Below are 42,792 nucleotides of genomic sequence, written 5' to 3'. Positions count from 1 at the left end.
ACCCTGCGCAAGCTCGCCCTCAACGTCCTCAACCGCGCCCGACCTGACGTCTCCGTCCGCCGTAAGCGAAAACGCTCTGGATGGTCCGACGACTTCGCAAGATCCATCCTTGGGCAAATGCGATGACCCTGCAATTTGAACGATGACGGCTTGACCGCCGCTGCAACAACGGGTATCCAGATCCCATGAAGACCACCGACACCATGCGAATGCGAATTATCGGCCCGGCGCTCTGAAGCGTCGGAGAGCTGCCGTATTCGTGTTCAATGGTCGTGTGGAGTGTGTGGCGTGTCGCTGCACCTTGTGGTTCCCGGAACCCTCAATCCGGTTCATGACAGGTCCAACGCTCTGACCGCTGTTGCGGCGTCGTCTTTTGGCGTCCGTTTCGGCGAGCGAATGTGTGGCTCGGCGCGAATTATTCTCCTGGCCCGCTGAGGCGGTCCGGGGCACGCCCGACTTACCCAAAAATTCGTTCGCCGAGGATCTTCGCGATGTTCACCGCGCATGTTGATGCCGCGCGCACCCTTTCCGTCTGCGCTCCCCGCCACCGATCCCTTGAAGACCGCCTGCCGGCATGGCTGCCCTTGTCGGCGGTGACCGATGCAGCCGAGCGGCTGTCCGGCCAGATCGTCCGCACGCCGCTGCTGCATGCGCCGACACTCGGCCGGGATCTGTGGCTGAAGGCGGAGGTGTTCCAGGCCACCGGGGCCTTCAAGGAACGCGGCGCGCTGAACCGCCTGCTGCGGCTGACGGCACCGGAGCGGGCCGGCGGCGTGGTGGCGATGTCGGCCGGCAACCATGCGCAGGGGGTGGCGCTGCATGCCGCCCGCCTGGGGGTGCGGGCCACCATCGTGATGCCGGAGACCGCCCCGCGCTGCAAGGTGGAGCGCACCGCGGAACTGGGTGCCGAGGTGGTGCTGCATGGCGCCACGGTCGGCGAAGCGAAGGGCAGGGCGCTGGAACTTGCGGCGGAACGCCGGCTGACCTTCCTCCATCCCTATGACGACCCCGACGTGATCGCCGGGCAGGGAACCGTCGGGCTGGAGATCCTGGCCGACCGTCCGGATGTCGACACGGTAGTAGTGCCGGTCGGCGGCGGCGGCCTGCTGGCCGGGGTGGCCGCCGCAGTGAAGGCGCGGAATCCGTGGGTACGGGTGATCGGTGTGCGCCTGGCCCGGCGGGGCGGTCCGACGCTGGCCGACGGCATCAACGTCCATGCGCTGGGCAAGCTGCCCCAGGCAATCGTGGACAGCCTCGTCGACCGGGTGGTCGAGGTGGAGGAGGCGGAAATCGCCGCGGCGATGAGGGCTCTGCACCGCTCCTTCGGGGTGGTGGCGGAGGGAGCCGGGGCTGCTGGGATCGCGGCGGTGCTCGGCGGCCGGTTGGGACGGACTGGACGGACGGTGGCGGTTCTGTCCGGCCGCAACGTCGATGGCGACACGTTGGCGCGGACGCTGGCGGCGTGATTTTCCGCTGTTCATCAGGGTTCGGTTGACGCCCCTTCCCATTCATTGCCGTCGTCGCGGAACGCTGGAGGTGGCGGGGCGGCTGGCACCAAAGGACCGCCACCTCAGCCATTCCCGCGCAAATCGCATATCTCGTCTCTTCACCGAAGCGAAGTATGGATAGGTCAGCAGAAATGACCTATATTGGTCGTCGCGTGTACACACACAGGCGACACCGAGGGGTAGCTGGCATGACGAACAATTCCGCCTCGACCATTTCGTCATCCCCTGCGTCGGTCACTTATGAGCGCCCTAAGGCGGCGCACAGTGTCTTTGATAATTTGCAAGGACAACTGTTCGGTATCGTCATGACATCCTTCGGCATTGCCATTCTTCATGCCGCAGGTCTGGTCACCGGACAGGCGGCGGGGCTTGCCTTTGTGATTTCTTACGCAACCGGCATCGATTTCGGAACTCTGTTCTTCCTGGTCAATCTGCCTTTCTATTTTCTTGCGCTGGCGCGCATCGGCGTCGGATTCACGGTCAAGTCGCTGATCGCGGTGACCGGCATCGCCCTGCTGTCCGGGCTGCTGCCGACCATGATGAGCTTCAGCGCCATTAACCCGTATGTCGCGGCGGTGCTGGCCGGCTTCTGCGTCGGGATCGGCGTCATCGCCCTGTTCCGCCATGGCGCCAGCGGCGGCGGTGTCGGCATCCTCGCCTTCTACCTGCAGGAAAAGACCGGCTTCCGCGCCGGCTGGCTGCAGTCGCTGTTCGATCTGGCGGTATTCTCGGCCGCGGCATTCGTGCTCGACTGGCCGGCGCTACTGGCGTCCATCCTGGGGGCCGCGGTGTTGAACGCCTTCGTCGCCTTCAACCACCGCGCCGACTGGTACGTCGCCCGCTGAACGGACTGGGGCCACCGGGGCCGCTCTATTCGCGGCCCAGAACCCGGTCGACCACCGCGTCGGCCCATTCCCGCGACCGGAAGCTCGCCTTGGCTTCCACCGGGTCATAGACACGCTCGACCCAATCCCAGAAGGCGATGGGACGCTTCTGGTTGTAGGCGGCGTACAGCTCGAAGAAGTAATCGAGGATGCCGGTCTTCGCCTGCTTGAAATGGCCGTACTTCCAGGACAGCTGCTTCATCGCCTGTTCGAGCGGCTGGCCTTCATGGGCGAACAGATACAGCGTCGACATGAAGCCGGCGCGGTCGGCGCCCGACTTGCAGTGCATCAGCGCCGGATAGGTCATCGTCTTGAACAGGTCGCGCGCCTTCAGAAGGGTTTCCTTCTTCGGCATGTCGCGGGAGTTCACCGGGAAATCGACCAGTTCCAGGCCATGGGCGCGGCAGGCTTCCGCCTCCAGGATGTAGGAGGCGCAGTCGCGCGAGCCGCGCAGGTTCAGGATCGACTTCACCCCGTTGCGCGCCGCCGCCGCGATGTGCGAGGGCGAGGGCTGGCTCGCCCGGTACATGTTGGGGGAGATGCGGTAGGTGTTGGAATAGATCAGCCGGAAACAGGCATGGTCGATGAACACGGCTTCCAGATGGCCGAGTGCGCGCTGCCATGGCGTCGCCATGCGGCTGCGGCTGCGCTTGATCGCATCGGCCAGCGCGGTGGTGGTGACCGCCCGCAGGGTGCTTTTCTTCGCCAACTCAAACCTTCCGACTCTGACGGAACGCCAACATAGGCATGGTCGGCGTTCCGTCAAGAACCCCATTGCGAGAAACGGGTCACGCCACCCTGTCCTGCAGCCGCACATACATGCCGTACTGGGCGGCCAGCGTCAGCACGATTTCCATGTACAGGTTGATCAGGCCGTTGGCGTAGAAGGCCGGGCAGCCGGTGTAATGGCGCTCTCCCGCCATCGCGGTCGGCTCGATCAGGTCGGTGTTGAGCACGATCAGGTCCTTGTCCGGATCGTAGAGGAAGGCCGACTGGTCGGTGCGCAGCGGGTGAATGGCCTGATGGTCGTCCGCCTCGATCTTTCCCGCCGCCATGAACTGGCACAGCATGCCCAGGCTGCCCATCGCCAGCGGCAGCACCTGCTTCAGGCTGCGGCGGGCGAGGTCGTCGTAGGCCGCGGCTTCCAGTCCCGGCCGCAGCAGCGGCGCCGCTTCCACCAGATTCCAGCAGACATGGAGCGCGGTGTGGCTGCCGGTCTTGGTGATCGACAGCATGTCGTAGCCGGACGGTCCGTGCAGCACCGACTTCTGCAATTCGCGGCCCAGCACATACCCGGCGGCGGCCATGTCGGTGATGGTTCCCTCCGTCCGGCAGCGGTCCTCCTCCACCATCACCTTGATCGCCCAATCCTTGATGATGGCGTCGAGCAGGTGGCAGACGGAGTCGCGCAGGAAGCCGACCATGCGGTCGGGATCGGCGGCGGCCATGCCGTCGGGGTCGGCGAAGTCCAGCCCGTGCGGCGACTCCGGCGGGGTGGACAGCCGCAGATGCCCGTCATCGTCCAGCGGCATGCGGGCGATGATGTGCTCCCGCAGATCGACATAGAGGAATCCCAGCAGCGTGTTGATCGCGACCTTCTCGAAATCCTCCTTGCGGGTGTCGGCATGGGCCGGGCAGTGGCCGGCCAGCGTCAGCAGTTCCTCGCTGAGCAGATAGTTCGGGTCTTCGGCGATGCGGTGCAGGATGGGTGCGAGGTTGATCCGGGTCATCCCGGCTTCCTCATGCGCGCCGGCATAGGTCAGGGCGAAGTCGTTGGTGCGGGCCATCGTGCTCAGCCCTCCTGAAGACGGTCGTAGACGGAGTAGTCGAGGGCCAGCCCGGCGACGATGTCGAGATACAGCTTGATCAGGTTGGTGGTGTAGAAGGCCGGGCAGCCGGTGTAGTAGCGCTCGCCCGGCTTGGCGAAGGTGACGATGGGATCGGCGTTCAGCCGGATCAGCCCGTTGGCGTCCAGGATGAAGGCCTTCTGGTCTTTGGGCAGCCGGTGCACCGCCAGGCCGTCGGGCGGCTCGATCCCGCTTTCCTCCATGTAATGGACCAGCATGCCCAGGCTGGACATCGACAGCGGCACGATCTGCTTCAGGCTGCGGTGGACGAGGTCGTCGTAGAAGGCGGCGTCCTGTCCCGGCACCAGCAGCGGTGCGGCCTCCACCATCGCCCAGCAGATGTGGATTGCGGTATGGCTGCCGGTCTTGGTGATCGACAGCATGTCGTAGCCGGCGCGCTGGTAGAGCGGCGAATGTTCCAGCACCGTGCGCAGGACGAAGGTCGCCGCCGCTTCCAGCGAGATCTCGCCGGAGCCCTGGGAGCGGAAATACTCCTCCTCCCGCACCAGATCGACGGCCCAGCCGGTGATCAGCCCGTCCAGCAGATGGCAGGTGGCGTCGCGCAGGACCGAGCAGAACACGTCCGGCGGCGCCGCAGCCATGGCGGCGCGGTCGGCCGGATCCAGCCCGTGCGGCGAGCGCGGCGGGATGGGGAGCATCGGCCGCCCATCCGCATCGAAGGGCAGCTTGCCGACGATGTGGTCGCGCAGCCGGCTGAACAGCAGGGCCAGCAGGCTGTTGACGGCCACCTTGTCGGCGTCGTCCTGCGGGATCGGGGCCACAGCTTCCGCAGCGCCTTCGGTCTTGCCGGCATGGAACGGGCATTGCCCGGCGCCCTGGCGGAACTCCTGGCTGAACAGGAAATTCGGATCGGTCTGGACGCGTTGCAGGATGTGCGCGATCGACACCCGGCCCAGCCCGGCCTCGCCATGGGCGGTGTTGAAGGTCTGGGCGAAGTCGTTGGAACGGGCGGTCAGGGTGTCGGACATGCGGCGGCCTTGGGCGCTGGTCTGAGGGCGGATCCGGGGCGGACGGGCTACCCTAAAGGGAAAAGGCCGCCACGCGCAACGGAGTGACGGCCCAGGGCACTATAATGTCCCGGCTGCTGCGTTATTTTGCCACGATCCTGCCGTCCACCGCCGGAGCCACCGTTTTCTTGGCCTCGACGTAGTTCATCACGATGATCGCCAGCAACACCGCGCCCGACGCATCGACGATGACTTTGGAGCGCGGGAAGGCGGCATAGCCGTCGCCGCCCTTCAGCATGTAATCGTTGGTGGCGACGCGGTAGGTCCCCTGCGGGTCCACCGGCTTGCCGCCGACCGTGATCGAGGTCACCCGCCGCCCGGCCGGTGCCTTCGGGTCGTAGGTCATGGTCAGGCCGGAAACCTGCGGGAAGCGGCCGGCCTTCTCCTCCACCTTGCTGACGCCATGTTCGAGGGTGGAGATCAGATCCTGCCCCGACATCTCCACCAGCACGCCGACATTGCCGAAGGGCAGTTCGGCGAAGATGTCCTTGCGGGTCAGCCTGGACCCGGCGGGATGCAGCGCATCGGCGCGGATGCCGCCACCATTGGTGATGGCGACGTCGGCCTTCAGCGTGTCGCGCAGGGCGTCGGCGATCAGGTTGCCCATGCTGGCCTCGCGGCTGCGCACCACATCCTTGCGGCTGTCGAGTTCCGTCGTCGTGGTGCCGATCACCACCGCCAGATCGCTGTCGAGCCGCCTAGTGTAGCCCTCCACCACCGTCTCGACCTCCGGATCGGGAGCGACGCCGGCGGTGGTGACGAAGCGCCATTCGGTCGGGACGGTCACGGTCGCCGGTCCCTTGCCGGCATCTTTCGTTTCGACCGCGAGTTTCACTATGCCGAGATACTGCGCGTCGTGCCCCGCCTTCAGGATCAGGGTGGACCCCTCATAGAAGCTGATCGGGTCGTGGTCGTGGCCGCCCAGGATCAGGTCGATGCCCTTGACCTTGGACGCCAGTTTGCGGTCCTCCTCGATGGTCAGGTGGGTTAGCGCCACCACGACCGACGCCCCCTTCGCCCGCAACTCCTTCACCGTCGCCGCCGCGGTCTCCAGCACCGGCGGGAAGTCGAGGCTCGGCCCGGCGCTCGACAGGCGGGCGGTGTCGGGGGTGATCAGGCCGAGGAAGCCGACGGTGATGCCGTCGATGGTCCGGGTCCAGCTCGGCACCGTGCCGGCGAAGGCGGAGCCGTCGGCCGACCGCACATTGGTGCCGATCCACGGAAATTTCGATTCGGCCATGCGCTGCTTCAGCAGGTCGGGACCGAAGTCGAATTCATGGTTGCCGAAGGTCACCGCATCGACGCCGATGGCATTGAACAGCGTGATCATCTGCTCGCCGCGCGTCGTGCCGGACAGCAGCGACGGCGACAGGAAATCCCCGCCGACCGTGGTGATCGCATCGGGGGCGGCGGCGCGTTCGCGCTTCAGCAGGGTCATCAGCGGCCCGAACCCGCCCTGTCCCTTCACCGGCGCTATTTCATACACGTCGTTGACGTGCAGGAAGGTCAGCGTGCCGTTTTGCGCCCAGGCGGGCAGGGCGGCGCCGAGCATGATGGCGAACAGCGGTGCTGCGACGAGACGGGTGCGGGACAGCATCTGAACGAACCTCCGGCGGAAAGAGGGTGCCTGACGCACTCTAGATCAGCTTTTTGTCGTTGCGCATAGCGGCTTTGCATATCGGCGCATGCGGTTGGGAAAAGCTGCGGCTTGAACTCTGCCCGCGACGGTCTCACAACTTGATGACAGCCCTACCAACGACGCGAGCCGAGCAGACCCATGCGCATTCTGGTCGTTCAGAACAGCCGTACCGCCCCCATCGGTCTGGTGGGCGATGCGCTGACCGACAATGGCGCCACCCTCGTCACCATCGCCGCCAACGAGGGGGAGGCGATCCCCGACAAGGACGGCTATGACGGTCTGGTGGTGCTGGGCGGTCCGCAGGACGCCTGGGACGACGAGAAGGGGCCGCATTTCGGCCGGGTGATGGAGTCGATCCGCGACTTCACCGAGGCCGACCGGCCGGTGATGGGCATCTGCCTGGGCGCGCAGCTGGCGGCCCGCGCCTATGGCGCCAAGGTCTACCGCCACACCATTCCGGAACTGGGCATCCATCGCGTCAGCCTGACCGACGGGGCGCAGGACGACCCGCTGCTCGGCGGTTTCGGTTCCGAACTGAACCTCGCCCAGTGGCACTACGACACCTTCGAGTTTCCCGAGGGCGCCGTGCCGCTGGCCTACAGCGAAGCCTGCGACCGTCAGGCCTTCCGCTTCGGCCGCGCTACCTATGCCTTCCAGTTCCACCCCGAGGCCACCGGCGACATCCTGCGCGGCTGGGCCTCGCGCATCCGGGAAGAGGCGCGGCAGAGCAATGCGGAGATGCTGCACGGGCTGGAGGATTCGATCGTCACACACCTGCCGGTGGCGGAGCAATTCACCCGTGCGATGACCCGGCGCTGGCTGGATCTGGCGCGCTGACCGATCCACTGCCGGCAGCCTCGGTGAAGCGGGCCAGCAGGTCCGGGGTATCGACGTCGTAGAGGATGCCGGCATCGTCGACCGGCACCTCGCACAGCCGGTCGGCATGCTGGCCGATCAGCCGCTTCGCTCCGGCATCGCCGCTCAGCGCCGCCATCTCCGTGAAGAAGGAGCGGTCCCACAGCACCGGATTGCCCTGCTTGCCATGGGTGGTCGGGATGCAGATCGCGCGGCCTTCCAGCGGGCTGTAGGCGGCGATCAGCCGGTCGATCACGGCGGACGCCACCCGCGGCATGTCGCCCAGGCAGACGACCACCGCGTCGGATTCGCTCGGCACCGCCGCCAGACCGGCGCGCAGTGAACTGCTGAGCCCCTCGGCGAAGGCGGGATTGTGGACGAAGGTGACCGGCCGGTCGGCCAGCGCCCGCGCCACGCTTTCCCCCTGGTGGCCGGTGACCACGATGACGTTGGCGGCCTGCGAGGCGAGGGCCGCATCGACGGCGCGGGCGACCAGCGGCGCGCCGTTGACCTCCGCCAGAAGCTTGTTGGTCGGCCCCATGCGGCTGGAGCGGCCGGCGGCCAGCACCAGCGCCGTGACGCGCGGGGCGCGATGCGTTTCCGGCGAAACACCGGCGCGGGGCAGGGGGCGCGTCGGGATCTCGGCCAGCAGCCCGCCGACGCCCATCCGCATCACCTCGGCCCGGCTGGGCGGAATACCGGCGGCGATGCGCTGCAACACCCAGTCGAAGCCGTTCAGCTTGGGCGAGCGCGCACAGCCCGGCAGCCCCAGAACCGGTTTGGCCTGTCGCCGCGCCAGCAGCAGCAGATTGCCGGGATCGACCGGCATGCCGAAATGCTCCACCACGCCGCCTGCCCGCTCGATGGCTGCCGGCAGCACGTCGCGGCGGTCGGTGATGGCCGACGCGCCGGCGATCAGCAGCAGGTCGGCCTCCGGTGCCCCGGCGATCTGCGCCGCCAGTTCCGCCTCGTCATGGGCGCAGCGCGAGTCGTGGATCAGCGTGCCGCCGATGGCCTCGACCCGATCCCGCGTCACGGCAACGGTCTTGTCGAGAACGCTGTCCTTCACACCCGGAAGCCGTGTCTGGATCAGCGCCACCGACAGCGGGCGGTAGGGCAGCACGGCAAGCGGCGGCGGTCCGTCGGTGGCGATCCGCTCCGCCCGCTCGACGGCGTCGGCGGGGGCGGCGAAGGGGATGATCTTGACGGTGGCCAGCATCTGTCCGGGCTCGACCGGGGCGAAGTCGGGCAGAGTGGCGATGGTGACGCTCTCGTCGATCTCGTTGATGGCGTCGATGCGGGACGGGGCGAGGCGCAGCAGGCCGCGCGCTTCGGCGAACAGGTTGACCCGGCCGGTGAAGGCGGCGGCGACCTGGACGGCGCCGCCCGCCACGGCGGCGGCGATGCGGGTGGCGGCGGCATCCTCGCCGATGTCACGGTCGGACAGCTTGGCGGCGATCAGCTCGGCGATGCCGGCCTCGCCCAGGACTCTCAGGTCATCGGCCGACAGCCGGCGGCCCTTCTTGAAGGCGATGGAGCCCAGACGCAGGGAATGGGCGAGAATCGCGCCCTCGGCGTCGGACAGGGGAAGCGGGCCGAAGAACATGGTGGCTCCGGATGGGCGCGGTCGGTGTTCGCCGACGGATATGGCGACCGGGCCGGAGCGGGGCAATGGGCGGAAGGTGTGGGGTGGGGGGGAGACGGCTGGCTTCCCCCACCCCGATCCTCAGACCTCAGCAGGGATGGTTCTCGCCCCGCCGCACGCAGGTGATCTGGCCCATGATCGCAATGGCGATTTCCGCCGGGGTGACGGCGCCGATCGACAGCCCGACCGGGCCGCGGATCCGCTTCACCTCGGCCTCGCTCAGCCCCTCGTCGCGCAGGCGGTCGAGGCGCAGGGCATGGGTGCGCTTGCTGCCCAGCGCGCCGACATAGAAGGCGGGAGAGCGCAGGGCGGCGATCAGCGCCGGGTCGTCCAGCTTCGGATCGTGCGTCAGCGTGACCACCGCGGTGCGGACGTCGGGCTTCAGCGCCGCCAGCGCCTCGTCCGGCCACAGATGATTCAGCTTCACGCCGGGGAAGCGCGCCTCGGTCGCGAAGGCGCCGCGCGGGTCGATCACCGTCACGTCATATCCGGTCAGCGCCGCCACCGGGGCCAGAGCCTGGGCGATGTGCACGGCGCCGACGATCAACAGGCGCATGGCCGGGTTGTGGACATGCACGAACAGCCGGAAGCCGTCCTCGTCCTGCGGATCGACCAGCATGCCGGAACGATCCTGGCGGATGCGCCGGCGCACCTCGTCCAGCAGGTCGGGCTCCAGCCCGAAGCCGCCATGCACGGTGTCTTCGAAAACAAGCGTCTGGAGGCCGCTGTTAAGATCGGTCACCAGGGCAGCCGGAATTGCGTCGGCCTTCGCCGCAAGCAGCCGGTCCAGAATTTCGCGTTTCATTCCACGGCCTCGACATAGACCTGCACCTGTCCGCCGCAGGCCAGCCCGACTTCCCAGGCCATTTCGTTGGTGATGCCGAAGGACAGCAGACGCGGTTCGCCGTCCTCCATCGTCTTGACCGCCTCATGCGCCACGGCGCTTTCGATGCAGCCGCCGGACACGGAACCGGCCATGGAGCCGCGGTCGTCGACCGCCATCTGGCTGCCGACCGGCCGCGGCGAGGAGCCCCAGGTCGACACGACGGTCGCCAGGGCCACCCTGCGGCCGGCTGTCCGCCATGCGGCTGCCTGCTCTACGATGTTGTCCGCCATCAGGGTGTCGTTCATCCCGCCGCCTCCTTCAACCAGCGGCGCAAGCCCGGGCTACGACGCGGACCGTCTGCCGACAGGGCGCCGGCCAGATCCGCGAGGCTGTTCAGGCTGTGGGCCGCACGAAAATCGTCCACATGCGGCAGCAACGCCCGGATGCCTGAGGATTTCGGCGCAAAGCCTTCCCAGCGCAACAAAGGATTCAGCCAGACGAGCCGCCGACAGCTTTTGTGCAACCGTTCGGCCTCTGCCGCAAGCCCTTCCCCTGCATCCCTGTCCAGCCCGTCGGTAATGAGAAGTACCACCGCACCCTGGCCCAGCACCCGGCGTGCCCAGGTCCGGTTGAAGGCGTGCAGAGCGGTGCCGATCCGTGTGCCGCCGGACCAGTCGGCGACCGCCCCCGACACGGCGTCCAGCGCCACATCGACGTCCTTGTGCCGCAGGTGGCGGGTGATGTTGGTCAGCCGCGTGCCGAAGACGAAGCTGTGGACCCGGTCGCGGTCGTTGGTGACCGCATGCATGAAATGCAGCAGCATCCGCGAATAGCGGGTCATCGAACCGGAGATGTCGCACAGCACCACCAGCGGCGGCGGGCGGGTGCGGCGGCGTTTGCGGGCGAGGTCCGACAGATCGCCGCCGCTGCGCAGCATCCGCCGCAGCGTGGCCCGTGGATCGACGCGCGGTCCCGCCGGATCGGGCCGGTGGCGCCGGGTGGTGACCTCCGCCAGCGGCAGGGCGAGACGGGCGAGCAGACGCTTGGCCTGGGCCATCTCCTCCCCCGTCATCTTCTCGAAATCCTTGTCCTGAAGCCGCTCGGCGGCGGAGACGGTAAAGGAGGCGTCGATCTCGATCTCCGTCTTTTCCGGTTCCTCCCGGTCGGTGCCGCTGCCGTGCAGGGCCTCGGCAAGGCGTTGCGCCATCTCCGGCTGGTCGGGCACCTCCGTCCGCACCTTGGGCAGCATCAGCGACATCATCTTCTTCAGGATGTCGGGATTGCGCCAGAAGACGTGGAAGGCCTGGTCGAACAGCTCGCTCTGGTCGTGGCGGTTCACGAAGATGGCGTGCAACGCCCAATAGAAGTCGGTGCGGTTCGACAGGCCGACCGCCTCCACCGCCTCGACCGCCTGCAAGACCTTGCCCGGCCCGACCGGCAGGCCGGCGGCGCGCAACGCACGGGCGAAATGCATCAGGTTGAGGGTGAGGCGTCCGGCCGGCGCATCGTCCGTCATGACGGCCTCACCGGGCGGTGGTGGCGGCCAGCTCGGTCTTGACCTGGGTCAGGATGCGCGCTGCCTCGCTGCCCTGGATGCGGGCGATGTCGTCCTGGTATTTCAGCAATGTGCCCAACGTGTCGTTGATGACGGAGGGCTCCAGCTCCAGCTGGTTCAGCTCGACCAGCGCCTGCGCCCAGTCCAGCGTCTCGGCAACGCCCGGCGCCTTGTAGAGGTCCATGCCGCGCAGGGTCTGAACGAAGCCGACCACCTGTGCCGCCAGCCGGGCATCGGCCTGCGGCGCCTTGACCGACAGGATCTCCCGCTCCCGCGCGGCGCCGGGGTAATCGACCCAATGATAGAAACAGCGCCGTTTCAGCGCGTCGTGGATCTCGCGCGTGCGGTTGGAGGTGAGGATGACGATGGGCGGCTCATGTGCATGGATTGTGCCGAATTCAGGGATCGAGACCTGATAGTCGGACAGGATTTCCAGCAGATAGGCCTCGAACGGTTCGTCGGTGCGGTCCAGCTCGTCGATCAGCAACACCGGCGGGCCGGCAAGGTCCGGTTCCAGCGCCTGGAGCAGCGGGCGCTTGACCAGGAAGCGCTCGGAAAACAGGTCGGCGGCCAGCGAGTCGCGGTCCTGCCCGCCGGATGCCTCGGCCAGCCGGATTTCCATCATCTGGCGGGCATAGTTCCACTCATAGACGGCGGACGAGGCGTCCAGCCCCTCATAGCATTGCAGCCGCAGCAGCTTGCGGCCGAGCGTCGCCGACAGGACCTTGGCGATCTCCGTCTTGCCGACACCCGCCTCGCCCTCAAGGAACAGCGGGCGCTTCAGCTTCAGCGCCAGGAACAGCGCGGTCGCCAGCGAGCGATCCGCGACGTAATTGCCGCGGGTGAGAAGCGCCAGCGTGTCGTCGACGGAGGCGGGAAGGGCTGTGGTCATGGAAGGCCTTGGAGATTGACAAGGAATGCCCTCTCCCGTCCCGGGAGAGGGAGGGGACCCACCGGAGGTGGGGAGGGTGAGGGGTGAGGCAAGCAACCTTGCGGTTCGGAATTCTTGTGCGACCCCTCACCCTTCCCAAGCTTCGCTTGGGCCCCTTCCCTCTCCCGGGGCGGGAGAGGGACCTAAATCACCTCGCCGCCTCCACCGCACGCTTCGCCATCACGGTGACGAGGTGGGCGCGATAGTCGGCGCTGGCGTGGATGTCGGCGTTCAGGCCGTCGGCCTCCACTGACAGGCCGTTCAGCGCCTCAGGCCGGAAGTCGGCGGCCAGTGCCGTCTCGAACGCCTCGGCGCGGAAGACGGAGCCGGCGGCGCCGGTCACCGCCACCCGCACCTCGGCGCCGAACTTCGCGACGAAGACGCCAACGATGGCGTAGCGGCTGGCCGGGTTGCGGAACTTGGCGTAGGCCGCCTTGTCCGGCCGGGAGTAGCGGACCGATTTGAGGATCTCGCCCGGCTCCAGCGCGGTTTCGAACATGCCGGTGAAGAAATCGTCGCCGGAGATGGTCCGGCGGTCGGTGGTCACCACCGATTTCAGCGCCACCACGGCCGATGGGTAGTCGGCCGACGGATCGGCGTTGGCGATGGAGCCGCCCATCGTGCCCATGTTGCGGACCTGACGGTCGCCGATGCCCTCGGCGAGGCTCGCCAGCGCCGGGATCACCCGCTTGACGAGGTCGGAATGGGCGACCTCCGCATGGCGGGTGAAGGCGCCGATCTCCAGCCCGCCATCAGCCTCTCGGATGCCCTTCAACTCCGGAATGGCGCCGAGGTCGATCAGGTCGGTTGGGCGGGCAAGGCGCTGCTTCAGCGTCGGCAGCAGGGTCTGGCCGCCGCCCAGCAGCTTTGCCTCGTCCGCCTGGATGGCGGTCGCCGCGTCGGCAAGCGATGTCGGCCGTTGGTAGTTGAAAGCGTACATTCTCCAGCCTCCTTCTTCTTCGGCCGTCTTATTCCGCCGCCATGGCAGGAGCAGCGTCGCGGATGGTCCGCCAGACCTTTTCCGGCGTCGCCGGCATGTCCATGTGGGTGACGCCATAGTCGGACAGCGCATCCACAACCGCATTCATCACGGCGGCGGCGGCACCGATGGTCCCGGCCTCGCCGCAGCCTTTCACGCCCAGCGGGTTGTGGGTGCAGGGCTGGTCCTCGTGATAGCGTACGGTGAAGGATGGGACATCGTCCGCCCGCGGCATGCAATAGTCCATGTAGGAGCCGGTGACGAGCTGGCCCGACTCCTCGTCATAGACGCAGTTCTCGTACAGCGCCTGCCCGATGCCCTGGACCAGGCCGCCATGCACCTGCCCCTCGACGATCAGCGGGTTGATGACGTTGCCGAAATCGTCCACCGCGGCGAAACTGACGATGGTGGTGACGCCGGTGTCGGGGTCGATCTCCAGCTCGCAGACATGGCAGCCGTTGGGATAAGTGAAGTTCTTCGGGTCGTAGAAGGCCTGCTCGTCCAGTCCCGGCTCCAGCTCGTCGAGCGGGAAGTTGTGCGGGACGTAGGCCTGCAGGGCGATGTCGCCGATGCCCAGGCTCTTGTCGGTGCCGGCGACGGTGAAGCGGCCCTCCTTGACCTCGATGTCGGTCTCGGCGGCCTCCAGCATGTGGGCGGCGATCTTCTTCGCCTTGCGCTCCACCTTGTCCATCGCCTTCACCAGGGCCGAGCCGCCGACCGCGAGCGAGCGTGAGCCGTAGGTGCCCATGCCGAACGGGATCTTGTTGGTGTCGCCGTGGACGATCTCGACATTCTCGATCGGGATGCCGAACCGCTCCGCCACGATCTGGGCGAAGGTGGTTTCATGGCCCTGGCCGTGGCTGTGAGCGCCGGTGAAGACCGTCACCGAACCCGTTGGATGGAAACGGACTTCCGCGCATTCATAAAGTCCTGCGCGAGCGCCGAGCGCACCGGCGACATTGCTGGGGGCGATGCCGCAGGCTTCGATGTAGGTCGCGAATCCGATGCCGCGCAGCTTGCCGCGCGCCTTCGATTCGGCACGGCGCTGCTGGAAGCCGGGGTAATCGACCAGCGGCAGGGCGATGTCGAGATTCTTGGCGAAGTCGCCGGTGTCGTATTGCAGCGCCACCGGCGTCTGGTAGGGCATCGCCTCTTTCGGCACGAAGTTGCGGCGGCGGATCTCGGTCTTGTCCATGCCCATCACGCCGGCCGCGACATCCACCAGCCGCTCGATCAGGTAGCAGGCTTCCGGCCGGCCGGCGCCGCGATAGGCATCGACGGGAGAGGTGTTGGTGAAGACCGCCTTGACCTCGGCATAGATCGCCGGGGTCTTGTACTGACCGGCCAGCAGGGTGGCGTAGAGGTAGGTCGGGATCGACGGCGCGAAGGTCGACAGATAGGCACCGAGATTGGCCAGCGTCGAGACGCGCAGCGCCAGGAAATTGCCGTCGGCGTCCATCGCCAGCTCGGCGTGGCTGACATGGTCGCGGCCATGGGCGTCGGTCAGGAAGCTTTCCGAGCGGTCGGCGGTCCATTTCACCGGCCGGCCGACCTTGCGCGCCGCCCAGGTGACCACGGCCTCCTCGCCGTAATGGAAGATCTTCGATCCGAACCCGCCGCCGACGTCGGGGGCCACCACCCGCAGCTTGTGTTCGGGAATGCCCAGCACGAAGGCGCCCATCAGCAGGCGGGTGACATGCGGGTTCTGGCTGGTGGTGGTCAGCGTGTATTCGCCGTTCGACTGGTCGTACTCGCCCATCGCCGCCCGCGGTTCCATCGCGTTCGGGACCAGACGCTGGTTGACCAGATCGATCTTCGCGACATGGGCTGCGTTGGCGAAGGCGGCATCCGTCGCGGCCTTGTCGCCGAGATGCCAGTCGTAGCAGACATTGTCCGGCGCATCGTCATGGACCAGCGGCGCACCGCCGGCGATGGCACGGGTGGAGGACCCGACCGCCGGCAGTTCCTCGTAGTCGACCACCACCATCTCGGCGGCGTCGCGCGCCTGCTCGCGGGTCTCGGCGATCACCACCGCCACCGCGTCACCGACATAGCGCACGCGGTCGCGCGCCAGCGGGTAGTGCGGCGGCTCCTTCATCGGCGAGCCGTCCTTGGAATGGATCTGCCAGCCGCAGGGCAGGCTGCCGACCTTGTCGGCCTCCATGTCGGCCCCGGTCAGCACGGCGACCACGCCCGGCATCGCCAGGGCGTCCGCGACGTCGATGCCCAGGATGCGGGCATGGGCGTAGGGCGAGCGCACATGGACCGCATGGGTCATGTTCAGGCGCTTGAAATCGTCGGTGTAATTGCCGCGGCCGGTCAGAAAACGCTGGTCTTCGCGCCGGCGCACCGAGGCGCCGATGCCATTGGGGTTCGCCATCTCGTGTTTCCTCCCACAGGAACGCTGAAGATGCGGAAATGCCTGAACTGCAATCTTGTCTGCTCTGGGCGTTTCGCCCTTATTCGGCCGCGACCGGCGTTGCCTGTCCACCGGCCATCGCTTCCGCACCCGCCTTCACCGCCTTGACGATGTTGTGATAGCCGGTGCAGCGGCAGATGTTGCCCTCCAGCCCTTCGCGGATTTCGGCTTCGGTCGGGCTCGGGTTCTCGCGGACCAGATCGACCGCGCTCATCACCATGCCCGGTGTGCAGAAGCCGCATTGCAGGCCGTGATGTTCGCGGAAGGCGGCCTGCATCGGGTGCAGCGTGCCGTCGGCCGCCGCCAGACCTTCGATGGTCGTGACGTCCGCCCCGTTGGCCTGGACGGCCAGCGTGGTGCAGGACTTGACCGACCGGCCGTCGACATGAACGACGCAGGCGCCGCATTGGCTGGTGTCGCAGCCGACATGGGTGCCCGTCAGGCCAAGATGCTCGCGCAGGAAGGCGACGAGCAGGGTGCGCTCCTCCACCTCGCGCGAGACCGTCTTGCCATTGACGGTCATCGAAACGGTACAGGACATCGGTTTTCCTCCCGCTGGCTGAAAGTCTGGCTTGCAGTCGTATGGCGTGCAGTTGGGACTTATCACTGTCGATTGACGCGCCGTCGGCCGAAGCCATGGGGATGTCCGCTTCGGTCGGCGGTCTTGTGCCACAAGGATAGGGGGTGTCTGCCCTTCGAGGTCAAGGAGCCTGTGCATGGCTTGGCCGAAAGAATGGCATTGCAACCATCGTTATGTCGGATTGTACGTACTGGCGCGCAATTTTGTGGCGCGTTACAGTGGGTTGGGGCTGCCCACGCTCTGTGGGCCCAAAATAAATCCGCCCGGCAACGATCCGGGCACGGCAATGATGACGGGGAGAGCCACCATGAATCGCCCATCTGTGAAGCGTCGCGTCCTGGCCCTGTGCACGGCCGCGGGCTTCGGTCTCGGTCTTGGCTTCGCCGCACTTCCGGCGCAGGCGGAGGCCTTCATCACCGTTCTGACCGGCGGCACCAGCGGCGTCTATTACCCGCTGGGCGTGGCGCTTTCCAACGTGTACGGCAAGGCGCTGCCGGGCGCGAAGGTGACGGCGCAGGCGACCAAGGCGTCGGTCGAGAACCTGAACCTGCTCCAGGCCGGCCGCGGCGAGATCGGCTTCACCCTGGGCGATTCGCTGAGCGATGCCTGGAAAGGCAACGAGGAGGTCGGCTTCAAGCAGAAGCTGGACAAGCTGCGCACCATCGCCGCCATCTATCCCAACTACATCCAGGTCGTCGCCGCCAAGGAATCGGGCATCAAGACGCTGGCCGACCTGAAGGGCAAGCGGGTGTCGGTCGGCGCGCCGAAGTCGGGGACGGAGCTGAACGCGCGGGCCATCTTCGGCGCCGCCGGACTGGCCTACAAGGATTTCGCCAAGACCGAGTATCTGCCCTTCGGCGAGTCGGTCGACCTGATCAAGAACCGCCAGTTGGACGCGACGCTGATTTCCGCCGGCCTCGGCGTGGCGGCGATCAAGGATCTGTCCTCGTCCCAGGAGATCACCGTCGTCAGCATTCCGGCCGAGCTGGTGCAAAAGGTCGGCGACGCCGCCTACATCGCCGAAACGATCCCGGCCGGCACCTATCCGGGCCAGACGGAAGCCGTGCCGACCGCCGCCGTGCGCAACCTCCTCGTCAGCCATTCCGGCGTGTCGGACGATGCCGCCTATGCGATGACGAAGACGCTGTTCGAGAATCTCGACGCGCTGGCCGCCGCCCATGTCGCCGCCAAGCAGATCAAGCTCGACCAGACCGCCACCCAGTCGCCGGTGCCGCTGCATCCGGGCGCCATCAAGTACTTCAAGGAAAAGGGCCTGATGTAAAAAACCGATGGGCGGAGAAGCCGTGGTGAGCGCAAACAAAAATCAGGCGGACTCCGAGATCCGTCAGGCCATCGACCGGGAAAATCCGGCGACGGTGGCCGCATTCGAAGGGTTCGACGGGCGGGCGGTCTTCGCCATCGCCGTCGCCTTCTCCGCCTTCCAGATCTGGACCGCCGCCTTCAACCCGGTTTCCACCATGGTGGTACGGGCGGTCCATGTCGGTTTCCTGCTGCTGATGACCTTCACCCTGTTCGGCTTTCGCCAGACGGCGGAGCGCAGGCGGGTTCCCTGGTACGACTGGCTGCTGGGCCTGACCGCCTTTGGCGTCGGCCTCTATCATTACGTGTTCGAGGTCGACCTGATCCAGCGGGCGGGCGACCCCAACACCACCGACCTGATCGTCGGCACCATCGCGGTGGCGCTGGTGTTCGAGGCGGCGCGGCGCATCATGGGGCTGGCGCTGCCGATCATGTGCGGCGTCTTCATCCCCTATGCCCTGTTCGGCCGCCATCTGCCCTTCGGGCTCGCCCACCGCGGTTACGACCTCGATCAGGTGATCGACAATCTCTACCTGTCGACGGAGGGGCTTTACGGCACGCCGACCTTCGTGTCGGCCAGCTACATCTTCCTGTTCATCCTGTTCGGCGCCTTCCTTGAGCGCGCCGGCATGATCAAGCTGTTCAACGACGTGTCGCTCGGTCTCGTCGGTCATGCCAAGGGCGGGCCGGCGAAGGTGGCGGTGATCTCGTCCGGCCTGATGGGCACCATCAACGGGTCTGGCGTCGCCAACGTGCTGACCACCGGGCAGTTCACCATCCCGCTGATGATGCGCTTCGGCTACCGTCCCGCCTTTGCCGGTGCTGTGGAGGCGACGGCCAGCATGGGCGGGCAGCTGATGCCGCCGGTGATGGGGGCAGCGGCCTTCATCATGGCGGAGACCATCGGCGTGCCCTACAGCGAGGTCGCCATCGCCGCGGCGATCCCGGCGATCCTCTATTTCGGCAGTGCCTTCTGGATGGTCCATCTGGAAGCGGGGATGCGCAACCTCGTCGGCCTGCCCAAGGACCAATGCCCCAGCGCGCTCCGCGCCGTGGTGGAGGGCTGGTACCTGATCCTGCCGCTGGCGGCGCTGGTCTATCTGCTGTTCTCCGGCTTCACACCGCTGTTCGCCGGGGTGATCGGTATCGCGGCGACCGCGGCGCTGATCCTCGGCACCACCATCGTCGGCACCATCGGACCGATGGCGTTGCGCGTCGCCTTCTGGGTTGCGGTCGGTCTTGTCGCCGCCGGACTGTGGAAGCTGGGGTTCCGGACCGAGCATCTGGCCTTCACCATGGTCGTGCTGCTCATCATCCCCTGCCTGCTGTTCAAGGGCGGCCGGGAGACGCTTACGCTGGTGGTGAACAGCATCGCCGACGGCGCCAAGAACGCGGTCGGCGTCGGCGTCGCCTGTGCGCTGGTCGGCGTGTTGATCGGCATGATGACGCTGACGGGGCTTGCCTCCAGCTTCGCCTCGACCATCGTCGACTGGTCGGGTGGCAACCTGCTGGCGGCGCTGGTGCTGACCATGATCGCCTGCATCGTGCTGGGCACCGGCCTGCCGACGACGGCCAACTACATCATCACCGCGTCGATTGCGGCGCCGGCCCTGCTGACCATGGGCGTGCCGCTGATGGTCAGCCACATGTTCGTCTTCTATTTCGGCATCATGGCCGACCTGACCCCGCCGGTCGCCCTGGCGGCGCTGGCGGCCTCGTCGATCTGCAAGGCCGACCATATGGAGATCGGCTGGATCGCGACGCGGGTGGCGATGGCGGGCTATGTCGTGCCTTTCATGGCCGTCTACGACCCGGCGCTGGTTCTGCAAGGCGGAAGCTGGCTGGCGGTGGCCTATGTGTTCGTCAAGGCCTGTGTCGCCATCGCCCTGTGGGGGGCCGCCACCATCGGCTTCTTCTGGACGCCGCTGTCGCTGCTCGCCCGGCTCTATGCCGCGGCGGCGTCCTTCCTGTTCATCGTGGCTCTGCCGTTGACCGACGAGGCCGCCTTCGTCATGACCGGCCTGTTCCTGCTATGGCAGCACCGGCGCCGGAGCGTGCCGACCGCCGCTGCGGCTTGAGGTGGGCGGTCTCTGCCTGTTCGCTCTTGGCGGCGCGCTGCTGGCGTCGCTGCCGGGGACCGAGTTCAGCCTGTCCTGGACCCACTCCATCGAGAAGACGGAGTGGCGGGAGCAGTGGAACATAGATGCAGGACGCTTGCGTCTGGTGGAGGCGCGCATCCGTGGCGCCGGTGCGGGCATGGAGCCCGGCCCGGATGCCCGGACGACCGCCGATGGCTGGATGGTCTGGACGCCGGGGCTGCCGCCGCAGGACAGCGTTACGCTGGCTGCATCGGGATTCACCGGCGAGCATCGGCTGTGCGCGGGCGGCGAGTGTCGGCCGCTGTCCGGCTGGACGGGGATGGCGGACCGGGCAATCACGCTGCGGGCCTGCCCATAGGGCCGGCGCATACTCGCATACGAAAGTTCGTGTCGCCGCCGCCCCTTCCGGCTTGGCTTACGCTGCGTCAATCCGCATAATCCCGTTCCTTTCGCCAGCCTACTTTCCGGACCGATGATCAATTCTCAAACGCACCGACGGCGCCCGTCCATCCTCCCGACCACTCTGTCGGCCTTCCTCTGGGCGGCGCTCGCCGTCGGCGGCGTGCTGCTGGGCGCGCATGGGGTGCAAGCCGCCGAGGTGGCGGCTGAGGCCGCCCATGCCGGCGTGCCGCATCTGGACGGACGGCTGCTGAGTGCGGCGTGGGTCGTGCCCTTCGCCGGGATCCTGCTGTCGATCGCGCTGTTCCCGCTGCTGGCGCCGATGGTCTGGCACCATCATTTCGGCAAGATTTCGGCGGTCTGGGCCCTGGCCTTTCTGGTCCCCTTCGCCGCGACCTTCGGGGTCGACCTCGCCACCTACGAACTGCTGCACACGGTGCTGCTGGAATATATCCCCTTCATCGTTCTGCTGACCGCGCTGTTCACGGTTGCGGGGGGTGTGCGGCTGACCGGGTCGCTGGTGGGGACGCCGATGGCCAACACGGTCGGGCTGGCGCTGGGCACTGTGCTTGCCAGCCTGATGGGGACCACCGGCGCCTCGATGCTGCTGATCCGCCCGCTGCTGCGCGCGAACGAACATCGGCGCCACAAGGTCCACACGGTCGTCTTCTTCATCTTCTTGGTGTCGAATGTCGGCGGGTCGCTGACCCCGCTGGGCGATCCGCCGCTGTTCCTGGGCTTCCTGAAGGGCGTCGATTTCTTCTGGCCGACCGTCCATCTGCTGGCGCCGATGGCCTTTCTGTCCGCCCTGCTGCTGGTCATCTACTTCGTCCTCGACCTTGTCCTGCACACCCGCGATCCCGGCAAGCACCCGCTGATCGAGGGCGTGCACGAGCGCGAACCGATCCGCATCGAGGGCAGCGTCAACCTGCTGCTGCTGGTCGCCATCGTCGGCGCGGTGCTGCTCAGCGGCATCTGGCATCCGGGGACGGGCGTCACGCTGTATCATGTGACGGTGTCGCTGGAAACCATCGTGTCGAACCTGCTGCTGCTGGGCATCACCGGCCTGTCGCTGGCGCTGACCAGCAAGCAGAGCCGCCGCCTGAACGGCTTCAACTGGGGGCCGATCCTGGAGGTGGCGAAGCTGTTCGCCGCCATCTTCCTGACCATCATCCCGGCCATCGCCATCCTGAAAGCCGGCACCGATGGCGCGCTGGGCGCCATCATCTCCGCGGTGAACGAGGGCGGCAAGCCGAACCCCGCCGCCTATTTCTGGGCCACCGGCATCCTGTCCAGCTTCTTGGACAATGCGCCGACCTACCTGATCTTCTTCAACACCGCCGGCGGCGACGCGAAGGTGCTGATGACGGATCTGTCGCTGACGCTGACCGCGATCTCGGCCGGTGCGGTGTTCATGGGTGCCAACAGCTATATCGGCAACGCTCCCAACTTCATGGTCAAGGCGATTGCCGAGGAGCGCGGCGTCGCCATGCCCAGCTTCTTCGGTTATATGGCTTGGTCCTTCGGCATCTTGGTGCCGTTGCTGGGGCTGACCACGCTGGTCTTCTTCCTGTAACGGTCCTCAATCTTGTAACAGCCCGCAACGAAACCAATCGCCACCTCCGCCGTTAACCCGCACTGGGGCCGCCTTTCCGTCCGACATCGGACGGGTCTCGCGCGGCGTAACGGCTGGAGGGTGACGTGGTTTCGAAGGGTCTCGGCTGGAACATGGGTGCGGGCTTCAAGGCGGGGCGGCCGATGACCGCGCCCAGGCAATCCCGCTCGGACCAAGTCCCATCGGCGGGGCAGGTTCCATCGGTCTGAGCGGCCGGAGCCTGCGCCATGAGCACGCAGACCAACCCCGGCCACCTCCATTCCCTAACCCCGCTGCGCGGCATCGCGGCCTTGTGGGTGGTGCTGTACCACTACAGCTTCCAGTATTTCCCCAACCTGCACCCGGACAGCTACACGCATCTGGTGCAGAAAGGCTATCTGGCCGTCGATCTGTTCTTCATGCTCAGCGGCTTCGTGCTGACGCATGTCTATCACGGCACCTTCACGGACAAGGTCGGCGACAAATATTGGAGCTTCCTGCGGGCGCGCATCGCCCGGCTCTATCCGCTGCATCTGGCGGTCCTGCTGCTGTTCGTGGCGACGGCGCTGGCCGTCCGCGCGGTGGAGTACGCCGCCACCGGCAGTTTCCCGGCAATCCCGCTGAAAGGGGCTGAATCGGTCTGGGCCCTGGTCGCCAACCTGTTCATGCTCCAGGGCCTCTATGCCAGCATGCTGAGCTGGAATTACCCGGCCTGGTCGATCAGCCTGGAATTCATGGCCTATCTGGTCTTCCCCTTCGCGCTGCCCTGGGTCTGGCGGTCGAGCGGCCGGACGCAGGCCCTGCTGGCAGTCGGTGCGCTGGCGACGCTCTTTGCGCTGGCCTGGACGACGCAGGACAATCTGAACCAGTGGGACGGGCCGCAGACCCTGCTGCGCTGCCTGCCGGAATTCCTGCTGGGCACGCTGCTTTATAGCGCCTTCCGCAGCGGGCTTGCCGCGTCGGTGCTGTCGAACGACCTGACGATGGCCGGTGTGGTGGTGGCGATCCTGCTGCTTCTGCACACCGGCGGGCCGGACCTGCTGGCCGTGCTCCTGTTCGCCCTGCTGATCCTGGCGGCCGTCGCCAACCATGGCCGGGCCGCAGGCATGCTGAATGTCCGGCCGCTGGTCTGGCTGGGCGACGTGTCCTATTCGCTCTACCTGATCCACGGCTTCGTCGAATATGCCACCACGCGGCTGCTGGGGCTGGGGCTCGGCATTCATGACCGCAAGGCGCTGCCGGGCAACTGGTCGATGGCCCTCATGCTGGCGATGGTCACGGCCTGCCTGCTGATGGCCGGCCCGGCCTATCGCCGGATCGAGGTCGGCGGCCGGCGCCTTCTGCGGGAGGGCCCGAGCTTCGGCCGGCTGACGCTGGCGACGGCAGGCAGGCGGGCGAACTGACGCCCAAAAAAATGCGCCCGGAGGCTGAGGCCGCCGGGCGCAAAGGCACAGTACGAAAGAGGATCATCAGTAGTGATGATGCAATCGGGAGATCGATTGTGGCGGCACCCTGTCACGGATGACGCATCCCCCCCTTGACCGCGGTCAAGCTTGAGCAAAAGAGTAGGGCATCAATCCCCCAACGCCGGCTTCGGCAGCGCGCCTCCCAGGCCGCTGTCCTCCACCTCCTCCCGCTCCGGCCGGGGCACGCGGAACCATGCCGCGTAGAGGGCCGGCAGGAAGAAGATCGTCAGCACGGTGGCGCCGGCCAGACCGCCCATGATGGCGACCGCCATCGGGCCCCAGAACACGCTCTGCGTCAGCGGGATCATGGCGAGGATCGCGGCGGCCGCCGTCAGGGCGATGGGGCGGGCGCGGCGCACCGTCGCCTCGACGATGCTCTCCCAGCGTGAGCGACCGCTGCGGATGTCCTGCTCGATCTGGTCGACCAGGATGACCGAGTTGCGCATGATGATGCCGGCCAGCGCGATGACGCCCAGCATGGCGACGAAGCCGAAGGGCAGGTTGAACAGCAGAAGCGAGGCGGTGACGCCGATCAGACCCAGCGGAGCGGTCAGCAGGACCATGAACACGCGCGAGAAGCTCTGCAATTGCAGCATCAGCGTGGTGACCATGATCAGCAGCATCACCGGCATCATGGCGTTGATCGAGTCCTGCCCCTTGGCGCTCTCCTCGATGGCGCCGCCCATGGCGATGGCATAGCCGTCGGGCAGGGTGGCGCGCAGGGCATCGAACTGGCCGTTCAGCTGGGTGCTGACCACCGGGGCCTGCAAGCCGCCGGTCACGTCGCCCTTGACCGTCATCGTCGTCTCGCGCGCCCGGCGCCACAGCACCGGTTCCTCCAGCTCGTAGCGCACGGTGGCGACCTGGCTGAGCGGCACGGTGGTGCCGCGGCTGGTGCGGATGTTCAGCTCGCCCAGGCGGGAGAGGTCCATCCGCTCCTCCGGCGTGGTGCGCAGCAGGACGCCGATCAGTTCCGTGCCCTCCCGGTACTGGGTGACGGACATGCCGTTCAGCAGCAATTGCAGGGCGTTGGACAGATCCTGCTTCGACACGCCCAGCGCGCGGGCCTTGGCGGTGTCAACCTCAAGCCGGACGCGCTTGGACAGCTCGTCCCAATCCAGATGGACGTTGGCGGTGTTGGGGTGGGCGCGCATGGTGTCGCGCACCTGATAGGCGATCTTGCGGATGGTCGCCGGGTCCTCGCCGGTGACGCGGAACTGTACCGGGTAGCCGACCGGCGGGCCGTTTTCCAAGCGGCCGATGCGGACGCGGGCGGCCGGGAAGTCGGACTCCAAAGTCGGCTCCAGCCGCTGCATGAAATGCTCGCGCTCCTCCAACCCCTTGGTCATCACCATGAACTGGGCGAAGTTGGCGGTTTCCAGCTGCTGGTCGAGCGGCAGGTAGAAGCGCGGCGACCCGCCGCCGGTGTAGGCGACCCAGTAATCGACGTCCGGGTCCTTGGCCAGCACCGCCTCCATCCGCTTCACTTCGGCGGCCGTCGCCTCGAAGGAGGAGCCTTCGGCGAGCCGGACGTCGATCAGCAGTTCCGGCCGGCTGGCCGACGGGAAGAACTGCTGCTGGACATGGCCGAAGCCGACCAGCGCTGTGACGAAGGCCGCCACCGTCACGCCGATGGTGGCCCAGCGCGCCCGCACGCAGGCCTCGATCATGCCGCGCAGGATGCGGTAGGCGCGGGTGTCGTAGATGTCCAGCTCGTGCCCGTCCGGCACCACATGCTTGGGCTTGGGCAACAGCAGCCAGCCAAGATAGGGGGTGAAGATCACCGCCACCACCCAGGACAGCAGCAGCGACAGCGCCACCACCCAGAAGATCGAATTGGTGTATTCGCCGGCGGCCGAGGCCGCGAAGCCGACCGGCACGAAGCCGGCGGCGGTGACGATGGTGCCGCTCAGCATCGGGAAGGCGGTGGAGGTGTAGGCGAAGGCACCGGCCTTCAGCCTGTCCCAGCCCTGTTCCATCTTCACCACCATCATCTCAACCGCGATGATGGCGTCGTCCACCAGCAGTCCGAGCGCGATGATGAGGGCGCCCAGCGAAATGCGCTGCAAATCGATGTGCAGGATTTGCATCGCCACCAGCGTCATCGCCAGCACCAGCGGCACCGCCAGCGCCACGACGATGCCGGTGCGCCAGCCCAGGCTGACGAGACTGACCAGGATGACGATGCCCAGCGCTTCGGCCAGCGATTCGGTGAATTCGCCGACGGAATGTTCGACCACCTTCGGCTGGTCGGCGACCTGCGCCACCTCCAGCCCGACCGGCAGTTCGGCGCGGACCTTCTCCATCGCGGCGTCGAGCTGTTCTCCCAGCTTCAGGACGTTGCCGCCCTTCGCCATGACCACGCCCAGACCGATGGCGTCGCGGCCGTTGTAGCGCAGGGTGTAGCGCCGCGGTTCGACATAGCCGCGCTTGACATCCGCCACGTCGCCGATGGTCAGCAGCCGGCCGCCGCTCTCCACCGGGATCGCGCGCACCGCCGCCGCGGTGTCGAGGCCGAGGTCGAGGCGGACATAGACGCGCTGCGATCCGGTATCGACGTCGCCCGACGCGGCGATGGCGTTCTCGCGCTGGAGTGCCTGGATCACCGAATCGACCGGTAGACCGAAGCTGGCGAGCCGCTGGCTGGAGATCTCGACATAGACGCGCTCTTCCTGCGGGGCGATCAGGTCGATCTTCTCGACACCCGGCAGTTTCAGCAGGCGGGCGCGGGCCTGTTCGGCCACCTTCTTCAGCTGGGCAGGGGTGAAATTCTCGCCCATGAAGGCGTAGATGCCGGAATAGACGTCGCCGAATTCGTCATTGAAGAAGGGGCCGACCACGCCGTCGGGCAGGGTGTAACGGATGTCGCCGATCTTCTTGCGCACCTGATACCACAAATCCGCCACCAGCCTGGGCGGGGTGGAATCCTTCAGCTGGACGAAGATAACCGACTCGCCGGGCTTGGAATAGCTGCGGGCGACGTCGTAGTAGGGCACCTCCTCCAGCTTCTTCTCGATGCGGTCGGTGACGAACTGTTCGACCTCGCGCGCGGTGGCGCCCGGCCATTGGGTGCGCACCACCATTACCTTGAAGGTGAAGGACGGATCCTCCGCCCGGCCCAGGGTCTTGTAGGCCAGCGCACCCGCCAGGACGCTGGCGAGCATCATGAACAGCACCAGCGTGCGGTGGGCCAGCGCCCAGGCCGACAGATTCATGCGGGAGTGGTTCATCGCGCCGGCTCCGTCCAGACGCGGACCTTCTGGCCGGCGTCGAGCTTGTGCACCCCGGCGGTGACGACGCGCTCGCCGTCCTTCAGCCCGCCGCCGATCAGCGCGAGGTCGCCGGCATAGGCGGCGACGGTGACGGGGCGCAGCTCCAGCCGGTCATCCGGCGCGGACAACACCCAAACCGCCGGCTTCTGCTCCCGCTGTGCCAAAGCGCTCAGCGGCAGGCGGGCGACGGGCGCGCCATGGTCGGCGGCGGCGATGACGGTCGCGGTCATGCCGAGTTGGACGGTGGGCGGCGGTTCGGTCAGCTTGATCTTCGCCTGGAAGGTCCGGGTGTTGGCGTCGGCGCTGGGCGAGACCTCGCGCAGGCTGCCGGCGATGCTTTGGCCCGGATGCGACCACAGCTCCACCGCCAGTTTCTGGCGGGGCAGGGCGGCGACGCTTTGCTCGGGGATGTTCGCCACCGCCTCCAGGCTGCCCAGCCGGGCGATGCGCAGGGCGGTCTGTCCGGATGCGACGACCTGTCCCGGCTCGATCAGCGTCGCGGTGACGATGCCGGCCTCGTCCGCCACCAGCGTGGCATATTGGGCGGAGTTGTCGAGGACGCGCAACTGCGCCTCGACCTCGCGCACCTTCGACTCCGCCTTGTCCAGCGTGGTCTTGCGGCGGTCGTATTCCTGGCGCGTGGTCCATTCGCCCTGGCGCAGGCTGGCGTAGCGCTGGAAATCGCTGCGGGCGTTGGCGGCATCGGCCTTGGCCGAGGCGAGCTGAGCCTGCGATGCGCGGATCTGCAATTGAAGATCGGTGGGGTCGAGGCGGGCCAGCGGCATGCCGGGTTCGATGCGGGTGCCGACCTCCACGAGCCGGGCGGTCACCTTGCCGCCGACGCGGAAGCCGACATCGGCCTCCACCCGTGGGCGGATCACCGCCGGGTAGCGCACGCTGTCGACCAGCGGTTCCAGCGTGACGGTGGCGACGCGGACCGGCCGCACCTCTGCTTCCGCCGGGGTGGAGGCGGACTGCGTTTCGTTGCAGCCGGCAAGCAGGCCCACCACCGTCAGAAGCGCCGTTGTCGCCATGACGGCGGACGCAAGCCGCCTTTCGCGGAACAGGGCCATACCACGTCTCCCCACTGGACTGGACTGTATCGTACTGTTACCGTCCTACTCCGGCCCCCAGCCAACGTCAAGAGTGAACGGTACAGTTCAGTGCAGTCATCGGAGCAGAAAGCGTCCCATCCCGCCCCGTCGCTCGACGCGAAGGCGGAACAGATCGTCGCCGCCGCGCGGGAGGTGTTCCTGGAACTCGGCTACGCCGCCGCGTCGATGGATCAGGTCGCGCAACAGGCTCGGGTGTCCAAGACGACGCTCTATACCCGCTTTCCGTCTAAGGAAGAGCTTTACACCGCGGTGATCTCCGCCGAGTGCGAGCGGCGCGGCCTGCGTTTCGCGCCGGACATGTTCGACGGGATGCCGTTGCGCGACGTCCTGATCCAGGTCGGCCGCCGCTTCACCGACCTGCTGTGGTCGGACGCGGCGATCCGTGTCCATCAGGCGGTGGTCGGCGAGGCGACGCGGATGCCGGTCGCCGCCCGGCTCTATTTCCAGGCTGGGCCGGAGCAGGGGATCGCCAATTTCGTCGCCCTGTTCACCCGGTTGAACGACCGCGGCGTGATCGTCACCGACGATCCGACCTTCGTCGCCCGGCAGTTCCTGGGCGCCATGCAGGGGGGCGCCTATTGCCAGCTTGTACTCGGCCTTTGCCCCACGCCGACGGAGGAGGAGCGCCATGCCTTCGTCGACAAGGCGGTGGACCTGTTCCTGCGCGGACTCGCCGCGTGACTTTGTTTACGCCAACTTGAAATAGCGCGTCACCAGCAAGCGCAGTTCGTCCCGTACCCCATCGTCGCCAAGGGCGGTCAGCCGTTCATGCAGGCCGGCGGCGATGGCGGTGAAGCGGGCGAGCACCGCCGGGTCGAAATGCCGGCCGGCACCCTCGGCCAGAATGTCCATGGTCGCGGCGTAGGACATCGGCTCCTTGTAGGGGCGGCGCGAGGTCAGCGCGTCGAACACGTCGGCGACGGCGAAGATGCGGGCGGCAATCGGGATCGCCTCTCCCGTCAGACCGTTGGGATAGCCCGACCCGTCGAATTTCTCGTGATGGCCGCCGACCACGTCGGCAGCGTCGGCCAGCCAGTCGGACGAGCCGACGATGTCCAGCCCATGGACGACATGGGTCTTCATCACCGCGAACTCCTCGGCATCCAGCTTGCCGGGTTTCAGCAGGATGCTGTCGGGAATGGCGATCTTGCCGACATCGTGCAGGAAGGCGCCCTTCACCAGCTTGCGGATCGCCGCGTCCTCCACCCCCAGCGCCTCGGCCAGGCGGATGGCCAGGACCGTCACCCGGTAATTGTGGGCGTTGGTGTCGCTGTCGCGCTTGGCGATCGCGCTGCCCAGCGCGCTCAGCATGCCGATGTTGGCATCGAGCAGGCCGCGCGACAGCCGCAGGATGCCCCGGTTGTAGGAGCTGAAGATCGGCAGGAGGACGAGCGCGGTCACAAGAACCGACAGCGAGGAAACGGCGACGACGGTCGCGGTGTCGCGCAGGATCTCATTGGACCGGCGGGATGAAAGCTGGAAAACGCTTTCGAAATAACCGAGCAGCCGGCCGTCGGAATCGAGCAGCGGTTCCATCGTCTGGATGAAGATCTGTCCATCCATCGTGAAGCGGTCGTAAATGGAATCCCCGTCGGTGGGGAAGCCATGCCGGGAGGCGGACATCCGCTGTTCCGCCCATTCCGCCCCGGCCGCGATGTATTCGGCCGTCTTCCGCTGTTCCGGGCTGTAAAGCTCCGCGACGATGAAGCGGCCGTCACCATGGTTCAGGCGCAGTCCGTTGCGGCTGGCCATGAAATGTTGCAGCGACGCCTCCAGATCGGAATCGGCGGCGCCGGCGGCCAGCGATGTGCGGGTTTCGGTGAGAAACGCCGCCGATTCTTCCCGCGCCAGTTCGACCACCCGGTTATCGGCAATCTCGACTTCGACCAGAAAGGCGATGCCGCCGACCGCGAGCGCCAGGAACAGGGCAATGCCGGCCAAACGCAGCAGAACCGTGCCGGGGGTGGGCAGGCGCATCGCCGCCACGTCGGAATGGCGGTCGGGCACTGTTCTGAAAAGCAGGCTGAGACGCCGCCGCTCGCCCTTTGCCGTCATCGTCATGCCCGTCCGCAACTTTCCTGTCTGCAGCGTCTCTGTCTGCGCGCTCATCGCCATAATCCGTTTGCAGCATATCCAGGTCGCAAGGCAGGCCGATCTGGACGATGCCGATCCCAGGCGTCACTATTGCCGGCCGCGCCACGCACGGATCGAGACCTGGCTCCCCCTTGCGGTAATCCAGCCTTTGCCCCAGGATCCGGCGGGAAATGTTGAGACGGCGTTAAGTTTTGCCGGGCACTGTGCCGCCGGCCGTTTCTCGATGCTCATGGAAGGAGCCGTTTCGTGATGTCCGTCTGCCCCTGCGGTTCCGGTCTGGCCTTCGACCGCTGCTGCGGCCCGATCCTGGCGGGGGAGCCCGCCCCCAGCGCGGAAGCGCTGATGCGGTCGCGCTACACCGCCTTCGTCCGCCGCGACATCGACCATATCGAGCGGAGCTGCGTGCCGGAAACCCGCGCCACCTTCAGCCGTGCCGATGTGGAGCGGGTGGCGGACGAATGCGACTGGGGTCCGCTGACCGTCATGAAGGCGGAGGAGACCGGCGATGATGGGATGGTCGAGTTCTTCCTGACCTTCCACCGCGATGGCGAGGAGTGGCCATTGCATGAGCGGTCGCGCTTCCGCCGCGTCGACGGACGCTGGTTCTATGTCGACAGCGTCCTCAACCCGAAGGACCCGCCGCGCCGCGTGGTGAAGGTCGGCCGCAACGATCCCTGCCCCTGCGGCTCGGGGAAAAAGCACAAGGCCTGCTGCGGGCGTTGACCGGCGCCCGCAGCGGTCGCCCCTCAGCTGATGCCGAGATAGCGCCCCGGCTTGTGGTTGATCGCCAGCGTGACGTTGACGATGGTCGCCCCCAGCACCGACAGCAGAAGCCGGTCCGGCGCGAGAACGAAGAAGGCGCCGGCCAGGATCGCGAAATCGACGCCCAGCTGGAAATAGCCGGCGCGGATGCCGTAGGTCTCCTGCAGATAGATCGCCAGGATGTTGACGCCGCCCAGACCGGTGCGGTGGCGGAACAGCATCAACAGGCCGGTACCACACAGGCCGCTGCCCACCACGGTGGCATAGACCGGGTCCAGGTGGGTGAAGCCCACCCACTGGTCGGTCAGGCGTGAGAACAGCGTCACCAGCGCCACGGCGATGAAGGTGCGGGCGGTGAATTTCCAGCCCAGCCGCTTCCAGGCCAGCCAGTAGAAGGGCAGGTTGATCGTGAAGAAGATGATGCCGAACTGGACCTTGGTGACATAGCTCAACAGCAGAGCCAGCCCGGCGGTGCTGCCGGTCAGCAGCATCGTCTTGGAATAGATCAGCATGCCCAGCGCGATGAACAGCGTGCCCATCAGCATGGCGAGCGCGTCTTCATAGAGCTGGTGACGCTCCGCCGCGGCGGGCGGAGCCTGGATGGTCGTGGCCATCGTCGTCTGTCCCCGGATCAAACCAAAGGGTTAACGGAGAGCGGCGAACTTCGCCACCACATCGTCCACCTCGGCCGTCTTCAGGCCGGCGATGTTGATGCGGCCGGAGGTCGGCATGTAGATGGCATGGTCGGCGCGCAGACGCAGCACCTCCGCCTCGGTCAGCGGCAGCAGGGAGAACATGCCCTCCTGCTCCGCCACCGCGGCCAGGGCGGGGAAGACGCCGGCCAGACCGGCGGCCAGCTTGCGGCGGATGCCGGTGATGCGGGCGCGCATGACGTCCAGTTCCGCAATCCAGTCGGCGGTCAGGGCGGCGTCGCTGAGGATGGTGCGGACAACGGCGGCGCCATGGTCGGGCGGCATCGAATAGCTGGTGCGGGCCAGCGCCATCAGGTTGGACTTGGCGAGATCGGCGGCGGCCGGTGCTGCGGCGACGGCGAAGATGGCGCCGGTGCGCTCGCGGTAGAGGCCGAAGGACTTTGACGACGACACGGCGACCAGCGTTTCCGGCACGACGCCGATCAGGTGGCGCAGCCCCTCGGAATCCTCTTCCAGACCGCGGCCGAAGCCCTGGTAGGCAATATCGACCAGCGGCAGGACGCCGCGCGTTTCCAGCACCGCCGCCAGTTCCTTCCACTGGTCGAGCGACAGCGGCGCGCCGGTCGGATTGTGGCAGCTGCCGTGCAGCAGGGCGACGTCGCCGGGCTGCGCCGCCTCGAACGCCGCGATCATGCGGTCGAACAGCACGGTCTGGCCGGCAGTGTCGAAGAAGGGATAGCTGACGACCTCAAGGCCGGCGGCGGCGAAGATACCGACATGGTTGGGCCAGGTCGGCTGGCCGACCAGCACCCGCTTCGACCCGCCGCGCAGGACGAGGTCGGCCGCCAGCCGCAGCGCGCCCGACCCCCCGGGGGTCTGCACGCCGGCCGTGGCGACCTTGGTTCCGGCGGCCCCGCCGACCAGCGACCACAGCCGCTCCAGATACCCGGCGTCGCCTTCCAGCCCCAGGTAAGCCTTGCTGTCCTGCCCGTCGAGCAGAAGCCGTTCCGCCGCCTTCACCGCACGGAAGACCGGGGTGCGCCCCTCCTCGTCCCGGTAGACCCCGACGCCGAGATCGACCTTGCCCGGCCGCGGATCCTGCTTGTACAGCCCGATCAGGGCGAGCAGGGCATCGTCGGGCTGGCGGGAAAGCGCGTTGAACATGGCGGTTCGTCCGGTCCTTGGTGATGGGGAAGGCAATGGTTGCGGCCAGTTGCTGTGGCCGATGCGATCCTCCACTTTCGCGGTCTCCGGGACAATGATGAATTCATATCGTCCGATACGCTTGAACATCGCAACAATTTGCAATGGCAGCGATTGCCGGGCATCCTTTGCCGGGGAAGGAGCAGGCAGATCGATGACCGATTTTCAGAAGACCCGCGCCCGGTTCCGCATTCCGGACAGCGTGATCTATCTCGACGGCAACTCGCTGGGACCGCTGCCCGTCGGGGTGGAGGAGCGGGTGGCCCGTACCCTTGCCCAGGAATGGGGCGGCCAGCTGATCCGCGGCTGGAACGGTGCCGGCTGGATGGTGCAGCCCGGCAAGGTCGGCGACCGCATCGCCCGGCTGATCGGCGCGCCGTCCGGCAGCGTGGTGGTTGGCGATACGCTGTCGATCAAGGTCTATCAGGCGCTGGCCGCGGCACTGGCGATGCGGCCCGACCGCCGGGTGATCCTGTCCGACAGCGGCAACTTCCCCACCGACCTTTACATGGCGGAAGGGCTGATCGAGACGCTGGGCCGCGGCCATGTCCTGAAGACGGTGACGCCGGAGGAGGTGGAGGCGGCAATTGGCGAGGATGTCGCCGTCCTGATGCTGACCCAGGTCGATTACCGGACCGGCCGGCTGCACGACATGGCGGCGCTGACCGCCAAGGCCCATGCGGCGGGGGTGGTGACGGTGTGGGACCTCGCCCATTCCGCCGGTGCGCTGCCGGTCGATCTGGCCGGTGCCGGAGCCGACTTCGCGGTCGGCTGCACGTACAAATACCTGAATGGCGGACCGGGGGCCCCGGCCTTCATCTATGTCGCACCGCAGCATGCGGCGACGGCGCGGCCGGCCCTGTCCGGCTGGATGGGGCATGAGGCGCCCTTCGCCTTCGAACCCTCCTACCGTCCCGGTGCGGGGGTGGAGCGCATGCGCGTCGGCACGCCGCCGGTGATCGCGCTGGCGGCACTCGACGCAGCGCTGGATGTGTGGGACGAGGTCGAGATGACCGACATCCGCCGCACCTCCATTGCGCTGTGCGACCTGTTCATCGAACTGGTCGAGGCGCAGTGCCCGATGCTGGAGCTTGTCTCCCCGCGCGACGGCAACCGGCGCGGCAGCCAGGTGTCGTTCCGCCATTGCCAGGGCTACGCCATCATGCAGGCGCTGATCGACCGCGGTGTGATCGGCGACTTCCGGGCGCCGGACGTGCTGCGCTTCGGCTTCACCCCGCTCTATATCGGCGAGGCGGAGGTGCGCGGCGCCGTCGATGTGCTCAAACAGGTGATGGATGGCGGGCTTTGGGACCGGCCAGACTACCACAGGAAGGCGATGGTGACATGAGCGGGCAGGATACGAAGAAGCCCTACGATCCGGCGGCGGAGGGTGCCGAGATGGCCTTCGACGGGCGGATGTCCTATGGCGACTATCTGCAGCTGGACCGCATCCTGGGTGCGCAGACCCCACGCTCCACTGCCCATGACGAGATGCTGTTCATCGTCCAGCACCAGACGTCGGAGCTATGGATGAGGCTAGCCGTCTACGAGATCCGCGCCGCCCGCGAGGCGATCCGCGAGGACCGGCTGTCGCCCGCCTTCAAGATGCTGACCCGTGTCGCCCGCATCTTCGAGCAGCTGAACTCGGCCTGGGACGTGCTGCGCACGATGACGCCCAGCGAATACACCCGCTTCCGCGACGATCTCGGCCAGTCCTCCGGCTTCCAATCCTACCAGTACCGGGAGATCGAGTTCCTGCTGGGTAACCGCAATCCGGCGATGCTGCGCCCCCATGCCCACCGGCCGGACATCCATGCCCTGCTGGAACAGGAGCTGTCGCGGCCCAGCCTGTATGACGAGGCGCTGCGCCTGCTCGCCCGCAACGGCATCCCGGTTCCGGCCGAGGTGCTGGAGCGCGACGTGTCGCAGACCCACCAGCCCCATGACGGCGTGACCGAGGCATGGCGGATCATCTACCAGTCGCCCGAAACCCATTGGCCGCTCTACGAGCTTGCCGAGAAGCTGGTCGATTTCGAGGATTACTTCCGGCGCTGGCGCTTCAACCATGTTACGACGGTGGAACGGGTGATCGGCTTCAAGCGCGGGACCGGCGGCACCGGCGGCGTGTCCTACCTGCGCAACATGCTGGCGGTGGAGCTTTTCCCGGAACTCTGGCGGGTGAGGACGGTGCTGTGACGGAATTGCGCAGGATCACGGATTGGGACGACGCCTACAGCAACGGCGCCCACATCCCCGGCGGCGACGCCTATCCCGCACGCTGGGCGGAGCGGGCCGCAGCCTTCCGGACCGAACTCGCCGCCACCGGACGGGCGGAACTGGACCTGCCCTATGGCGAGGGGGAACGGGAACGCTACGACCTGTTCCGGCCGGAGGGAACCGCCAAGGGCACCGTGGTCTTCGTCCATGGCGGCTATTGGATGGCTTTCGACAAGGCGCGCTGGTCGCATCTGGCCGCCGGGCCGCTCGCCCAAGGGTGGGCGGTCGCCATGCCCAGCTACACGCTGTGCCCCGAGACACGGATCGCCGGCATCACCCGGCAGATTGCCCGGGCGGTGGAGGCCGTCGCGGGGGCGGAGGCCGGGCCGTTGCGCCTGACCGGCCATTCCGCCGGCGGTCATCTGGTCAGCCGGCTCGTCTGCGCGGACGCCCCGCTGTCGGACGAGGTTAGGGCGCGGGTGGAGCATGTCGTCTCCATCAGCGGGCTGCACGACCTGCGTCCGCTGCTGAACACCCGCATGAACGCCACGCTGCGCCTGGACGAGGCGGAGGCCGTGGCCGAAAGCCCGGCGCTGCTGCGCCCGCAGCCCGGCATCGGCATCACCTGCTGGGTCGGGGCGAACGAGCGGCCGGAGTTCGTCCGTCAGACGGAGCTGCTCGCCAATGTCTGGCTCGGGCTGGGCGCTGCTACCGCGCTGCGGCTGGCGGAAGGACGCCACCATTTCGACGTCATCGACGATCTGGCCGATCCGGAGTCCGATCTGGTCGCGGCGTTGCTTGGCTTTTAGGGCATTCCGCCGGGGCGGAGAGAAGCCAGGCTATCTCTCCAGTCCCCATAGCCGGTAGCAGTCCTTGATCTCGCGGATGGAGGACAGGCGAATTTTCGGCAGGTCGGCCTGATCGAACCGGGCCGCGTTGCGGCTTCGGTTCCGCGGAGTGACGACGGCGATGTGATGGATCATGTCCCATTTGACGCTGTCCCGCCCGCCATCCAGCGCGCCAAGCCGTTCGCGCTCGAACCAGGTTCGGCGGAAATACCGCAGCAGGCTGGCCGGCATTGCGATGTCCAGCATGATCAATCCGGTCGCCCGCGCGAAACGCTGCTGCATGCAGACGGAGTAATTTCCATCCATCACCCACCGGTCGCCGCCGATGGCGTCGTCGTGCAGGCGGACGAACTCCTCCCTTGGGCGGGGCTCCCAATCGGTGCCGGGCCGATGGTAAAGCTGGTCGAGGTGAATGACCGTCAGGCCGCACTTCCGTCCGATGGCCGACGCCAGGGTGGATTTGCCGCTGTTGGACGGCCCCAGGATGCAGATGCGCTGTCCCAAATCCTCAAGCTGCATGGTTTCCGCCGCGTCTGCCCGATGCCGATCCGAACCGGCGATCTTACGCATCGGGATCGTTAGGTCCAGTGCGGCCGACGGCAGGCGGGTTCCAATTATTGTGTGAAGAACATCGCGGCGAACACGGCGGCGGTGGCGGCGATCACGGTCACCAGCCCATTGCGTCCCAACGCGCGCTGGCGGTAGAGCGCCACTGCCATGGTGATGACGGCAACGCTGGTCAGGATCAGGCCGAGCTTGGCTTCGGTCATGGTGATGGTCCCCGGTCTTTTTTCAGTGTGGGCCGACCCAGCCCAGGGCGCCGGCGGCGGTGATCAGCAGGATGGCTCCGCACAGCAGGACCAACCATCCGGTCATCAGAAACCGCCAGCCCGGACCGGCATGGTCCAACTCCAGATAATGCAGCAGGATTTCCCGTCCCTTCGTCACCGCCAGCGCCAGCAGCAGCGCCGCCCCGGCGATGCCGACGCTGCCGCCCGCATCGCCATGCCGGGCGAACAGCAGGGTGACGGCGGTCAGCCCCATCAGGATCAGCCAGGACAGCGTCAACCGGTCGATCTTCTTGAGAAATGTCATGGCTGTCCTCTCAGCGGATCAGATAGACGAGCGGATAGAGGATCACCCAGACCAGATCGACCATGTGCCAGAAGGCCGCTCCCGTCTCCAGATTCTCCACCAGCGTGTCGGGACCGGAGCGGCCGACCAGCAGCAGGATGACGATGCCCAGCACCACATGCAGGGCGTGGAATCCGGTCAGCAGGAAATAGAGGGTGAAGAAGCTGTCGGTGTCGATGGTCAGGCCGGCGCCCAGCGTCGCCGAATATTCCACCGCCTTCACCGCCAGGAACACCGACCCGACGGCCGCCGCCATCACCATCGACCGGCGGGCCTGCGGCACGGCCCCGCGCCGTCCGGCGGCGACCCCCTTGGCGGCCAGATAGCCGCTGGTCACCAGAACCATGGTGTTCAGCGCGCCGGCCGTTCCGTTCAAATGGGCCTGACCGGCGGCAAAAATCGCCGGGTCCAGCACGCGCGCAACGGCGAAGCCCAGGAAGGCGACGCCGAACACAGCCAGTTCGCTGAAGATCAGGATCCACATCATCAGGTTGCCGGGCAGGGCGGCAAGGCCGCTTCCCCGCTCCATCGGACCCGCGGCTTCCGCACCGCCGGTCTCCAGGCCCGTCATCTCAACGTCGGCCATGTCCACTATCCAAAGCTTGTCATCATGTACGCGAATGATAAAGCGGCGATCCGGGGACCGGCTTGACCGCGGTCAAGGAATGCCCTCCTGCCACGGTCAATTATTCGCCCGACCCGTGGCGGTGGGACGCTGCGACGCCCGGCTTCCCGCCTCCGGCGTCGCGCACCCGACGCCCTTCCGAACCGACCCCCTCTCGACCGACAGATCGAGATTTCCAGGGATCCCGAGCGATGACCGAACGCTTCACCAAGGCGGCCGCGCGAAACATCTTCTATGGCGGATCGCTGTTCTTCTTCGCGACATTCGTCGCGTTGACCGCGCTCAGCCACAATTACATCGTCAATACCAGCACCGATAAGAAGACGCTGTCCGAAGCGGTCGTGCGCGGCAAGCATGTGTGGGAGAAGAACGCCTGCATCAACTGCCACACGCTGCTGGGCGAGGGCGCCTATTTCGCCCCCGAGCTGGGCAATGTCTGGCTGCGCTACGGCGGCGACAAGGACCCCGAGGGCGCCGTGATGGCGCTGAAGGGCTGGATGGCGGCACAGCCGTCCGGAATCGAAGGCCGGCGCCAGATGCCGCAGTTCCACCTGACTGAAGGCGAGGTCGAGGACCTTGCCGCGTTCCTGGAATGGACCAGCCGGATCAACACCCAGAACTGGCCGCCCAAGCTGTCGGGCTGAGGAGATTTCCGTCATGAAATACGAATCGCAAAAAGTCGCCCTCTATTACTTTGCGGCCGCCATGGGGCTGTTCGGTGTGCAGATCCTGGTGGGTCTCCTGGCCGGTACCGTCTATGTCCTGCCCAACACGTTGTCGGAGCTTCTGCCCTTCAACATCATCCGGATGATCCACACCAACTCGCTGATCGTCTGGCTGCTGATCGGCTTCTTCGGCGCCGCCTACTATCTTGTGCCCGAGGAGGCGGAAACCGAGCTGTACAGTCCGAAACTGGCGCTGATTCAGCTCGGCCTGTTCGTCTTCGGCGCGCTGGCGGCGGTCGTCGGCTATGTCTTCCGCATCCACGAAGGGCGGGAGTTCCTGGAACAGCCACTGTGGATCAAGGCCGCCATCGTCGTCGTCGCGCTGATGTTCCTCTACAACATCACGATGACGGTGCTGAAGGGCCGCCGCACGGTCATCACCAACATCCTGCTGGTGGGCATGTGGGGCATCGCGGTCTTCTTCCTGTTCTCCTTCTACAACCCGGCGAACCTGTCGCTGGACAAGATGTACTGGTGGTATGTCGTCCATCTGTGGGTCGAAGGCGTGTGGGAACTGGTCCTGGCCTCCATCCTCGCCTTCCTGATGATCAAGATGACCGGCGTCGACCGTGAAGTCGTCGAGAAGTGGCTGTACGCCATGGTCGGTCTCGCCCTGTTCAGCGGCATCCTCGGCACCGGCCACCATTATTACTGGATCGGCACGCCCGGCTACTGGCAGTGGATCGGCTCGCTGTTCTCCACGCTGGAAGTCGCCCCCTTCTTCACCATGGTCGTCTTCGCCTTCATGATGGTGTGGAAGAGCGGCCGCCGTCACCCGAACAAGGCGGCGATGCTGTGGTCGCTGGGCTGCGCGGTCTTCGCCTTCTTCGGCGCCGGGCTGTGGGGCTTCCTGCACACGCTGGCCCCGATCAACTACTACACCCACGGCACCCAGGTGACTGCGGCGCACGGGCACCTCGCCTTCTACGGCGCCTATGCGATGATCAACCTCGCCATCATCACCTACGCCATGCCCTACCTGCGCGGCAAGCAGCCCTACAACCAGATCCTCAACATGTGGAGCTTCTGGCTGATGAGCGGCGGCATGGCCTTCATGACCTTCGCACTGACCGTGGCCGGCGTCGTTCAGACCCATCTGCAACGGGTCCTGGGCATGAGCTACATGGAGGTCCAGGAGCAGATCGCGCTGTTCTACTGGATGCGGCTCGGTGCCGGCTTCGCCGTGGCGGTGGGCGTCGCGCTCTACCTCTACGCCGTCTTCGGCCCGGCCCGCGAGGAGCGGCCCGCCTCGATCCCGTCCAGCTACCAGCCGGCCGAGTGACGTTCCCTCCGGCCCCTGCGACCCACCGGATGTCCGGTCGGCGCAGGGGCCGTCTCTTTTACGGAGTTTCCTCGCGATGCCCGACAGCGCCGTCCCCATCCTCCCGTCCCTGCCGTTCTACCAGCCGACCGCCGACGAGTGCGCGCTGTTCGAGCATGCCTACGATCACCGCCTGCCGCTTCTGCTGAAGGGGCCCACCGGCTGCGGCAAGACCCGCTTCGTCGCCCATATGGCAGCCAAGCTGGGCCGGCCGCTCTACACCGTGTCCTGCCACGACGATTTGACCGCCGCCGACCTGACCGGCCGCTATCTGCTGAAGGGCGGCGACACCGTCTGGACGGATGGGCCGCTGACCCGTGCCGTGCGCGAGGGGGCCATCTGCTATCTCGACGAGGTGGTGGAGGCGCGTAAGGACGTCACCGTGGTGCTGCACCCGCTGACCGACGACCGCCGCATCCTGCCGCTGGACCGCACCGGCGAAACGCTGGAAGCGCCGCCGGGCTTCATGCTGGTGGTGTCCTACAACCCCGGTTACCAGAATGTGTTGAAGGCGCTGAAGCCCAGCACCCGCCAGCGCTTCCTGGCCGTCGAGTTCGACTTCCCGCCGCCCGAGCGCGAGATTCCCATCGTTGCGACCGAAAGCGGCCTGCCCGAGAACCGCGTCGCTCCGCTGGTCCGCCTCGCCAACGCGCTCCGCGCCCTGAAGGGCCAGGATCTGGAGGAGGGCGTTTCGACCCGCCTGCTGATCTACTGCGCCACGCTGATCCGCTCCGGCATGAAGCCCGAGCGCGCCATCCGTGCCGCCCTGATCGAGCCGCTGACCGACGACCCGGACATCCGCGCCGCCCTGCTGCGCGTCGCCGAGGTCACGCTGGGCTGATCGGAAAGGGCGGAGGGCAATCGCCATGCTGGAGTTCTTCGAGCCGGAAGAGACCGTCGGCCGTTTGTGGCACCGTCTGATCGGCGGGCGGTCGAGCTATCCGCACCATGCGCAAGCCGCGGTAACGCTGGAAGCGATGCGTCCACGGCTGGCGGTGTTCTTCCGGGCGCTGGGCGGCGACCGCGGCGTTCGGCTTGCCGCCGGAAGCGCGTCGGTGTCGGGGCACCGGCTGTCGCTGCTCGGCCGCATCGGGCTGGGGGAGGAGCGGGTGGAACGGGCGGCACTGGACGGCAATGTGCTCCAGTTGCCCACCGCCATCGACCTGTTTCCCGACCCCGCCCTGAACGAGCGGCTGTATGAATGGCTGGCCGCCTTCTTCGCCCATGCCGAGGCCGAGCCGGTTCCCGCCGACCCGTTGCAGGCCGATGTGCAGGCGCTCCGCAGCGCCGCCGCCACCACCGCTCGGATTCTGACGCGCTGGCCCGGCCTGTCCCGCATGCATGCGGAACTGGCCCGCGCCGTCGCCGCCATCCGCCCCGCCCGCCGCCCGCCACCGGTCGAGGCCGATGTCGAGCGCGCCGTCCTGGCGCTGCTCGGTGCCGGTGCCGTCACCAGCGATGGCGCACGCATGCTGGCGCCCACCGTTCCGCTGTCGGATTTCACCGCCCCTTACGGCTATGCCCGGATGCTGCCGGTGCCGTTGTGGGGACTGGTGTCGCCAAGCATCGGCCGTGACGCTTCCGCCGCCGTCGAAAGCCCCGGCGAAGGCGGGCAGGCGGCCGAGGGCGACCAGCGCCGCCGAACCGCGACCCGCCGGCAGACCGACCAGATCCAGCGCAACGACCCGCTGATCCTCAACCGCTTCGAAAAGATGCTGAGCCTTGCCGAGGCGCTGAACATCCCGCGTGCGGTCGATGACGACGACGCGGAGAATGCCCGCAAGGCCGCCGACGATCTGGACGAGATCGCCGTCGGCGCCCACCAGCGCAAGGCATCGACCACGCTGAAGCTCGACCTCGACCTCGGGGCGCCGGTGGTCGACGACACGCCGCTGGCGGCGACGCTGACCTATCCGGAATGGGACCATGGCCGGCAGGCCCATCTCCCCAACCACTGCCGGGTGATCGCCGAAACCGCACCGGCCGACGGCGAGTCCTGGCAACCCGATGCCGCCGCCCTGCGCCGCATCCGTCAGGTGCGCCGCCAGTTCGAGGCGCTGCGCCCACGCCGCATGCTGTTCACCGGCCAAGCCGACGGCGACGATCTGGATCTGGCCGCCCTGGTGCGCAGCCGGGCCGATCTCCAGGCCGGCGGTTGCGGCAGCGACCGTGTGCACCAGCAGGTGCGCAGCGCCGCCCGCGATCTGGCGGTGGCAGTGCTGGTCGATGGCTCGCTGTCCACCGACGGCTGGATCGAAGGACGGCGGGTGCTGGATGTCGAGAAGGAGGCGCTGCTGGCGCTGAGCCATGGGTTGACGGCCTGCGGCGACGACCATGCGCTCTATTCCTTCACGTCGCGCCGGCGCAACTGGGTGCGGGTCCAGATGCTGAAAGGCTTCGAGGAGCCGCTGGGCCCCACCGTCACCCGCCGGATCGGTGCGCTGAAGCCCGGCTATTACACCCGCATGGGGGCGGCGATCCGTCACGTGACCTCCCAGCTTGCCGACCGGCCGAACCGGCACCGGCTTCTGGTTCTGCTGACCGACGGCAAGCCGAACGACGTCGATCATTACGAGGGCCGTTACGGTATCGAGGACACGCGGCAGGCGATCCGCGAGGCACGGCGTGACGGGCTGGCGGTCTTCGCCATCACCGTCGATGCGCAGGCCCGCGACTATATCCCGTATCTGTTCGGACGCGGCGCCTATGCCATATTCCCGCAGGTTTCCCACCTGACCAAGGCGTTGCCGGCGCTCTACCGGCAGGTCGCCTGCGCCGCCTGACCGAAAAGGACCTTCAGACATGACCGCACCGGTGAAGATCGGCCCCGTGAAGATCGGTATCGTCACCATCTCCGACCGCGCCAGCCGCGGCATCTACGAGGACAAGGGCGGCCCGGCGATCAATGAGGAGCTGTCGCGCATCATCTCCTCCCCCTGGGTGGCGGAGGCGCGGGTGATCCCGGACGAGTTGGACCTGATCGCCTCCACCCTGGTCGAACTGTGCGACATCGCCGGCTGCGGTCTGGTGGTGACCACCGGCGGCACCGGACCCGCTCCGCGCGACATGACGCCGGAGGCGACGGAACAGGTCTGCGATAAGATGATGCCGGGCTTCGGCGAACTGATGCGGTCGGTCAGCCTGCGGGTGGTGCCCACCGCGATCCTGTCGCGACAGACCGCCGGCATTCGCGGGAGCAGCCTGATCGTCAATCTGCCGGGCAAACCGTCCGCCATCCATGATTGCCTG

The 42,792-nt window shown here is 67.1% G+C and carries 39 protein-coding genes and 1 pseudogene (1 of these 40 only partly in view); 19 read left to right on the top strand and 21 right to left on the bottom strand.

The window, feature by feature from the left end; all coding sequences use genetic code 11:
* From CRT60_RS22365 to CRT60_RS22355, 3 genes and pseudogenes are all read left to right on the top strand, one after another.
* Window positions 1–126, top strand: a pseudogene (locus CRT60_RS22365) (ISAs1 family transposase); the annotation flags it as partial.
* A 365-nt stretch (window positions 127–491) separates the two neighbouring features.
* Window positions 492–1,466, top strand: a complete 975-nt coding sequence (locus tag CRT60_RS22360) for a pyridoxal-phosphate dependent enzyme (RefSeq protein WP_098738700.1) — start codon at window positions 492–494, stop codon at window positions 1,464–1,466.
* A 230-nt stretch (window positions 1,467–1,696) separates the two neighbouring features.
* The gene (locus tag CRT60_RS22355; protein WP_109447110.1) at window positions 1,697–2,353 is read left to right on the top strand and encodes a YitT family protein; all 657 of its coding nucleotides are present in this window, start codon (window positions 1,697–1,699) and stop codon (window positions 2,351–2,353) included.
* 25 nt (window positions 2,354–2,378) lie between these two features.
* Here the strand turns inward: CRT60_RS22355 and CRT60_RS22350 are convergent, their stop codons facing one another.
* From CRT60_RS22350 to CRT60_RS22335, 4 genes are all read right to left on the bottom strand, one after another.
* Complete coding sequence (locus tag CRT60_RS22350; RefSeq protein ID WP_098738698.1) at window positions 2,379–3,101, bottom strand: protein tyrosine phosphatase family protein; 723 nt, start codon at window positions 3,099–3,101, stop codon at window positions 2,379–2,381.
* Window positions 3,102–3,180: 79 nt separating this feature from the next.
* Complete coding sequence (locus CRT60_RS22345) at window positions 3,181–4,179, bottom strand: hypothetical protein (protein WP_098738697.1); 999 nt, start codon at window positions 4,177–4,179, stop codon at window positions 3,181–3,183.
* A 5-nt stretch (window positions 4,180–4,184) separates the two neighbouring features.
* On the bottom strand, window positions 4,185–5,228 hold the full coding sequence (locus tag CRT60_RS22340; protein WP_098738696.1) for a hypothetical protein: 1,044 nt from the start codon (window positions 5,226–5,228) through the stop codon (window positions 4,185–4,187).
* 121 nt (window positions 5,229–5,349) lie between these two features.
* Window positions 5,350–6,864, bottom strand: a complete 1,515-nt coding sequence (locus CRT60_RS22335) for a bifunctional metallophosphatase/5'-nucleotidase (RefSeq protein ID WP_098738695.1) — start codon at window positions 6,862–6,864, stop codon at window positions 5,350–5,352.
* A gap of 180 nt (window positions 6,865–7,044) precedes the next feature.
* Between CRT60_RS22335 and CRT60_RS22330 the strand changes: the two genes are divergently transcribed.
* Window positions 7,045–7,743, top strand: coding sequence for a type 1 glutamine amidotransferase (locus CRT60_RS22330; protein ID WP_098738694.1), 699 nt, complete (start codon window positions 7,045–7,047; stop codon window positions 7,741–7,743).
* Here the strand turns inward: CRT60_RS22330 and CRT60_RS22325 are convergent.
* The 8 genes from CRT60_RS22325 to CRT60_RS22290 all read right to left on the bottom strand — a co-directional run bounded on the left by CRT60_RS22325 (window position 7,700) and on the right by CRT60_RS22290 (window position 16,657).
* Entirely contained in the window at window positions 7,700–9,367 is a 1,668-nt protein-coding gene (locus tag CRT60_RS22325) for an NTP transferase domain-containing protein (RefSeq protein WP_098738693.1), read from the bottom strand. The genes CRT60_RS22330 and CRT60_RS22325 overlap by 44 nt on opposite strands.
* A 127-nt stretch (window positions 9,368–9,494) precedes the next feature.
* Entirely contained in the window at window positions 9,495–10,211 is a 717-nt protein-coding gene (locus CRT60_RS22320; protein ID WP_098738692.1) for an XdhC family protein, read from the bottom strand.
* Window positions 10,208–10,537, bottom strand: coding sequence for an XdhC family protein (locus CRT60_RS22315; protein WP_204562060.1), 330 nt, complete (start codon window positions 10,535–10,537; stop codon window positions 10,208–10,210). The genes CRT60_RS22320 and CRT60_RS22315 overlap by 4 nt, the downstream gene beginning before the upstream one ends.
* On the bottom strand, window positions 10,534–11,748 hold the full coding sequence (locus CRT60_RS22310) for a vWA domain-containing protein (RefSeq protein ID WP_098738691.1): 1,215 nt from the start codon (window positions 11,746–11,748) through the stop codon (window positions 10,534–10,536). The genes CRT60_RS22315 and CRT60_RS22310 overlap by 4 nt, the downstream gene beginning before the upstream one ends.
* Before the next feature lie 7 nt (window positions 11,749–11,755).
* A complete protein-coding gene (locus CRT60_RS22305; protein WP_098738690.1) occupies window positions 11,756–12,679 on the bottom strand; it encodes an AAA family ATPase in 924 nt (307 codons plus the stop codon).
* Between the two features lie 187 nt (window positions 12,680–12,866).
* Window positions 12,867–13,658 (bottom strand): FAD binding domain-containing protein, encoded by a 792-nt coding sequence (locus CRT60_RS22300; RefSeq protein ID WP_098738689.1) that lies wholly within the window; start codon window positions 13,656–13,658, stop codon window positions 12,867–12,869.
* A gap of 28 nt (window positions 13,659–13,686) precedes the next feature.
* On the bottom strand, window positions 13,687–16,077 hold the full coding sequence (locus tag CRT60_RS22295) for a xanthine dehydrogenase family protein molybdopterin-binding subunit (protein WP_098738688.1): 2,391 nt from the start codon (window positions 16,075–16,077) through the stop codon (window positions 13,687–13,689).
* 79 nt (window positions 16,078–16,156) lie between these two features.
* Window positions 16,157–16,657 carry a (2Fe-2S)-binding protein gene (locus CRT60_RS22290; RefSeq protein ID WP_098738687.1) on the bottom strand — a complete coding sequence of 167 codons (501 nt, stop codon included), beginning with the start codon at window positions 16,655–16,657 and terminating at the stop codon, window positions 16,157–16,159.
* A gap of 346 nt (window positions 16,658–17,003) precedes the next feature.
* On the opposite strand from CRT60_RS22290, the gene CRT60_RS22285 reads away from it, so the two are divergent.
* The 5 genes from CRT60_RS22285 to CRT60_RS22265 all read left to right on the top strand — a co-directional run bounded on the left by CRT60_RS22285 (window position 17,004) and on the right by CRT60_RS22265 (window position 23,511).
* Entirely contained in the window at window positions 17,004–17,978 is a 975-nt protein-coding gene (locus CRT60_RS22285) for a TAXI family TRAP transporter solute-binding subunit (protein ID WP_098738686.1), read from the top strand.
* Between the two features lie 25 nt (window positions 17,979–18,003).
* Window positions 18,004–20,094, top strand: coding sequence for a TRAP transporter permease (locus CRT60_RS22280; protein ID WP_098738796.1), 2,091 nt, complete (start codon window positions 18,004–18,006; stop codon window positions 20,092–20,094).
* 1 nt (window position 20,095) lies between these two features.
* On the top strand, window positions 20,096–20,473 hold the full coding sequence (locus CRT60_RS22275; RefSeq protein ID WP_098738685.1) for a DUF1850 domain-containing protein: 378 nt from the start codon (window positions 20,096–20,098) through the stop codon (window positions 20,471–20,473).
* A 114-nt stretch (window positions 20,474–20,587) separates the two neighbouring features.
* The gene (locus CRT60_RS22270) at window positions 20,588–22,090 is read left to right on the top strand and encodes a sodium:proton antiporter (protein ID WP_098738684.1); all 1,503 of its coding nucleotides are present in this window, start codon (window positions 20,588–20,590) and stop codon (window positions 22,088–22,090) included.
* A gap of 266 nt (window positions 22,091–22,356) precedes the next feature.
* Complete coding sequence (locus CRT60_RS22265; RefSeq protein ID WP_098738683.1) at window positions 22,357–23,511, top strand: acyltransferase family protein; 1,155 nt, start codon at window positions 22,357–22,359, stop codon at window positions 23,509–23,511.
* Between the two features lie 170 nt (window positions 23,512–23,681).
* Here CRT60_RS22265 and CRT60_RS22260 read toward each other — a convergent pair whose 3' ends face one another.
* Window positions 23,682–26,804 (bottom strand): efflux RND transporter permease subunit, encoded by a 3,123-nt coding sequence (locus tag CRT60_RS22260; RefSeq protein WP_098738682.1) that lies wholly within the window; start codon window positions 26,802–26,804, stop codon window positions 23,682–23,684.
* A complete protein-coding gene (locus tag CRT60_RS22255) occupies window positions 26,801–27,919 on the bottom strand; it encodes an efflux RND transporter periplasmic adaptor subunit (protein ID WP_098738681.1) in 1,119 nt (372 codons plus the stop codon). Before CRT60_RS22255 ends, CRT60_RS22260 begins: the two co-directional genes overlap by 4 nt.
* 90 nt (window positions 27,920–28,009) lie before the next feature.
* On the opposite strand from CRT60_RS22255, the gene CRT60_RS22250 reads away from it, so the two are divergent.
* Window positions 28,010–28,642: a TetR/AcrR family transcriptional regulator gene (locus CRT60_RS22250; RefSeq protein ID WP_098738680.1), complete on the top strand. Its 633-nt coding sequence runs from the start codon at window positions 28,010–28,012 to the stop codon at window positions 28,640–28,642.
* A 6-nt stretch (window positions 28,643–28,648) separates the two neighbouring features.
* Here CRT60_RS22250 and CRT60_RS22245 read toward each other — a convergent pair whose 3' ends face one another.
* Window positions 28,649–30,070: an HD-GYP domain-containing protein gene (locus CRT60_RS22245; RefSeq protein ID WP_244592695.1), complete on the bottom strand. Its 1,422-nt coding sequence runs from the start codon at window positions 30,068–30,070 to the stop codon at window positions 28,649–28,651.
* A gap of 234 nt (window positions 30,071–30,304) precedes the next feature.
* On the opposite strand from CRT60_RS22245, the gene CRT60_RS22235 reads away from it, so the two are divergent.
* Complete coding sequence (locus CRT60_RS22235) at window positions 30,305–30,778, top strand: YchJ family protein (RefSeq protein ID WP_098738678.1); 474 nt, start codon at window positions 30,305–30,307, stop codon at window positions 30,776–30,778.
* Window positions 30,779–30,801: 23 nt separating this feature from the next.
* Here the strand turns inward: CRT60_RS22235 and CRT60_RS22230 are convergent, their stop codons facing one another.
* Both CRT60_RS22230 and CRT60_RS22225 read right to left on the bottom strand, forming a co-directional pair.
* Window positions 30,802–31,431 carry a YitT family protein gene (locus tag CRT60_RS22230; RefSeq protein WP_098738677.1) on the bottom strand — a complete coding sequence of 210 codons (630 nt, stop codon included), beginning with the start codon at window positions 31,429–31,431 and terminating at the stop codon, window positions 30,802–30,804.
* A 30-nt stretch (window positions 31,432–31,461) separates the two neighbouring features.
* Window positions 31,462–32,634 carry an amino acid aminotransferase gene (locus tag CRT60_RS22225; protein ID WP_098738676.1) on the bottom strand — a complete coding sequence of 391 codons (1,173 nt, stop codon included), beginning with the start codon at window positions 32,632–32,634 and terminating at the stop codon, window positions 31,462–31,464.
* Between the two features lie 193 nt (window positions 32,635–32,827).
* Between CRT60_RS22225 and kynU the strand changes: the two genes are divergently transcribed.
* The 3 genes from kynU to CRT60_RS22210 are packed head-to-tail and all read left to right on the top strand — an operon-like array spanning window position 32,828 to window position 35,699.
* Window positions 32,828–34,021, top strand: a complete 1,194-nt coding sequence (gene kynU, locus CRT60_RS22220; protein ID WP_098738675.1) for a kynureninase — start codon at window positions 32,828–32,830, stop codon at window positions 34,019–34,021.
* On the top strand, window positions 34,018–34,869 hold the full coding sequence (gene kynA, locus CRT60_RS22215) for a tryptophan 2,3-dioxygenase (protein ID WP_098738674.1): 852 nt from the start codon (window positions 34,018–34,020) through the stop codon (window positions 34,867–34,869). The genes kynU and kynA overlap by 4 nt, the downstream gene beginning before the upstream one ends.
* On the top strand, window positions 34,866–35,699 hold the full coding sequence (locus CRT60_RS22210) for an alpha/beta hydrolase (protein WP_098738673.1): 834 nt from the start codon (window positions 34,866–34,868) through the stop codon (window positions 35,697–35,699). The genes kynA and CRT60_RS22210 overlap by 4 nt, the downstream gene beginning before the upstream one ends.
* A gap of 30 nt (window positions 35,700–35,729) precedes the next feature.
* On the opposite strand, the gene CRT60_RS22205 is transcribed toward CRT60_RS22210, so the two are convergent.
* The 4 genes from CRT60_RS22205 to CRT60_RS22195 are packed head-to-tail and all read right to left on the bottom strand — an operon-like array spanning window position 35,730 to window position 37,458.
* Window positions 35,730–36,308 carry a P-loop NTPase family protein gene (locus CRT60_RS22205; protein WP_244592694.1) on the bottom strand — a complete coding sequence of 193 codons (579 nt, stop codon included), beginning with the start codon at window positions 36,306–36,308 and terminating at the stop codon, window positions 35,730–35,732.
* Window positions 36,309–36,352: 44 nt separating this feature from the next.
* Window positions 36,353–36,508, bottom strand: a complete 156-nt coding sequence (locus tag CRT60_RS36510) for a hypothetical protein (RefSeq protein ID WP_167421776.1) — start codon at window positions 36,506–36,508, stop codon at window positions 36,353–36,355.
* A gap of 22 nt (window positions 36,509–36,530) precedes the next feature.
* Window positions 36,531–36,833, bottom strand: a complete 303-nt coding sequence (locus CRT60_RS22200) for a cytochrome C oxidase subunit IV family protein (protein ID WP_244592693.1) — start codon at window positions 36,831–36,833, stop codon at window positions 36,531–36,533.
* 10 nt (window positions 36,834–36,843) lie between these two features.
* Window positions 36,844–37,458, bottom strand: a complete 615-nt coding sequence (locus tag CRT60_RS22195; RefSeq protein WP_098738671.1) for a cytochrome c oxidase subunit 3 family protein — start codon at window positions 37,456–37,458, stop codon at window positions 36,844–36,846.
* A gap of 230 nt (window positions 37,459–37,688) precedes the next feature.
* Here CRT60_RS22195 and CRT60_RS22190 point away from each other — a divergent pair, with 230 nt between their 5' ends.
* The 5 genes from CRT60_RS22190 to mog form a co-directional block, all read left to right on the top strand.
* Window positions 37,689–38,141 (top strand): c-type cytochrome, encoded by a 453-nt coding sequence (locus CRT60_RS22190; protein WP_098738670.1) that lies wholly within the window; start codon window positions 37,689–37,691, stop codon window positions 38,139–38,141.
* A gap of 13 nt (window positions 38,142–38,154) precedes the next feature.
* A complete protein-coding gene (locus tag CRT60_RS22185) occupies window positions 38,155–39,504 on the top strand; it encodes a cbb3-type cytochrome c oxidase subunit I (RefSeq protein WP_098738669.1) in 1,350 nt (449 codons plus the stop codon).
* Window positions 39,505–39,580: 76 nt separating this feature from the next.
* Entirely contained in the window at window positions 39,581–40,384 is an 804-nt protein-coding gene (locus CRT60_RS22180) for a CbbQ/NirQ/NorQ/GpvN family protein (RefSeq protein ID WP_098738668.1), read from the top strand.
* Window positions 40,385–40,409: 25 nt separating this feature from the next.
* Entirely contained in the window at window positions 40,410–42,326 is a 1,917-nt protein-coding gene (locus tag CRT60_RS22175) for a nitric oxide reductase activation protein NorD (RefSeq protein WP_098738667.1), read from the top strand.
* A gap of 19 nt (window positions 42,327–42,345) precedes the next feature.
* Window positions 42,346–42,792, top strand: the 5' portion of a protein-coding gene (gene mog / locus CRT60_RS22170; RefSeq protein ID WP_098738666.1) for a molybdopterin adenylyltransferase. The gene runs 102 nt beyond the window's last position; only the first 447 of its 549 coding nucleotides appear in the window; its start codon is at window positions 42,346–42,348; the stop codon falls past the right edge of the window.

Source organism: Azospirillum palustre (assembly GCF_002573965.1).
GTDB lineage: Bacteria > Pseudomonadota > Alphaproteobacteria > Azospirillales > Azospirillaceae > Azospirillum > Azospirillum palustre.
The sequence above is the reverse complement of the archived record's forward strand: the minus strand, read 5'-3'. Positions and strand labels throughout refer to the sequence as shown.

Bases quoted from the DNA above. Each gene is read 5' to 3' on its own strand.
- CRT60_RS22360 (WP_098738700.1), top strand. From the start codon at position 492: ATGTTCACCGCGCATGTTGATGCCGCGCGCACCCTTTCCGTCTGCGCT.
- CRT60_RS22355 (WP_109447110.1), top strand. From the start codon at position 1,697: ATGACGAACAATTCCGCCTCGACCATTTCGTCATCCCCTGCGTCGGTC.
- CRT60_RS22345 (WP_098738697.1), bottom strand. From the start codon at position 4,179: ATGGCCCGCACCAACGACTTCGCCCTGACCTATGCCGGCGCGCATGAG.
- CRT60_RS22340 (WP_098738696.1), bottom strand. From the start codon at position 5,228: ATGTCCGACACCCTGACCGCCCGTTCCAACGACTTCGCCCAGACCTTC.
- CRT60_RS22335 (WP_098738695.1), bottom strand. From the start codon at position 6,864: ATGCTGTCCCGCACCCGTCTCGTCGCAGCACCGCTGTTCGCCATCATG.
- CRT60_RS22330 (WP_098738694.1), top strand. From the start codon at position 7,045: ATGCGCATTCTGGTCGTTCAGAACAGCCGTACCGCCCCCATCGGTCTG.
- CRT60_RS22325 (WP_098738693.1), bottom strand. From the start codon at position 9,367: ATGTTCTTCGGCCCGCTTCCCCTGTCCGACGCCGAGGGCGCGATTCTC.
- CRT60_RS22320 (WP_098738692.1), bottom strand. From the start codon at position 10,211: ATGAAACGCGAAATTCTGGACCGGCTGCTTGCGGCGAAGGCCGACGCA.
- CRT60_RS22315 (WP_204562060.1), bottom strand. From the start codon at position 10,537: ATGAACGACACCCTGATGGCGGACAACATCGTAGAGCAGGCAGCCGCA.
- CRT60_RS22310 (WP_098738691.1), bottom strand. From the start codon at position 11,748: ATGACGGACGATGCGCCGGCCGGACGCCTCACCCTCAACCTGATGCAT.
- CRT60_RS22305 (WP_098738690.1), bottom strand. From the start codon at position 12,679: ATGACCACAGCCCTTCCCGCCTCCGTCGACGACACGCTGGCGCTTCTC.
- CRT60_RS22300 (WP_098738689.1), bottom strand. From the start codon at position 13,658: ATGTACGCTTTCAACTACCAACGGCCGACATCGCTTGCCGACGCGGCG.
- CRT60_RS22295 (WP_098738688.1), bottom strand. From the start codon at position 16,077: ATGGCGAACCCCAATGGCATCGGCGCCTCGGTGCGCCGGCGCGAAGAC.
- CRT60_RS22290 (WP_098738687.1), bottom strand. From the start codon at position 16,657: ATGTCCTGTACCGTTTCGATGACCGTCAATGGCAAGACGGTCTCGCGC.
- CRT60_RS22285 (WP_098738686.1), top strand. From the start codon at position 17,004: ATGAATCGCCCATCTGTGAAGCGTCGCGTCCTGGCCCTGTGCACGGCC.
- CRT60_RS22270 (WP_098738684.1), top strand. From the start codon at position 20,588: ATGATCAATTCTCAAACGCACCGACGGCGCCCGTCCATCCTCCCGACC.
- CRT60_RS22265 (WP_098738683.1), top strand. From the start codon at position 22,357: ATGAGCACGCAGACCAACCCCGGCCACCTCCATTCCCTAACCCCGCTG.
- CRT60_RS22260 (WP_098738682.1), bottom strand. From the start codon at position 26,804: ATGAACCACTCCCGCATGAATCTGTCGGCCTGGGCGCTGGCCCACCGC.
- CRT60_RS22255 (WP_098738681.1), bottom strand. From the start codon at position 27,919: ATGGCCCTGTTCCGCGAAAGGCGGCTTGCGTCCGCCGTCATGGCGACA.
- CRT60_RS22245 (WP_244592695.1), bottom strand. From the start codon at position 30,070: ATGAGCGCGCAGACAGAGACGCTGCAGACAGGAAAGTTGCGGACGGGC.
- CRT60_RS22235 (WP_098738678.1), top strand. From the start codon at position 30,305: ATGTCCGTCTGCCCCTGCGGTTCCGGTCTGGCCTTCGACCGCTGCTGC.
- CRT60_RS22230 (WP_098738677.1), bottom strand. From the start codon at position 31,431: ATGGCCACGACCATCCAGGCTCCGCCCGCCGCGGCGGAGCGTCACCAG.
- CRT60_RS22225 (WP_098738676.1), bottom strand. From the start codon at position 32,634: ATGTTCAACGCGCTTTCCCGCCAGCCCGACGATGCCCTGCTCGCCCTG.
- kynU (WP_098738675.1), top strand. From the start codon at position 32,828: ATGACCGATTTTCAGAAGACCCGCGCCCGGTTCCGCATTCCGGACAGC.
- kynA (WP_098738674.1), top strand. From the start codon at position 34,018: ATGAGCGGGCAGGATACGAAGAAGCCCTACGATCCGGCGGCGGAGGGT.
- CRT60_RS22205 (WP_244592694.1), bottom strand. From the start codon at position 36,308: ATGCGTAAGATCGCCGGTTCGGATCGGCATCGGGCAGACGCGGCGGAA.
- CRT60_RS36510 (WP_167421776.1), bottom strand. From the start codon at position 36,508: ATGACCGAAGCCAAGCTCGGCCTGATCCTGACCAGCGTTGCCGTCATC.
- CRT60_RS22200 (WP_244592693.1), bottom strand. From the start codon at position 36,833: ATGACATTTCTCAAGAAGATCGACCGGTTGACGCTGTCCTGGCTGATC.
- CRT60_RS22195 (WP_098738671.1), bottom strand. From the start codon at position 37,458: ATGGCCGACGTTGAGATGACGGGCCTGGAGACCGGCGGTGCGGAAGCC.
- CRT60_RS22190 (WP_098738670.1), top strand. From the start codon at position 37,689: ATGACCGAACGCTTCACCAAGGCGGCCGCGCGAAACATCTTCTATGGC.
- CRT60_RS22185 (WP_098738669.1), top strand. From the start codon at position 38,155: ATGAAATACGAATCGCAAAAAGTCGCCCTCTATTACTTTGCGGCCGCC.
- CRT60_RS22180 (WP_098738668.1), top strand. From the start codon at position 39,581: ATGCCCGACAGCGCCGTCCCCATCCTCCCGTCCCTGCCGTTCTACCAG.
- CRT60_RS22175 (WP_098738667.1), top strand. From the start codon at position 40,410: ATGCTGGAGTTCTTCGAGCCGGAAGAGACCGTCGGCCGTTTGTGGCAC.